This window comes from Quadrisphaera sp. KR29 (assembly GCF_052644995.1).
On the sequence record NZ_JBQXXG010000004.1, the window covers coordinates 56,314 to 113,375 of the forward strand.

Genomic DNA, 57,062 nt, shown 5'->3' on the forward strand with positions numbered 1-57,062 from the left:
GACGGCCGCGTCGACGCCGACGGGCGCCCGCTCCCCCCGGCGGCGGCCCAGGAGCAGGCGGTGCCGGTGGAGGTGGCGGGCGAGGAGGTCGGCGTCCTGGTCGCCCCGGCGGGCGCCTCGCGCACCCTGCTGCGCGAGGCCGCGACGGCTGCCGCCCTCGTGGTGGAGGTGGTGCGGCTGCGCGTCGGGCTCACCGCCGCGCTGCGCGAGGTCGCCGAGAGCCGCGGCCGGCTGCTCGCCGCCTCCCTGGAGGAGCGCCGCCGCCTCGAGCAGGACCTCCACGACGGCGCCCAGCAGCGCCTGGTGGCCCTGGGCATGGCGCTGCGCCTGGCGCAGCGGCGCCTGGCCAGCGGCGCCCTCGACGTCATCGGTCCCGGGGCGTCGCCGGGCGGCCCGCTGGACGGGGTGCTCGACGGGGCCGTGCAGCAGCTGTCGACGGCGGTGGCCGAGCTGCGGCAGATCGCCCACGGGCTGCGCCCCTCCAGCCTCGACGACGGCCTGGGAGCGGCGCTGGGGTCGATGCTCGAGCGGGTGCCGGTGCCGGTGGACCTCCACCTGGACCTGCCCGAGGGCGGCGGCGGGGCGCCGCGCGGCGTGCCGGAGGCCGTCGCCACGACGGCCTACTTCGTGGCCAGCGAGGCCGTGGCCAACGCCGTCAAGCACTCCGGAGCAGACCGCATCGCCCTCGTCGCGGCCCGCGAGGAGGACGCGCTGGTGGTGCGGGTCGTCGACGACGGGCGCGGCGGCGCGTCCGTGGCGGCGGGGACGGGCCTGGCGGGCCTCGCCGACCGGGTGGCCGCCGCCGGCGGCGAGCTGCACCTGGCGAGCCCTCGCGGCGCGGGCACGGTCCTGGAGGTGCGGCTGCCGTGCGGATCGTGATCGGGGAGGACTCCCCGCTGTTCCGGGAGGGCCTGGCGGCGCTGCTCGAGGACGCCGGCCACGAGGTCGCGGCCAGGGCGGCCGACGCCCCTGCGCTGGTGGCGGCGGTCGAGCAGCACGCACCGGACCTCGCGGTCATCGACGTGCGGATGCCGCCCGACCTCACCGACGACGGCGCGCGCGCCGCCCGCGAGCTGCGCCGTCGCCACGCCTCGCTGGGCATCGTGCTGCTCTCGCAGCACGTGGAGGTGCGGCACTCGGTCGAGCTCGTCAGCTCGGGGCGCTTCGGCTACCTGCTCAAGGACCGCGCCCTGGACGTGGACGACTTCCTCGACGCACTGCGCCGCGTGGCCGCGGGCGGGTCCGCGCTCGACCCGGAGGTGGTGGGCCGCCTGCTCGGCGGCCGCGCGGGCGGCCCGGCCGGGGGGCTGGGGTCGCTGACCCCGCGCGAGCGCGACGTGCTGGCGCTCATGGCCGAGGGGCGCACCAACGCCGGCATCGCCCGGCGCCTGTGGCTGACGGAGAGGACGGTGGAGGGGCACGTCGCCTCGATCTTCACCCGGCTCGGGCTGGTCGCCACCGACGACGACCACCGGCGCGTGCTGGCCGTGCTCGCCCACCTCGGCCACGCCGCCCCCTGGCGCTGAACCCCCGTCCCCCTCCTCGCACCCTCCGCGGCGAGTGCGGGGGAGGAGGGGCGGGGTCAGGCGCCGCGCAGGTCGAGGGCCAGCTCGGACGGACCCGTCTCGTCGAGCACCACGGGGATCCCCCAGTCCTGCTGGTAGAGGTGGCAGGCGGCGAACTCCGGCACCTCTCCGGTGACCGGGTCGCCGTCGCAGGCGGCGGCCTGCACGGAGACGTGCAGCACGCCGGTCGTCCCCCGCTCCAGGGCCGAGGGGTCGATGACGAGGTCGCGGGTGAGCCCCTCGGCGTCCCCGGCACCCGCGCTCAGCAGGCCCTCGGGCGAGGAGGAGACCACCAGGCGCGTCGGGTCGCCCCAGCGGTGGTCCAGCTTCTGCCCGGTCGGCGGGGTGAAGGCCACCCGCAGCGCGACCGGGCCGGGCGCCAGCGGCGTCGGGGGGCGCTGCACGCGCTGGGCCTCGCCCGCCAGCCTCGACGCCGCCGCGGGCACCGGCAGCCGGGTCAGGCGGGACGCGGCGCTCTCGACGACGACGACCGTGACCGCGCGCCCGTCGTCGTCGAGCTCCACGGCCACGGCGGTCGGCTCGGCGAGGTCCCGCGCGAGCGTGGTGACCTCGCCGGCCCCGCCGCCGAGGGGGTCGTAGCGGCGCAGCGCGCCGTTGTAGGTGTCGGCGACCACCACGGAGCCGTCGGGCAGCAGCGCCATCCCGAGCGGGTGCTGCAGCAGGGCCTGGTCCGCCTCGCCGTCGCGCAGCCCGAACTCGAACAGGCCGGTGCCCACCACGGACCCGACCTCGTAGCCCGCACCCGCCACCGGCAGGACGTTGGCCATCCGGTCGTCGTCGACGGCGTGCACGGTCCGGTCGACCTCCCCGCCGGCAGCGCCACCGGAGCGCTCCAGCCACCGCAGCGCGGAGGTCTCGGCGTCCAGGACCCACAACCGGGAGCCGTCGGCGGAGACCTCCAGCGCACCGGTCTGGGCGAACCACGCCTGCTCGGCGGCGCCGTCGCGCAGCCCCTCGGCGGTGGTGCCGGCCAGGACGCGCACCACGCCGCCGGCGGCGTCGACGGCGCTCGCCTCCGCCGCGGGGGCGGGGTCGAGCGCCCACAGCTGGTGCACGCCCGCCATGGCGATGACCAGCTGGCCGTCGAACCACGCGGTGTCCAGCGGGGTGGACAGGTCCTGCTCGAGCGCCGGGCCACCACCCTCGCGGCGGCGCAGCTGCGCCCCCGTGCCGGCCACGGTGACCAGCGAGAGGTCCGCGAGGCGCAGTCCGCGCACGGCGTGGTTGGTGGAGTCGGCCACGGCGACGTCCCAGCCGACGCGCGCGGCGACGTCGGGGGGCAGCAGCGCCAGGCCGACCGGCTCGGACAGGCGCGCGACCCCGGGCCCGCCGTCGACCAGGCCCCGCTCGCCGGTGCCGACGCGGGCGCGCTCGGTGGCGAGGTCGTCCTCGAGCACCACGAGCTGGTGGTGGGCGGTGTCGGAGACCAGGTACCCCCCGCCCGCGGAGCCGGGGAGGGCGAGCACCGCGGTGGGCAGCGCGAAGGCGCTGTCCGGCGCGAGCGGGGGCACGTAGGGGGCGTCGCCGCGGCGCAGCGTGCCCTTGGCCTCGTGCTCGGCGACGAGCTCGCGCAGCAGCACCCCGAGCCCGTGGGCGTGGCCCTCGCCGCTCATCGACGCGACGACGTAGCCCTCGGGGTCCACCACCGTCAGCGTCGGCCACGCCCGCGCGGCGTAGGCCTGCCAGGTGACCAGCTGCGGGTCGTCGAGGACGGGGTGGCGCACGTCCCAGCGCAGGACGGCGGCGTCGACGGCCTCGACCGTGCCCTCGTGGGCGAACTTCGGGGAGTGCACCCCGACGACGACGAGGACGTCGGCGAACTCGTGCTCCAGCTCGCGCAGCTCGTCGAGGACGTGCTGGCAGTTGACGCAGCAGCTGGTCCAGAAGTCCAGGAGCACGATCCGGCCGCGCAGCTCCGCCAGCGACAGCTCGGCACCCCCCGTGCCGACCCAGCGGCGGCCGACGAGCTCGGGGGCGCGCACGCGGGAGCGCTTCGGCGGCGCGGCCGAGGTGGCCGATCTGGGGGTACCTCCCGCTTGCGGGGGACCATGATCACGGACGGAGGTCATGCGGTGCTCTGCTCCAGCTGGTCGGGTCAGGCGAAGGCGGTCGGGTCGTCGCGGTGCACGGCGCCGAGGGCGTCCAGCGCGGTGTCGAGCACCTCGGCCACGGCGACCGAGTCGGTCATCGGCATGACGGGGCTCTCCACCAGGCCGGCGGCGAGGCACTCGTGGACGTGCTCGACCATGTGGACGTAGCCGCGGCCCTGCACGGGCAGCTCGACCACCTCGCTGGGCCCGTCGTCGCGCTGCGCGCCGCCGGACCACACCTGCAGGCGGGCGGGCTTGTGCAGCGGCCCGGCCACCTCGATGCGGCCCTGCGTGCCGGTGATGGTCGCGGAGCCGCCGGCGTGGCCCAGCAGCGTGGAGCCCAGCCGCGCGGTGCGCCCGCCGCCCCAGTCGAGCAGCAGCGAGGCCTCGGCGTCGACGCCGCTGTCGGCGAGCACGCCGACGGTGTGCACCGCCCGCGGGGAGCCGCCGAAGACGCCCTGGGCGAAGGAGACCGGGTAGACGCCGGTGTCGAGCAGCGTGCCGCCGCCCTGGGCGGGGTCCCACAGCCGGTGGGACGGGTCGTACGGCAGCGCGAAGCCGAGGTCGCCCGAGACCGAGCGGACCTCGCCGACGGCGCCGGCCGCGAGCAGCTCGCGCAGGCGGACGAGGTTCGGCTGGAAGCGCGCCCACAGCGCCTCCATGACGAACACGCCGCGCTCCCGGGCCAGCTCCGCCAGCCCCCGGGTGGCCTCGGCGGTGCAGCCGACGGGCTTCTCCACGAGCACCGGCAGCCCCGCCTCGACGCACGCGCGCGCCAGGGCCACGTGCTGGGCGTGCGGGGTGGCGACGTAGACGGCGTCCAGGCCCGCCTCGGAGGCGCGGTCGGCGCCGGCCTCGACCAGCTCCCGGTAGGACCCGTAGGAGCGGGTGAACCCGTGCCGCTCGGCGAACGCCGCGGCGCGACCGGCGTCGCGGGAGGCCACCGCTGCCAGCTGCGCGCCGGGCACCAGGGCGATGTCGCCGCTGACGGTGGCGGCGATGCCGCCGGTGGCGAGCACCCCCCAGCGCACGGTGCGCGCCGGGCGCTCGGGCCGCTCGGTGCGGTGGGCGGTCTGCTGGTCGCTCATCCGAGCTCCTCGGGTGCGGTCCACGGGCGGCCCAGCACGTGCTGGTCCAGGAAGGCGAAGACGGTGGCGTACCAGAGCCGGGCGTTGCCGGCCCCGAGCACCCAGTGGCCCTCGTCGGGGAAGAGCAGGAAGCGGTGCGGTGATGACCCCTCAGGGCCGCCGGCCGCTGCCGACCTGCTCAGCAGGTCGTACCACAGGCGCAGCGCCTCCCCGACCGGCACCCGGTCGTCCCGGTCCCCGTGGACGACGAGCACGGGCGTGCTGATCGCGCCGGCGCTGGTGTGCGGGGAGTGCTCGCGCGTCATCTGCTCGGTCATCTCGTGCGCCCACTCGGCGGGGAAGTCGGTGGTGGCCGAGAACTGGTCGAGCGCCCACAGCGAGGCGTGGGTGACCACGGCGCGGAACCTGTCGGTGTGCCCGGCCACCCAGTTGGCCATGTACCCGCCGAACGAGCCGCCCAGGGCGGCGGTGCGCTCGGCGTCGACGTCGTCGCGGGCCACGGCGGCGTCGGTGACGGCCATGAGGTCGGTGAACGGCTCGGCGCCCCAGCGGCCCCAGCCGCGCGCCACGAAGTCGAGGCCGTACCCGGTGGACAGCGCCGGGTCGGGCAGCAGCACGGCGTAGCCGCGGGCCACCGCGAGCCACGGGTTCCACCGCCAGCTCCAGGCGTTCCAGCTGCTCAGCGGCCCACCGTGGATCCACAGCAGCAGGGGTGCGGGGCTGCTCGCGCCGGCGCCCTCCGGCAGCGCCAGCCAGGCGCGCAGCAGCGCGCCGTCCTGCGCGGTGGTGGTGACCTCGGTGAGCGAGCCCGGGAGCTGCGGGCCGCCTCCGGCGGAGCCCGCGGCGGTCCAGGCGCCGAGGGCGTGGGCCGGCGCGGGCAGCACCTGCGGCTCTCCACCGCCGGCCGGGACGCGGACGGGGGTGGGCGGGGCGTCGACGGCGGAGCGCAGCGCGTACAGCCACCGCCCGTCGGGGGAGGCCACCACGTCGGTGTAGGCGCCGTCGTCGGGGGTCAGGCGCTCCACGGCGTCGGGGTCGCCGCCGTCGAGGGCGAGGCGGAACACGGGGCAGCGGCCGCCGTCGTCGGCGGTGAGCAGCAGGGCGGTGCCGTCGTGGGTCCAGGCGAGCGAGGCGGGCCAGCGGTCCCAGCCGCTGGCGAGCACCGTGCGCTCGCCGGTCGCGGTGTCGACGACGACGACGTCCGCGTCGACGGGCCGGGTCGGCGTCGACCGGGTCCACCGCACGACGGCGACGCGGCTGCCGGTCGGTGCCGCCACCGGTGCGGTGTGCTCGTGCTCGGGGTCGTCCAGGAGGGTCCGGCGCTCGCCGGTGGCGACGTCGAGGGCCACCAGGGCGACGCGGTGGTCGGCGCGCGGCTCGGGGACGTGCCACTCGGTGACCACCGTGGAGCCGTCAGCGGTGACCGCCCACGCGGGCTCGTCGGGCAGCGCTGCGCCGACGTGGCCGGTGAGGTCGTGCAGCGGGAGGCGGTCGGCACCGCTGCCCGCCGCCCCGCCCGTCCCGGCCAGCACCGCGGAGACGTCGGTCCCGTCCCCCGAGGCGGCCACGAGCAGGCGGTGGCGGTCGGGACCGAGGTCGTGGTCCCAGATCCGCACGGGGGAGGAGTCGTGCAGGACGCCGGTGGTGCGCGTGTCCTCGCGGAGCTTCCGCAGCCGCGCGTCGTCGGCGGCGTCGGTGGCCGAGGGCAGCGTCGGGCTGCCCAGCAGGACGGTGCCCGCCTCGCGCGCCACGCAGGCGCCGGCCACCCCGCCGGGGCGCACCGCCACCCGGCGCGCCTCACCGCCCGCGGCCGGCAGGCACCACAGCGCGGGCGGCGCGTCGTCGCCGTCGCCGTCGTCCTGCGCCGCGGCCGGGTCGGGGCGCGAGGAGGTGAAGAGCAGGTCGCCCACGGGCGTGAAGACGGGTGAGGACTCTCCCCGCGCACCGCGCGTCAGCCGCCGCGCCGCCCGGCGGCCCGTGGGGTCGACCTCCCACAGCGACGTGGGGGAGCGCCCGCCGCGCTCGTCCAGCTGGGAGACCGCGGTGACCAGGCGGGTGCCGTCCGGGGAGAGCGCGAGCCCTCCCGTGCGGGGCAGGCGCGTGTAGGCGAGCAGGTCCGAGAAGGGCGTGCCGTCGGGCGTCCGGCTCATCCCTCCTGCTTACCAGGGCGCTGGCCGGGCCCGCCCGACCGGGCTGCCAGCATCGCGTTGTACGCGGCGAGCTCGGCGTCACCGTCGCGGTCGGCGGCGCGGTCGCGGCGGCGGGTCTCGCGCTCGTCGCTGCGCGACCACTGCACCGCGAGCACGATGGCGAGCACCAGGGTGGGCAGCTCCCCGATGCCCCAGGCGATGGCCCCGCCGGTGCGCTGGTCGGCCAGGGCGTCCACCCCGAGGCCCAGGCGGGAGAACCAGTCGGCCGCGAGCAGCTCGTTGCCGCCGGTGAGGGCGACCCCGAAGAAGGCGTGGAACGCCATGGTCGCCAGGAGCAGCAGCAGGCGCAGCGGGTAGGGCGGGTTCCACGCGCCGGGGTCCACGCCGATGACGGCGGAGGCGAAGAGGTACCCGGTGAGGAGGAAGTGGACCTCCATGAGCTCGTGCCCCAGGTGGGTGGACAGCGCCAGCCCGAACAGCGGGGAGTAGTAGAAGACGACGATGCTGCCGGCGAAGACCACGGCCGCCACGACGGGGTGGGAGACGGCCCGCGCCCAGCGCGAGTGGACGAGCACGAGCAGCCACTCGCGCGGGCCCCGGCTGCCGTCGCGGCGCTTGGGCAGCGTGCGCACCGCCAGGGTGATGGGCGCCCCCGCCACGAGCAGGATCGGCGCCACCATCATGATCGTCATGTGGGCGACCATGTGGGCGCTGAAGAGCAGGTCGATGTAGGCCTGCGGCCCGAAGGAGGTGGCCCACGCCAGCACCGCGACCCCCGCGAACCAGGCCACCGACCTGCCCACCGGCCAGCGGTCGCCGCGGGAGCGCAGGCGCTGCAGGCCCGCCGCGTAGGCGACGACCATCGCGCCGCACGCCACCAGCCACAGCAGGTCGGGGGCGGGCTGGGTGAGCAGGCGCAGCGGGGTGGCGGGCAGCGGTGGCACGACGTCGTTGGTGAGCTGAGCGGCCAGCGTGCTCGGCCCGCTGTCGGTCCCGGCCGGCGGCCCGGTGCGCACCAGGGCGACGCCCACCCCGACCGCGGCGGCCATGACGAGCAGCTCGACCACCACCAGGCGCCAGAACGGAGGGGCGGGTGACGCCCCCGCCGGTCCGCCTGCGGCCGCGGCGTCCAGCCCGGCGATCGCCGAGCGCCGGTGCCACCAGCCGGCAGCGCCCAGGGCCACCACCGCCGCCGTCTTGACCCCCAGCAGCGCGCCGTAGGGGCTGAGCAGGCCCGACGCGGTGGCGCCCACCTGGACCCAGCCGTTGGCCACGCCGGAGACGACGACGAGCGCGAAGGACCCCAGCGCCAGCGCCGAGTACCGGCGCACCACCACCGGCAGCGCCCGCCCCAGGCGGGGACCCGCCACGGCCAGCGCCACCAGCCCGCCGGCCCAGGCGCCGACGCCGAGGGCGTGCAGCCACCAGCCCGAGACGGCCGTGTGGTGACCGCCCTCGGTGCTGCCGTGGCTGCCCAGGGCGATCGGCACGAGCGCCGCCGCGGTCAGCACCGCGGCGAGGGCCGCCGAGGCGGGTCCGGTGATGCCCAGCGCCACCACGGTGCCGGCGAGCACGGCCAGCACGGCCGTGGCCAGCAGGGTGCGCCCCGGGGGCACCTGGGTGAGGAAGAAGCCGATCTGGCCGCCCAGCTCACCGCTGCTCAGCGGGGTGCCGGCGATGTCGGCGAAGGACAGGACCGGCGCCACCACGGCGGTGAGGACCCACACGACCGCGGCCGCCGAGGCGAGCCGGGCCACCGAGCGCCACGCCGGGGAGCCGGGCACCAGGGCGAGGGCGAGCAGCAGCACCGAGCCGAGCACCACCGAGACGGCGAGGTCGCCGGTGGTGCGCAGCACCGGCAGGCCCCAGCGCACGAGCGGGCCGGCGTCTCCCAGCACCCCGGGCACCGCCGCCCCGGTGGCGACCATCGAGACCACCAGGGCCACCAGGGCCGCGGGGACCCCCAGGACCAGCCCCAGCGCGGCGGGGGAGCGCTCGGGGGCCCGAGCGCCGCGCGGGTCGCCGCTGACCTGCACGTCCTGCTCGAGCACCACACCTCGAGGGTATGCCGCTCGGGGGCGCTCCCGGCGCACGCGAGCGCCGCGGTGTGAGGCGGGCCTCCCCGCCGACCCGCCCGCCCGCGCCTCCTCCCGGGGCGCCGGGTCAGAGGCGGCGGTCCGCCAGGACGGGGAACTGCTCGCGGCAGCGCGCGACCTGGGTGAGGTCCACCTCGACCCGCAGCACCTCCTCGTCGTCGCCGGCCTCGGCCAGGACCTCCCCCCAGGGGCCGACGACCGCGCTGCGGCCGGCCATGCGGGTGCCGGCGTGCGTGCCCGCGGTGCCCACGGCCACGAGGTGCACCTGGTCCTCCACGGCGCGCGCGCGGGTCAGCAGCTGCCAGTGCGCCAGGCGCGCCGCCGGCCAGGCGGCCGGGAGCAGGACGAGCTGCGCGCCGAGCTCGACCTGGCGGCGGAAGAGCTCGGGGAAGCGGAGGTCGTAGCAGGTGGCGAGCCCGGTCCGCACCGGTGAGCCGTGCGGGCCCACGGGCAGGTCGGCCACCACGACCTCCTCGCCGGCCTCCATGAGCAGCGGCTCCCCGGTCCCGAAGCCGAAGCGGTGCACCTTGCGGTAGCTGGCCAGCAGGGCGCCGTCGCGGCCCAGGACGACGGAGGTGTTCCACAGGTGGCGGCCCTGGGGTCCCGGCCGCTGGGTGCGCTCCACCAGCGACCCGCCGTGCACCACGGCGCCGGCGGCGCGGGCGGCGTCGGCCAGGGCGCGCAGCGTGGGGCCCTCCAGCGGCTCGGCCCGCTGCTCCCACTCCCGGTAGGAGAAGCCGCCGGGCGCCCACAGCTCCGGCAGCACCACGAGGTCGGCTCCGCGCTGGTCGGCCACCAGCTGCGCCACGCGCTGCACGCGGGCCGCGACCGGTTCGTCGTCGCCGTAGCCGACCTGGAGCACGCTGACGTGCGCCACGCGCTGAGCGGCCCGCTGCTGGGGCTCCGCTGCCTCACCCACGCCTGGCACCCTAGGCGCCGTGCCCGCACCCGTCTTCCTGCTCAACGGCCCCAACCTCGGGCGGCTCGGCCTGCGCGAGCCGGCCGTCTACGGCTCGACCACGCTGGCCGAGCTGGAGGCGCGGTGCACGGGGGTCGCCCTCGAGCTGGGCCTGGAGCTGACCTGCCGCCAGACCGACGCCGAGGGGCAGATGATCGGCTGGGTGCACGAGGCGGCCGACCTCGGCGCGGGCGTGGTGCTCAACCCCGCGGGCTGGACGCACACCTCGGTGGCGCTGCGCGACGCGTGCGCGCAGCTGACCGCCCCGCTGGTGGAGGTGCACCTGAGCAACGTGCACGCCCGCGAGCCGTTCCGGGCGCACTCCTACATCTCCCCCGTCGCAGCGGCCGTGGTCGCCGGCATGGGCCCGGAGGGCTACCTGGCGGCGCTGCGCTACCTCGCCGGCCGCCTCAGCACCGGCTGACCCCCGCCTTCTCGCACTTTCCGCGGAAAGTGCGAGAAGGACGGGGCGAGAGGCGCTCTTTCCGCGGAAAGTGCGAACAAGAGGTGACCCGGCTGAGGTCCTCGGGGACGACGCGGCGCGTCAGGCCCAGCGCAGGGCGGTGTCGGGCCGCTCGAGCACGCGGGCGACGTCGGCGAGGAACTTCGAGCCGAGGTCGCCGTCGACGAGGCGGTGGTCGAAGGAGACCGACAGCTCCACCACGTCGCGCGGCTTCACCTTGCCCTTGTGCACCCACGGCTTCTTGGCCACCTGGCCCACGCAGAGGATCGCCGCCTCGCCGGGGTTGAGGATCGGGGTGCCGGAGTCGACGCCGAAGACGCCGATGTTGGTGATCGACAGGGTGCTGCCGGACAGGTCGGCGGGCTGGGACCGCCCGGCCCGCGCGGTGGAGACGAGGTCCCCCAGGGCGTGGGCGAGCTGCACCAGGGACATCTCGTGGGCGTCCTTGATGCTCGGCACGAGCAGCCCGCGCGGTGAGGCCACGGCGATGCCGAGGTTGACGTAGTGCTTGATGACGATCTCCTGCGCGAGCTCGTCCCAGCTGGCGTTGATGCCGGGGTGGCGCGCGGCCGCCAGGCACACCGCCCGCGCCACGAGGAGCAGCGGGGAGACGTGCACGTCGCGGAACTCCCGCTCGGCGCGGACCCGCTCGAGCATCTTCATGGAGCGGGTCACGTCGACGGTGACGAAGGCGGTGGCGTGGGGGGCGGTGAAGGCGCTGGCCACCATCTGGCGGGCGGTGGCGCGGCGCACCCCGCGCACGGGGATGCGCGTCTCCCGCTCGTCCTGCGCGCCCACCGCGGCACCGGAGCCCGCGCCGGGCAGCTCCACCACGAGGTCGCTCCCCCCGGCGGGCGCCTCGGCGACCGCGCCGCGGGCGTCGACGAAGGCGCGGACGTCGTCGCGGGTGACGACGCCGCCGTCACCGGTGGCGACGACCCGGGCGAGGTCGACACCGAGGTCGCGGGCCATGGCGCGCACGGGGGGCGAGGCCAGCGGCCGCTCACCGGCCTGCCCGCCGGGCTGGGAGGGCACCGGCTGCGGGGGTCGCTGCGGGGAGCGGACCGTGCGGCGGCGGCGCGCGGGGTGGCCGTGGGTGGCGGGGCGCACCCCGTAGCCGACGAGCACCGCCTCGCGCTCGTGCTCGTGCTCGTGGTCGACGGCGGAGACGGGACCGCCCTCCAGGCCCGACCCGCCCTGGCCGGTCGGCGCGACCGGGGCCGGGCGGTGGGGGTGCTCGGAGGCACCGGGGCCCCCGTCGTCACCGCTGTCGCCGGGCGCGGCGGTCTCCACGGCGATGAGGGCCGTGCCGACGTCGACGGTGGTGCCCTCGGGCACGAGCAGGCCGACGACCGTGCCGGAGAAGGGTGAGGGGAGCTCGACCACGGACTTGGCCGTCTCGACCTCCACGACGGTGTCGCCGTCGCGGACCTCGTCGCCGACGGCGACGCGCCAGGTGACGACCTCGGCCTCGGTCAGCCCCTCCCCGACGTCGGGCAGGAGGAAGTGCTGGGTCGTCGTCGGGGTCGTCGTCGAGCTGCTCGTCGTGCTGGTCACGGACTCCTCCTCGGGAGTGGTCGAGGGCTCGGGGGTGCGGGTCTGGGGGGCGCGCTCAGGCGAGCACGCGGTCGACGGCGTCGAGCAGGCGCTCGGCGTCGGGCAGGTAGTGCTCCTCGATGCGCGCGGCCGGGTAGGGCACGGCGAAGCCGCCCACGCGCAGCACGGGCGCCTCCAGGGAGTGGAAGCAGCTCTCGGTGACGCGCGCGGCCACCTCCGCCCCCATGCCGAGGAAGACCGGGGCCTCGTGGACGACGACGACGCGCCCGGTGCGCCGGGCGCTGGCCTCGACCACGCCGACGTCGAGCGGGGACAGGCTGCGCAGGTCGACGACCTCCAGCTCCACGCCCTCCTCCGCGGCGGCCAGCGCGGCGTCGAGAGCCACCCGCACGGTGGGGCCGTAGGCGACCACGGTGACGGCGCCGCCCTCGCGGACCCGGGCGTCGCTGACGGGCCGGGCGACGCGGGCGGAGTGCAGGCCCGGGGCGGCGGCCAGCGCGGCGGCGGAGGTGTCGACGGCGCCCTTGTCCCAGTAGCGGCGCTTGGGCTCCATGACGACGACGGGGTCGGGCTGGGCCAGCGCCTGCCGCAGCATCCAGTAGGCGTCCTGCGCGGTGGCCGGGGTGATGACCCTCAGCCCGGCGGTGTGGGCGAAGTACGCCTCGGGCGACTCGCTGTGGTGCTCCACCGCCCCGATGCCGCCGCCGTAGGGGATCCGGACGACGACGGGCACCTGCGCGGTGCCGGCCAGGCGGGCGGGCATCTTGGCCAGCTGGGAGACGATCTGGCTGAAGGCGGGGTAGACGAAGCCGTCGAACTGGATCTCGCAGACGGGCCGGTACCCGCGCAGGGCCAGGCCGACGGCGGTGCCGAGGATGCTCGCCTCGGCGAGCGGGGTGTCGACCACGCGGTCCTCGCCGAAGGTCGCCTGCAGCCCGTCGGTGACGCGGAAGACGCCGCCCAGGCGGCCGATGTCCTCGCCCATGAGCAGGACCTTCTCGTCGGCGGCCATGGCGTCGTGCAGGGCGGCGGTGATGGCCTTGGCGAGGGTCAGGGTGGTCGGGCCGGCCGCGGGGGCCTGCGCGGAGCGCGGGGCCGCGCCCGCGGAGCCGGGGGCGGCGGGGCGGGTGGTGGTGGTGCTCATCGGGCCTCCTCCGGCTCGGTGGCCAGCCACGTCTCCAGCCAGGCGCGCTCGGAGGCGACCAGCGGGTGCTCGGCGGCGTAGGCGTGGTCGAACATCGAGGTGGGACCAGGGTCGGTCATCTGCCGCACCCCGCGCCGCACGCGGGTGCCCAGCTCCTCGGACTCCTCCCGGACCGCGGCGAAGAAGGCGTCGTCGGCGCCGCCGGTGGCCCGCAGGTGCGCCTCCACGCGGGCCAGCGGGTCCTTGGCGCGCCAGGACTCCTCCTCCTCGCGCGTGCGGTAGCGGCCGGCGTCGTCGGAGGTGGTGTGGGCGTTGACCCGGTAGGTGACGGCCTCCACCAGCGTGGGGCCGGCGCCGCTGCGGGCGCGGTCGCCGGCGGCGCGGACCACCGCCTCGACGGCCAGGACGTCGTTGCCGTCCACCTGCACCCCGGGCATGCCGAAGCCGGCGGCCCGCGCGTGCAGCGGGGCCGCGCTCTGCCGGGAGGCGGGTGCGGAGATGGCCCAGCCGTTGTTCTGGCAGAAGAAGACCACCGGCGCGCTGAAGACGCCGGCCCAGCTGAGCGCCTCGTTGACCTCGCCCTGGGAGCTGGCGCCGTCCCCGAAGCAGGCCATCACCGCGGTGTCGCGGGCGCGGTCACCGGTGCCCACCAGGCCGTCGCGCTGGACGCCCATGGCGTAGCCGGTGGCGTGCGGCAGCTGCGCGCCGATGACGAGGGTGTAGAGGTGGAAGGCGTGGTCGGCCGGGTCCCAGCCGCCGTGGCTGGCGCCGCGGTAGAGCTGCAGCACCGCCAGCGGGTCGACCCCGCGGACCCAGGCCAGGCCGTGCTCGCGGTAGGTCGGGAAGACGTGGTCCTGCGGGGCCAGGCCGTGCCCGGCGCCCACCTGGGCGGCCTCCTGGCCGGTGCAGCTGGCCCACAGCGCCAGCTCGCCCTGGCGCTGCAGCGCGGTCGCCTCGACGTCGAAGCGGCGCACCAGCGCCATGTCGCGGTACCGGGCGCGCAGCTGCTCGGCGCCGACGCCGGCGACGAGCTCGGCGTACCGGGCGAGCTCGGGCTGCTCGCGCTCGTCGATCTGCTCACCGCTGCGACGCGCCCCGGAGGGGTCGAGCAGCTGCACCGGCGCCTGCGGCGCGGGGGCGACGGGGGGCACACGACCTCCTGTGCTGGGTTACCTACGGAACCGTACCTTACGGTCCCGTAGGTGCCAGCGGAAGCGGCGGCGCGTCCCGGCCGCCGTCAGCCGACGCGGTCCGGGCTCCAGGTCCGCAGGAAGGTGCCGCAGACCTCCAGCAGGACGTCGTCGGCCGCGGCGTCGCCGACCGTGGCCCGCACGCCGTCGCCGCCGTACCCGCGCACCGACAGCCCCGCCTCGGCGCAGGCGGCCACCAGGTCCGGGGTGGAGCTGCCCACCGGCAGGTAGACGAAGTTGGCCTCCGAGCGGGGGATCCGCCAGCCCTGCCGCGCCAGCTCGGCGGCCACCCGCTCCCGCTCGTCGACGATCGCGTCCACGCGCTCCAGGAGGGCGTCCGCCTGCTGCAGCGACGCCACCGCCGCCAGCTGGGCGATGCCCGAGACGCCGAAGGGCACCGCGGTGCGGCGCAGCGCCTCCGCGACCGGCTCGTGCGCCACCGCGTAGCCGACGCGCAGTCCGGCGAGCCCGTGGGCCTTGGAGAAGGTGCGCAGCACCATGACGTTGGGGTGGGCGCGGTGGGCGGCCAGGCCGTCGGCGGCGGTGGGGTCGCGCACGAACTCCAGGTAGGCCTCGTCGACGACCACCAGCACGTCGCGCGGCACGCGGGCGAGGAAGGCCTCCAGCTCCTGGGCGCCGACCACCGGGCCGGTGGGGTTGTTCGGGGTGCACACCAGGACCAGCCGCGTGCGCTCGGTGATGGCGTCGGCCATGGCGCCGAGGTCGTGGCGGCCCGCGGCGTCCAGCGGCACCGGCACGGGCGTCGCCCCGGAGAGCCCGACGACGATCGGGTAGGCCTCGAAGGAGCGCCAGGCGAAGACCACCTCGTCGCCCGCCTCGCACACCGCCTGCAGCACCGAGCCCAGCACCCCCACGCTGCCGGTGCCCGGCACCACGCGGGCCGCGGGCACGTCGAGGTGCTCGGCCAGGGCGGCGACCAGGTCCGCCGAGCCCATGTCGGGGTAGCGGTTGAGCTCGGCCGCGGCGCGCTGCACCACCTCGAGCACGGCGGGCAGCGGCGGGTAGGGGTTCTCGTTGGAGGAGATCTTGTACGAGGCCCCGCCCGGGCCCACCGGGGCCGGCCGGCCGGGCAGGTACCCGGGCAGGGCGCCGACGGCGGCGCGCAGGCGGGGGGACTGCTGCGGGGGCGTGCTGCTCACGGTCGCCACGGTAGGCCGCCCGAGCCGCCGTCCCGGCCCACCACCCGGACGCGCTGGTACCGGCCGTCTCGGAGTGCGGGCGCCCCCGGGCAGGAGGAGGGTGCGCGGGTGAGCAGCACGACGCGGAGCAGCGGCGGGGCCTCCCCGGCCGGCGAGGGCCAGAAGACCACCGGCAAGGTCATCGCCATCGCGGTGGTGGCCGCCGTGGGCGGCTTCCTGTTCGGCTTCGACTCCTCGGTCGTCAACGGCGCCGTCGACGCCCTCGCCGACGAGTTCACCATCGGTGCGCTGCTCAAGGGCTTCACCGTCTCCTGCGCCCTCCTGGGCGCGGCGGTCGGCGCCTGGTTCGCCGGGCCGCTGGCCGACAAGCTCGGCCGCACCCGCGTCATGGTCATCGCCGCCGTCATCTTCGCCGTCAGCGCGGTCGGCTCCGGCCTGGCCTTCGCGGTGTGGGACCTCGTCCTGTGGCGGGCCGTCGGCGGCGTGGGCATCGGGGCGGCCTCGGTGATCGCCCCCGCCTACATCGCCGAGGTCTCCCCCGCGGCGATCCGGGGGCGCCTGGGCTCCCTGCAGCAGTTCGCCATCACCGTCGGCATCCTGTCCGCCCTGGTCTCCAACGCCCTGCTGTCCGGCGCCGCGGACGGCGCGGCCAACGACTTCTGGCTCGGCCTGCCCGCGTGGCGCTGGATGTTCCTCGTCGGCGTCGTCCCCGCGGTGGTGTGGGCCGCGCTGGCGCTCGCGGTGCCGGAGTCGCCGCGCTACCTCGTGGCCAAGGGCCGCCAGGACGAGGCCGGGCGCGTCCTGGCCAGCATCCAGGGCCTCAAGGACCGCGGCCTGGTCCGGCGGCGCATCGCGGAGATCGCCAAGCACCTGGCGGCCGAGCGCGACCCCTCCCTGCGCGACCTGCGGGGCCCGCGGCTGGGCCTGCGTCCCATCGTGTGGGTCGGCATCCTGCTGTCCGTCTTCCAGCAGGCCGTCGGCATCAACGTGATCTTCTACTACTCCACGTCGCTGTGGAGCTCGGTCGGCTTCGACGAGCAGCAGTCGGGGCTCTTCTCGGTCATCACCGCCATCACCAACGTGCTCGTGACGCTGGTGGCCATCGCCCTGGTCGACAAGGTGGGCCGCCGGCCCATGCTGCTGGCCGGGTCGGTGGGCATGACGGTGTCCCTGGGCGTCATGGCGCTGGCCTTCACCCAGGGCACCCTGCAGGGCGACCAGGTCTCCCTGCCGGCCCCGTGGGGCCCCGTGGCGCTGGTGGCGGCCAACCTCTTCATCGTCTCCTTCGGCATCACCTGGGGACCGGTGGTCTGGGTGCTGCTCGGCGAGATGTTCCCCGGCCGCATCCGCGCGGCGGCGCTGTCGGTGGCGGCGGCCGCGCAGTGGATCGCCAACTTCGTCATCAGCACCACCTTCCCGCCGCTGGCGGAGGTGGGGCTTCCGGTCGCCTACGGCCTGTACACGGCGCTCGCGCTGGTCTCCTTCTTCTTCGTGCTCCGGGCGGTGCCGGAGACGAAGGGCCGCGAGCTGGAGGACATGGACGACCTGCGCGTCGAGCGCCGCGAGCGCGCCCGCGCCTGAGCGGCTCACGGCCCGGCCGTGCGCGCCAGGACCTCGGTCACCTCGGTCCGCCCCACCGGCGCACCGGGGACGGCGAAGAAGGCTGACGCAGCGGCCCGGAAGGCGAGCACCGAGGGGTGCCGGGAGGCGTCCACGGCCCCTCCCGTCAGGGCGTACCCCTCCCCGTCGTGGTACCCGTGCCCCTCAGGCGTGGGTGCGGTGACGGTGGTGACGTTCGCGACGTCGCGGGCGTCGAGCCCGTCCAGCTGCGGCACGGGGTCGTCGGCGTGCTCCAGGCCCAGCAGCTGCACCCCGCGCGGCACGTCGGCCCAGCCGACCGGTGAGCCCGCGGTGATGACCGCCTGCACGTCGAAGCGGGCCCGCACGGCGGGGTCGGACGCCACCTGCACCGCGGCGATGCCCCCCAGGCTGTGCCCCACGAGCATCACGGGCTCCCCGGGAGCGACGCCCGCGGTCTCCATCGCCCCGACCACCGCGTCGGTGTAGGCGGACGGCTGGCCGGCCGCTCCGCGCACGGCGGCGTCGTAGGAGGCCGGCACGGGCGCGTCGGAGGCCCAGTCCTGCACGCCGGGCAGGTAGACCACCGCGACAGCGCTCCCGTCGGGGTGGGTGGTCCGCTCCACGCGCAGGCGACCGGCAGGACCGCACCCGTCACCGGTGCGCACGACGCGCGCCAGGGCGTCCTGCACGCCGGAGGGCGGCGCGGTGGGCGGCTCCACCGGGACCTGACGGGTCGTGACGACGGCGCTGGTGCTGGCGCCCGTCCCGCGGGCAGCGCCGCTGCGGACCGCCGCCCCGGCCAGCTGGGGCACCGGCGGTGCGGCCAGGGCACCGGCGCCCATGAGCGCACCGGCGCCCAGGGCCACCAGCGGCTGCACCCCCTGGCGCGCCAGGCGCAGCGCCTCCTGCGCGAAGCCGCCGCCACCCCGGCCGGCTGACGGGTCCAGCGGCGCGGAGGTCCGCGGCAGGGCCGGGACGCCCGCTCCCGGCGCCGCGGTGAGCTGCGGGTCGGCCGTCGGCGGCAGGAGGCGCGCCGCACCGGCACCGGGCGCCAGCAGCACCGGACCCGGCCCTGGACCCGGCCCCGGCCCCGCTGGCCCCGCTGGCCCCACTGGCCCCCCAGCGGCGGCCGGCACCGCGCACGCCGGGTCCTGCGCGGCGGCCGTCCGCCCACCCGGTCCGTCGGGTGGAGCCGCGCCGGGGGCCGCCGGTCCGGCCGGACCCCGCTCGAGGCGGCTCTTGAGCAGGGGCGCGGCACCGGTCAGGACGGTGCCCGCGAGCCGCGCGGACGGCCCGGTGAGCCCGCCCAGCAGCGCCCCGAGGCCGCTCCAGGCGCTCCGCTGGGACTCCTCGACCCCCCGGTAGAGCGCCGCGCACACCACGACGCCGTCTCCCAGGTCGGCGCTGGCCAGCACCGCCTCGTCGAGGCGCTGCAGCACGCCCACCAGGTCCGCCTCCAGCGCGAGGACGGCGAAGGGGTCGCCCAGCAGCCCGTCCAGCCCCTGCAGCACGCTCCAGCCGCGCCGCAGCCGGTCCCCCACCTCCCGCAGCCCCGCGGCGCTGCGGTGCAGCTGGGCAGCGGCCAGGTCCAGCTGCTCCAGCTGCGCCCCGGCGCCCGCGACCCCGCCCGAGACCTCGAGGCCGCCGGCCCCGCTCACCAGGACCACCCCGCCGCCGCGCGCAGGGCGCCCCCGGCCTCCGCCCGCCGCGCGGCGGAGCCGGCCAGCTCCTCGGCGGTGGCGGCGAGGCGCTCCAGCGCGGCCACCCGCAGCACCAGCGCGCCGGTGAAGGCGGCCGCCGCCGGTCCGTGCCAGTCGACGGCGAGCAGCTGGCGGTGCACCGCGGCCTGGGCGGCCACCTCGGCGGCGGCCGCGCCCAGCCGGACGGCCAGCTCGGCCAGCTGCTCACCCGCCGCGGTGGCGGCGCGGACGTCCTCGGCGGGCAGGACGACGGGCGCGGTCTGGGGCACCCGGCGATGCTCCGGTGCCGTCAGCCGGCCTGGCACCGCCGCGCCTCGGCCTGTGGACGGCGCGCCCGCCGGCGGCACCTGTGGGCGGAGCAGGTGCGCGGCGACGTACCGTCGGACCTCGTGGAGAGGCTGCACGACGCCGCGGGCGCCCTCGAGCCGACGTTCGCCTGCTCCCCGCCTCCGGGCACGGCCAGGGTGGATGCGGTGCTGGCGGCCGCGCGGGGCGCGGCGCCGCGCTGGGTGGTCGACCGCCTGCCGCAGGGCTACCGGGGCGTCGTCGCCCCCCTGGACGCCCACGCCCCGGACGGGCTGGGAGCGGCGTGGGCCGCGGGCCTGGCGCGGACGACGGCGCCGGTGGTCGCCCTGCTCGACGGGCGCAGCGGCGTGGACCCGCGCGAGCTGGAGCGGCTGGCCGAGCCCGTCGTGCGCGGCAGCGCCGACCTGGTGCTCGGCGTGCGCCGGGCCGGTTGGGGCCCGGCGGCCCTGTGCGGCTGGCCGCTGCACCGGCGCCTCGCCGACGCCCGCGCGACCCGCCGCCTGCGGCGGGCCCTGTCCGCGGTGGGCGGGCTGCGGGACACCGCCGGCCGGCCCCTGCGACCGGCCGACGCCGCCCGCGCGGTCGCGGGCCGCCGCCAGCTGCTCGCCGCCCTGCCCGGCGCATCCCCCGAGGAGCTGCTGGTGGCAGCGGCCCGCCAGGGCTGGCGCGTGGCGCAGGTCCCGGTGCGCTGCGGCCCGGGTCCGCTGCACCGGTGAGCGAGGGGCCCTCTCCCGGCGCCGCGCTGGAGCCGCTGGTCCACAGCACCCCCGTGGTGGTGCTGCACCTGCTCGTCTCCCCCGTGCACCGCTACTTCGGCCGTCCCAAGGACGGTCCGCTGCCCTTCGGGCCCGCCAGCGGCGGCGCGCCGGCCGGCCCGGCCTCGGAGGACCGCGAGAGCGCGGACGTCGTGGCCGGGCGCGGCATCGTCGGGGACAGGTTCTTCGGCAAGGCCGCGCACCTGGACGCCGCCGTCACCCTGCTGGCGGTCGAGGCGCTGGAGGCGGTGGCCTCCCAGCTCGGCGTCGCGCCGTTCGACCCGCTGCTCGCGCGCCGCAACGCGGTGCTGCGCGGGGCTGAGCTCGAGCCGCTGCGCGGGCGCACCTTCGCCCTCGACTGCGGCGAGGGCCCCGTGCTGCTCGCGGGCCGCCGCCCGGCGGCGCCGTGCGCGTGGATGGACCGCCAGCTGGCCCCGGGCGCCCACGCGGCGCTGCGGGGGCGCGGCGGCCTTCGCTGCGAGCCGCTCGGCTCCGGCCGGCTGCGGCGCGGCAGCGCCCTGCTCCTGTCCGACGTCCCCCTCGACCCCGCGCTCGCCGGGCGCGCCGTGCTGCCGCGCGGGGGGCGCCCGCTGCCCTGAGCGGAGCCGGCGCCACCTGGGCCCGCGCGCTCCGGCGTGGCGCCGTGGATCCCGGGTCCCCCCTGCCTAGCGTGCCGGGGTGACCGCGCTGCCGGACGTCCCGCGCCCCTCCCGCTCGCTGCTGGACGACCTGGTGCTCCTGGAGAGCGGCGGTGCGCCGGCCGCCGAGCCCGTCACGACCACAGCGCCCGTCACGACCACGGCGCCGGTCCCGCGACCGCGCGGGACCCGGCCCGCCGGCCCGGTGCAGCTGGTCTGCGCGCCGGCGCGCACCCCGCTCGCCGTGCGCGCCTGCGCCCGGGCGCGCGGCACCGCCTCGCTGGCGGGGGCGGCGCTGGTGGGCTGCGGCGTCGTGCTGCACCTGCTGCCCCTGCCGTGGCCGCAGCTGGCCGGTGACGCCGCGACCGGCGCGGGGCTGCTCGGGGTGCTCCTGGTGGCGGCGGCGGCGGTGCTGTCGGTGCTGGGTCCGCGCGGTCGGTGGGCGTCGGTGCAGGTGCTGTCCGCGCCGCTCGCGGGCGCCTGCGTGGAGGCCGACGACTCCGGCGCCACCGGGCCCGGCTCCTACGGCCGGGCCCACGCCGTGGGGCTGGTCCTCGACGTCGCCGTGCCGGACCCCGCGGCGCTGCCGGTGCCCGGGCGGCGCGCGGCCGCGGCCCGCCGCCTCGGCCTGCTGCCCGTCGGCGACGCTGCGACGTTCGGGGAGCCGGTGCTGTCCCCCGCCGACGCGACGGTGCTGCGCGTGGTGGACGGCGCGCGCGACCACGCCTGCCGGCAGAGCGGCGCGGCCCGCCTGGCGGGCGGCCTGCTCGACGCCGCGCGCGAGCTGCTCGGCGCGCGGGCCGTGCTGGGCAACCACGTCGTGCTCGACTGCGGCGGTGGCCGGTACGCGGTGCTCGCGCACCTGCAGCGCCGCTCGGCGCGGGTCGCGGTCGGGGACCGCGTGCTACCGGGCCAGGTGCTCGCCTCGGTCGGCTGCTCCGGGGCCGTCCCGGAGCCGCAGGCGCAGCTGCTGCTCGTCGACACCCCGCGCCTTCGGGTGGCCGCGGGCGTCCCCGTGCGGCTGGTCCCCGTCCGCTGACCCCGCCCCACCCGGCCCCCGCGCCACCCGGCCCCCGCGCCACCCGGCCCCCGCGCCACCCGGCGCGGGGGTCGCTGCGCACCTGGGAGGATGCAGGGCCGTGAGCACCCCCACGCCCTCCGCTGCGCCGCCCACGCCGCTGGCCGACGCCGGCTACGCCCTCGGCGCCCTCGACGGCCGCTACCGCGCCGCCGTCTCGCCCCTGGTGGAGCACCTCTCGGAGGCGGCCCTCAACCGCGAGCGGCTCCGCGTGGAGGTGGAGTGGCTGGTGCACCTGACCGCCGCTGGGGCGGTGCCCGGGGCCCGGCGCCTCACCGACGCCGAGGTCGCCGAGCTGCGGGGGCTCGTCGAGGGCTTCGGCCCGGGAGCGGTCGAGGAGATGGCCGCCATCGAGCGCGAGACGGTGCACGACGTCAAGGCCGTGGAGGTGTGGCTGCGCCGCCAGCTGGCCGCCGGCAGCGCCGCCGACCTGGTCGAGCTGGTGCACTTCTGCCTGACCAGCGAGGACGTCAACAACCTGTCCTACGCCCTCATGGTGCGCGGCGCGGTGCAGCGGGTGTGGCTCCCCGCCGCCCGCGCGCTGCAGGCGCAGCTCGTCGAGATGGCGCACGACGCCGCCGGCGCCGCGGCGCTGGCGCGCACCCACGGCCAGCCCGCCACGCCCACGACGCTGGGCAAGGAGCTCGCGGTGACCGCCGCGCGCCTGGACCGGCAGCTGCGCCGCGTGGAGCGCGCCGACTACCTCGGCAAGCTCAACGGCGCCACCGGCACCTACGCCGCGCACGTCGTCGCCGTCCCCACCACCGACTGGCAGGACGTCTCGCGCACCTTCGTCGAGGGCCTGGGACTGCAGTGGAACCCGCTGACCACGCAGATCGAGAGCCACGACTGGCAGGCGGAGCTGTACAGCGACGTCGCCCGGTTCAACCGCGTCCTGCACGACCTGTGCACCGACGTGTGGAGCTACATCTCCCTGGGCTACTTCGCGCAGGTGCGCGGCCAGGGCACGGTGGGGTCGAGCACGATGCCCCACAAGGTCAACCCGATCCGCTTCGAGAACGCCGAGGCCAACCTCGAGGTCTCCTGCGCGCTGCTCGACGTGCTCGCCTCCACGCTGGTGACCTCCCGCCTGCAGCGCGACCTCACCGACTCCTCGATGCAGCGCAACACCGGCACGGCCTTCGGCCACTCCCTGCTGGCGGTGGAGAACGTCCGCAAGGGCCTGGCGGGGCTCGACGTCGACCACGCCGCCCTCGCGCGCGACCTCGACGCCAACTGGGAGGTGCTCGGCGAGGCGGTGCAGTCGGTCATGCGCGCGGCGTCGGTGGCGGGGGTGCCCGGCATGGACGACCCCTACTCCCGGCTCAAGGAGCTCACCCGCGGCCGGCGCGTGGACGCCGAGGGCATGCGCGCCTTCGTGGCGGGGCTGGGCCTGCCGCAGGAGGCGGCCGAGCGCCTGCTGGCCCTGACCCCGGCCACCTACACCGGCCTGGCCGAGGAGCTGGCCCGCAGCGTCTGAGCACCCCGGCGCCGCGCGGCCGCCGCCCTCACAGTCCCGCGGTCGTGATGGCCTCCAGCTCGTCGGCGGACAGCTCCACGGCCGTGACCGCCAGCAGGGCGGTGAGCTGCTCGGGGGTGCGGGCCGAGGCGATCGGCACCGCGCCCTGCGCCCGCAGCCAGGCGAGGGCCACCGTGCTCATTGCGGCACCGCGGCCCTCGGCCACGGCGCGGACCGCGTCGAGCACCGCCCAGCTGCGCTCGTCGCTGTAGCGCTTCCCGACGCCCTCGGCCCGCACGGACTCCGGCACCTGCCCACCGCGGGTGTACTTGCCGGTCAGGAAGCCGGAGGCCAGCGCCCCGTAGGGCACGGCGAGCAGCCCGTGGCGGCGGCAGGCGTCGACGACGGCGGGGTCGGTGCGGGTCACGGCGCTCCCGGCGTTCTGCACGGCGACGGGGCCGGGCACCCCCGCCTCGCGGGCCGCGGCGACGGCGCCGTCGATGCGCTCGGCGCTCCAGTTGCTCACCGCCCAGGCCCGCGCGCGCCCGTCTGTGACGGTGGCCGCGAAGGCCTGCACGACCTCCTCCACGGGACGCTGCTCCTGGTCGCGGTGCGCGTAGTACAGCGCCACGGAGTCGAGGCCCAGCCGGCCCAGGGACGCGTCCAGGGCGGCGTCGACGCCCGACCGCGTCAGCTCGGCGCCCTCGGCCGCGCCGGTCTTGGTGGCCACGTGCACGGCACCGGCGCCGGGATGGCGGTCGGCCAGCCAGCGGCCGATGACGGACTCGCTCTCCCCGCCGCTGTGGCCCTCCACCCAGGCCGAGTACACGTCGGCGGTGTCGACCAGGTTGCCGCCCGCCTCGGCGTAGGCGTCGAGCACGGCGCGGGAGGCCTCCTCGTCAGCGCTCCAGCCGAAGACGTTGCCGCCCAGGCACAGGGGGTGCAGGCCGATGCCGGTGTCCCCGAGGGGCACCGTCCCGGTGCCCGTGGAGGTGGTCGTGGTGCTGGGCAGGCTGGTCATGACCTGGACCTACCCCGCGCCGCGCGCGGGACACCTCAGCGGCGGGGACGCTCCTGGCCCGGCGGGGTGACCTGGTCCCAGCCCTTGAGGACCGGCTGGCGGATGTGCTGGCGGGGTCCCTCGCGGCGCTCCTCGGAGGCCGCGCGGGCGACGAGGACGACGAAGAACCCGATGACGATGATCGTGCCCCACAGGACGACGCCGACGATGCCGGTGCTCATCCCTCCACGGTAGGACCGGTGCATGAGTGCTCCCGACCACCGCCGCGCCTCCCGCCCCCCGCGGGAGGGCGAGGTCTTCACCAAGACCCGCGCCGGTGCGCCGGAGGGGTTCTTCGCCGTCGAGGCCGCAGGGCTGGCGTGGCTCGCCGAGGCCCGCGGGGACGGCGGCGTCGACGTGCCCCGGGCGCTGGAGGTGGGCCGCGATCACCTCGTGCTGCCCCGGCTGGTCCCCGTGGACCCGACGCCCGCGGCCGCCGAGGCCTTCGGGCGCCAGCTGGCCGTCACCCACGCGGCGGGCGCGCCCCACCACGGCGCCCCGCCCGCGGGCTGGCACCGCGACGGCTGGGTCGGCACCGCCCCCCTGTCCCACGTGCAGCAGGCGCCGGCCGCCGACCGCTCCGGCTGGGGCGCCTTCTGCGCGGCCCACCGGCTGGCTCCGCACCTGGCGGCCGCCCGGGACGCGGGCGCCCTGGAGCCCGACGACGCCGAGGCCGTGGCGCGCGTGGCCGACCTGCTCGCCGACGGCGCCTGGGACGACGGCCGCCCTCCTGCGCGGCTGCACGGCGACCTGTGGAGCGGCAACGCGGTGTGGACGGCGACCGGCGTCGTCCTGGTCGACCCCGCCGCCCACGGCGGCCACGCCGAGACCGACCTGGCGATGCTCGCCCTGTTCGGCCTGCCGCACCTGGAGCGGGTGCTGGCCGCCTACGACGAGGCCGCGCCGCTGGCCGCGGGGTGGCGCGAGCGGGTGCCGCTGCACCAGGTGCACCCGCTGCTCGTGCACGCGCAGCTGTTCGGCGGCCCCTACGGCGCAGCAGCGGGTCGCGCGGCGCGGGCGGCCCTCGCGGCGCGGTGATCGTCGCTGGGGCGCCGCCGACGCGACCACCCGCCGGCGCTCCCAGCGGCCTCCCAGCCCGCTCACCGACACTGCCGCCGTGACGCAGGTGGAGCCCTCCGCTGCCGACGGCCGGCCCGACGGCGCCCCGGCGGGCACCACCGACGGCACCTCCGACGGCACCACCGACGGCACCGAGCTCGCGCGCGGGCGCGTCCTGGGCGAGGTGCTGCTCGTGGCAGCGCTGTCCCTGGGCCGCTCCGGGGTCTACGCCGTCGTCCAGCTCATCGCCCTGGTGACGGCCGCCGGCGGGGTCGCGGCGGGCACGGCCACGCTGAACCCGTCGCGCAGCCCGCGGCCCTACCTCGACCTCACCTACCAGCTGCTCGGGATCGGCTTCGCCCTCGTGCCGGTGGCACTGTGCCTGTTCCTCCTGGCCGGCGGCACGTCGGGACGCGGCCCGCTGCTGCCCGCGGTCGGTCGCACCTGCCGACGCATCGGCCTCGACCTGCGCCGCCCCGGGCGCGACCTGCTCCAGGGGGTGGGCCTGGCAGCGGTCATCGGGATCCCCGGCCTCGGCCTCTACCTGGCGGGCCGGGCCCTGGGCGTCACGGCCGAGGTGCAGGCGTCGGCCCTGACCGGCCTGTGGTGGACCGTGCCGGTGCTCGTCGCCTCGGCGCTGCAGAACGCGCTGCTGGAGGAGGTCGTCGTCGTCGCCTACCTCCTGGACCGGCTGCCGCGCCTGCGCTGGGCGCGCCCGGCCCTGCTGGGCCGGCTGCTGCCCCGTCTGTCCCCGCAGGCGTGGACGGTGGCCTGGGTGGTCGCGGCGAGCTCGCTGCTGCGCGCCAGCTACCACCTCTACCAGGGCTTCGGGCCCGGCCTGGGCAACCTGGTCATGGGCGTGGTGTTCGCCCTGGTCTACTGGCGCACGCGGCGCGTGATGCCGCTGGTGGTGGCCCACGCGCTGCTCGACGTCGTCGCCTTCGTCGGGTACCAGTACCTGGCGGGGCCGCTCGGGCTCAGCTGACCGCTCAGCGCAGCAGGTCGGCGAGGGCGTCCAGGCCCGGCACCACGAGGTCGGGCTCGGCCATGGTGCGCGGGTAGGGGGAACCGCCGGGCCTGTCGACCCACGCCGTGGTGAGGCCGGCGCGCGCCGCGCCGTCGAGGTCCCAGGGGTGGGCGGCCACGAGCAGCGCCTGGGCCGGTGACGCGCCGACCTGGTCCAGCGCCCAGGCGTAGGTGCTGGCGGCCGGCTTCCACAGGCCGCCGGGGGCGTCGGCGGCCGACAGCGCCGGCTCGACCAGGGCGGCGGCGCCGCCGCCGGCCAGGAGGCGCTCGGTCGCGCCGACGGGGCCCTGGGACAGGGGCACCAGGCGCAGGCCGCGCTGGCGCAGCTCCTGCAGGCCGGGGACGACGTCGGGGTGCAGCGGCAGCGACCCCAGCGCCTCGACCACCGAGGAGGCGGCGGCGTCCAGGCGGTCAGCTGCCACGCCCGCGCCGGCGAGGGCCGTGCGCGCGCCGGCGAGGGCCACGTCGGTGAAGCGGGCCGCTGCTCCGTGCAGGGTGAGGGCGAACCCGTCGCGCAGCACCGAGGGCAGCCAGGAGGCGGCCAGGTGGCCGGGCGCGCCGACGGCCTCGAAGGCGCCGGCCAGGGCCGAGGTGTCGCTCAGCGTGCCGTTGACGTCGAGCAGCACCACGCGCAGCGGCGGCTGCCCGGACCCGGCGTCGAGCGGGTCCACGGGACCGGCCTCCACGTCGGCGGGCGAGGGCTGGGCGAAGCGGTCGTCACCGGGGAGCGTGCTCACCCGCCGAGCCTGCCTCCCCGGCCGCCACGCCGCCCGCCAGCCCACCAGCCCGTCAGCCCGTCAGCCCGTCAGCCCGTCAGCCCGTCAGCCCGTCAGCCCGGCACGAGGAGCTGGGTGGCGGCCAGCTCGCGGTACAGCGGGGTCGTCTCCAGCAGCTCCGCGTGGCGGCCGGCGCCGACCACGCGTCCGGCGTCGAGGACGACGATCTGGTCCGCGTCGACCACCGTCGACAGCCGGTGCGCGACCACCACCAGCGCGGTGGAGCGGCGCTGCACGGCGTCCAGGGCGCGGGCGAGCGCGGCCTCGTTGCGGGCGTCGAGGCTCGCCGTGGGCTCGTCGAGCAGCAGCAGCTCCGGGCGCGCGAGCAGCGAGCGGCAGATGGCCAGGCGCTGGCGCTCCCCACCGGACAGCAGCACCCCGCCCTCGCCCACCGGGGCCTCCAGGCCCAGCGGGGAGCGCGTGGCCAGCCCCGTCAGGCCCACGGCGGCCAGCACCTCGGCCACCTCGGCCTCGCTGGCGCGAGGGGCCGCCAGCAGCAGGTTCTCGCGCAGCGTGCCCGCCAGCACGGGGGCCTCCTGCTCCACGTAGCCCAGGCGGGCGCGCAGCGCCGCCCGGGGCAGGTCGCGCAGGTCCGTGCCGTCCAGGCGGACCGCACCGGCCACCGGGTCGTCGAAGCGCTCGAGCAGCCCGAGCAGGGTGGACTTGCCGGCGCCCGAGGGGCCGACCACCGCGGTCCGGGTGCCGCGCCCCACGCTGAAGGAGACGCCGTCGAGCACGAGCGAGCTGCTGCCGCGGTGGGCGTAGGAGACGCCGTCCAGCTCCAGCAGGTGCGCCCCGGTCCGCGCGGGCGCGGGGGCGGCCCGGGGGGCGGGGTCCTCCTCGGGGAGGGCGAGCACGTCCTCCACCCGCGAGAGGGCGCCGAGGCCGAGCTGGAGCTGGGAGTAGGCGCCCAGGAGCTGGCCCAGCGGCATGACCAGGAGGAACAGGTAGAGGATGAACGCCACGAGGTCGGCGACGGAGATGGCCCCGCTGGCCACCCGGTAGCCGCCCGCCCCGAGCACCGCCACGAAGGCTCCCTGCACGGCCACGCCCACCAGCGGGGAGATGGCCGCCTGCACCCGGGCCGCGCGCACCCCCGCCTGGTAGGCCTGCTCGGCAGCGCGCCCCACGGCGTCGACCTCGCGGTCGGTGGCCCCCGCGGCCCGCAGGGTGCGCACCGCGCCCAGGGCGCGCTCGACGGCGGCGGTCATCGCCCCCACGCGCTCCTGGGAGGCGCGCGCCAGGTCGCGCAGGCGGCGCCCCACCGCGACGCCCGCCACCACCCCGACGCCCACCGAGACCAGCACCACCCCCAGGAGCAGCGGGTCGACCAGGGCCATGGCGACCACCGCCCCGACGGCGAGCAGCGCCGAGGAGGCCACCTCCACCAGCCCGGAGGTGACCACGGCGCGCAGGAGCGTGGTGTCGGAGCCGACGCGGGAGATGAGGTCGCCGGTGCGGCGGGAGTCCAGCTCGGCGACCGGCAGGCGCAGCATCCTGCCGACCAGCCGGCGCCGCGTGCTGAGCACCACGCCCTCGGCGGTCCGCTGGAGCAGGTACTGCTGGACGGCGCCGACGAGGGAGCCGGCGACCAGGACGACGACGACCGCCACCACCGCCGGCGCCGCGCGGCCGCCGTCCTGGACGGCCTCCACCACGCGCCGGACCAGGAGGGGCTGCGCCAGACCGGTGGCCGCGGTGACCAGGGAGAGGGCGGCTGCCGCCGCGAGCGCGCGGCGGTGCTGGGACAGGTGGGGCAGCAGGCTGGCCAGCCCCTCGCGGCGCCCGGCGGTGGCTCCCGCCGGGCGGGGCCCGTCCGGGCCGGTCCCGCCGCCGGGGCTGGTCAGCGGTCGCCCCAGCGGGAGAGCCGGAAGCGCTGGTGGGCCGCCTGCCGGCTCACGCCCATCGCCGCGGCCACGGCCGCCCAGGACGCCGAGCGCAGCCGGGCCCGGCGCACCGCGACCTCCTCCAGGGCCTCCAGCTCCCGCCGCGCCGCCGCCAGGGCCGCGAGGGCCTCCAGCGGGTCGTCGTCCGCTGCCCGAGCCACCAGTGCCGCCAACGCCGCCACCTCCCCGTCCCGGTCCACCACGGCGTCAAGCATCCTTGACGGCATGTGATCCGTCAAGCGAGGTTGACGCATCCGGAGGGCCCGGTGGCGACAGCCAGGGCCTGGTGGCCGCCGCCAGCGCCAGGGCGAGCGCAGCGCCGGTGCACCAGCCGCCCAGGACGTCGGTCAGCCAGTGCGCCCCGAGGTAGATGCGCGTCAGCCCGACCACCAGCGCGAAGCCGGCGGCGGCGGCCACCGCGGCCACCCGGGCCCACGAGCCGCGCAGGGCCGTCACGGCCAGCACGGCCAGCGCCACGGCCAGCGCCGCGGACGCCGTGGCGTGGCCGCTGGGGAAGGACGGGTCCAGCGGGTGCTCCAGCGCCTCGGAGGCCGGGGGCCGGGGCCGCTCGAGCAGGCGCTTGGTGGTGGCGCTGACGGCCGGTGCGGCGGCCACCACCAGGGCGGCGTACCCCAGCGGGCGCCAGGTGGAGCGGTGCAGGGCCAGCGGCACCGCCACGGCCGCCGCCAGGAGCGCCCGGTAGGGCGTGGTGCCGAGGTCGGACAGCAGGCGCACCGCGGGCGTGAGCGCCGGTGAGCGCAGCTGCTCCCCGAGGGCCTTCGCCGGCTCGTCCAGCCGGCTGACCAGGCCCCCGGAGAGGGCGTCGGCGCCCAGCGCCGCGGCCAGGCCCACCAGCCCGGCCGCGGCCAGCAGCAGGCGCCGGCGCACGGGGGCGCCGGTCACCGCAGCGCACCCCTCGCGGTGCGCAGCCGCCAGGCGGCGTCGCGCGCCGCGGCGCGCAGCATCGGCCCGCGCGGCGAGGTCGCCATGAGCGCGAGCTCCTCCCCGGGGCGGGTCAGCCCGTCCAGGAAGCGCAGCACCCGCTCGGCGGGGTTGAGCGCGAAGAGCCTGACGAAGAAGTCCGGGCCGTCCAGGCCCCCGCGCTCGGGCCCGTCCAGCAGGGCCCTCAGCACGAGCGCGTCCATCCACGCGTGCCGCCGCGGGTAGGGGCGGGGCAGGTCGAGGTGGTCACCGGGCACACCCGCGGCCAGCTGGCCGCCCAGCGCGCGCGCCGCCCGCTGCATGGCCGTGAAGGCGTAGCCGGTCGAGGGGCGCACCGCCCCGCCCGCCGTCCCCAGGCGGAGCACCCTGCTGCGCCGCAGCCCCCGCGGTGCTGGGCCCCGCCGGGGGAAGGGGGCGTCGGTCATGGGGATGACGCCGCTCTCCTCGTGCTCGACCACCGCGGGCGCCGTCGGCGGCGCGCCCACCAGGGCACGGGGCAGGTAGGCCTCCAGGGCCTCGGCGTGCCGGCCCTCCCCCAGCGGTCGGGGCACGAAGGCGGTGTGCTCCACGAGCACGGTGGCGGCGTCGCTCGGCAGGCAGTACCCGAAGGCGAGCCCGACCTCGGGCTGGGGCACGGAGAAGTCCATGAGGACGGCGCGGTCGGGGTCCAGGCCGGCGCCGTCCACGCGGACCCGCCGGCCCAGGAACTCCTGCACGAGGGCGGACGCGCCGGGTCCGGCGGGTGGCGCAGGGCGGGAGTCGAGCACGGCGGGGGCCCGCAGCACCCCGCCGGGCAGCACCACACGGGCGCTCCCGGCGTCCTCCTCCACGGCGGCGGCGGTGACCGGGAGGTGCTCCAGGTGCAGCAGGCCGCGCGCCCGCGCCTGCTCCACGAGACCTGCGACGTGGGCGTAGTAGTCCTCCCCGCGCACCATGGCGTACACCAGCGGGCCGAGGTCGAGGGCGCTGGGAGCGCCGTCGGGCCCGACGACCAGCACGCTGCTCCAGGAGCGGTGCACCGCTGGCGCCAGCACCTCCAGGGCCCGGCCCCGGCTCGGCAGCCAGGAGCACCAGGTCCGGTCCGCGGGCCGTGCGGTGAGCCTGTCCAGGGGGTCGACCACCACCGCGCGCAGGGGCCGGCGGCGCGGCTCGCGCTCCAGCGCGAGCACGAGGTGGTGGAGCACGGCGACCCCCGCGCCACCGCCACCGAGCAGGGCGACGTCGGCGTCGGGAGCGGCGGACGGCACGACCCATGGTCACCCACCTGGAGTTGATCTTCCTCGGGTGTCACCCGGTCCGGTGGGCGCTACGGTGTCGGCGTGACCCACCTGGTGACCACCGAGCGCCTCGTCGTGCGCGACTGGGAGCGCTCCGACGCCGCCGCCGCCCTCGCCGTCTTCGGTGACGAGAGGGTCTCCCGCTGGCTCGCTCCTGCCGCCGACGCCGTGCCCGACGAGCAGGCCATGGCCGACAGGCTGGAGCAGTGGCGGGCCGAGCAGGTCACCGGTGACGGCGACGTCGAGCAGTTCGTCGGCCGGTGGGCGCTGGCGCGCAAGGAGGACGGCGTCGTGGTCGGCGCCCTGGTGCTGCGGACCATGCCCCCGCACGGCGAGGACCTCGAGATCGCCTGGCAGCTCGCGCCGGAGCACTGGGGCCAGAGCTACGCCAGCGAGGGCGCGCGGGCCCTGGCCGCCTGGGCCTTCGACCACGGCGCCTCGGAGGTCTTCGCCGTGGTCCGCCCGGGCAACGAGCGCGGTGAGTGGATCGCGCGGCGCCTGGGCATGGAGTGGGTCGGCGAGACCGACAAGTACTACGACCTGCACCTGCGGGTCTACCGGCTGCGCCCCAGCGACCTGGCCCCGCCGGACCCGGTGACCACCGGGTCCCTGCCGGTCGTCAGCCCCGGTCCTCCTCCGGCCTGACCGGGGCGCCGGAGCGCGCCCGCCGCGTGAAGCGCCGGGCCAGGGCGACGCGGATCGGGGGGACCACCACGCCCTCGGCTGCCAGCTGCGCCCGCACCCGGCGCCGCGTGACCAGCACCCCCGTCACGCCCACCGCCCACACGACGTACTGCACGCTGAAGGCGGCGCGGAAGTCGCCCAGGGAGTAGTCGCCGCCGGTGAGGTCGAGCACCACGCCCACGGCGAGCACGGTGAGCAGGCTCGCCACGAAGCCGCCGACGTTGACGATGCCGGTCGCGGTGCCCTGCCGGTCGGCGGGGTTGAAGGTGCGGGCGTAGTCGAAGCCCACCATGGACCCCGGTCCGCCGCTGGCCAGGGCCAGCACGAGCAGCCACAGCAGCCACAGCGGCGCCGGACCGGGCCAGGCGAGCACGGCGGTCCAGGCGGCGGCGTTGCCGGCCACGATGGTCAGCACGAGCCACGACCGCCGCAGGGGGTGGCGGGCGACCAGCACCCCCAGCAGGGGCCCGGCCACCAGCCCGGCGACCACGTAGGACGTGAACAGCGCGCTCGCGGTGGCGCGGGGCAGGCCCTCCCCGCGCTCGAGGAACGGGAAGCCCCACATGAGGACGAAGACCGTGCCGGGGAACTGCGTGGCGAAGTGGCTCCACAGCCCCAGGCGGGTGCCGGGGTGGCGCCAGGCGCGCACCAGGTCGCGCCCGGCCTTGGACCAGCTCAGCGCCGGCCCGGAGGCGGTGCGCACCCCCGGGGCGTCGCGGACCACCAGGGCCACCAGGACGACGGCGAGCACGCCCAGCGCCGCCGTGGAGGCGAACGCCGGCGCCCAGCCCGGTCCGGACAGCAGCGCCACCAGCGGCACCGCGGACAGCACCTGGCCCAGCTGGCCCAGCAGCCCCGTCAGCTGCGTGATGACGGGCGCCTGGCGCGCCGGGAACCAGGCGGCCACGAGCCGCAGGACGCTGATGAAGGTCAGCGCGTCGCCGGCGCCGACGAGGACGCGGCCCAGCACCGCCAGGGGCAGCGAACCCCCGAGCGCCAGCACCAGCTGGCCGGCCGCCATGAGGAGACCACCGGTGACCACCAGGCGCCGGGTGCCGAACCTGTCCAGCAGGACTCCGGCGGGCACCTGCAGCAGGGCGTAGACGAGCAGCTGCAGGACCGTGAACGCCGAGACGGCGGCGGCGGTGGTGCCGAAGCGCTCGACAGCGGCCAGGCCGGCCACCCCGAAGGAGGTCCGCTGCAGCACCGCGACCACGTACGCCGCGACGCCGACGCCCCACACCAGCCACGCCCGCACACGGCCAGTCTCACGGGTCGCCGCCGACCGGTGGCCGGGTGCCCTGCGACGACGACCGCCGGCCGTCGCAGCGCGACGACCGGCGGTCCGTGCTCGGGCGGCGCGGCCCGGAGGCCGGCCGGTGCCTCAGGAGGCCTGGTAGGTGAGGCAGGCGGCGGTGTCCGAGCCGCTCGCCCCGGCTCCCACGCGGATGGAGCTCGCGGTGCACTCCAGGTCCCTGTTGAAGGTGCAGTCGCTGCGCGAGCACGCACCCACCTGCGCCACCACCTTGTCCAGCCCGCCCTTGGTGCTCAGCGGGATGAAGGTGCCGCAGTCCGCGGAGCCGTCAGCCGAGCCGACGGTGATCGCGAAGGCGTGGCACCCGTCGTGGTTGTAGGAGCAGCCGGCGACGGTGCACTCGGTGACGGCGGGCATCTCGAGCGTGGCCACGGTGACCTCCAAGGCGTGGGACGGGGATATCCGGGTGCTCACACCATAAAGGTGGAAGGCCCGTTCCGCGAGCACGTCGTCGCAGGTCAGCGCCCGTTCGCGATAGTCAACGAGGCCGTTCCGATATTCGGTGAGGCTTGCCTCACCGATATGAGGAGAGCCTTTCCTGACCGCCTCGGCGACCTCCGCCGCTGCCGCGCGCACCGGCGGGCGAGCCCGCGCGGGAGCGGCCGGAGCTGCGCCGGGAGGACGAGCCGCGGGCGGCTCCGCCCGCGCGCGCCGGCGGGGCGGCGGGCGCCGGGGGCGCCGGCTCGACGTGGGGGGCCACCTCGCCGGTGAGCTCCACGACCACCGGCGAGGCCGGCGTCGTCCGCTGGTGCTGCGCCGCGCTCACGCGCGCCTGGCGCATCATCGTGGCGACCTCCCGGGCCTGCTCGGGCAGCACGACCGTCACGACGTCCCCGCCGGAGCCGGCGCGCGCGGTGCGCCCGGAGCGGTGCAGGTAGGCCTTGTGCTCGGTCGGCGGGTCGACGTGGACGACCAGCTCGACGTCGTCGACGTGGATGCCGCGGGCCGCGATGTCGGTGGCGACCATGACCTTGACCTCGCCGGAGGTGAAGGCGTCCAGGTTCCTCACCCGGGCGTTCTGGGAGAGGTTGCCGTGCAGGTCCACGGCGGGGATGCCCGACGCGGTCAGCTGCTTGGCCAGCTTCTTGGCCTGGTGCTTGGTGCGCAGGAAGAGCACGCGGCGGCCGGTGCCGGAGGCCAGGTGGCGGACGACGTCGGTCTTGGCGGCGGCGTCGGCCACGTGCAGCGCGTGGTGCGTCATGGCCGGCGGCGGGGCCGCGGCGCTGTCGACGGAGTGCGTGAGCGGGTCGACCAGGTACCGCTTGACCAGGACGTCCACGCCGTTGTCCAGCGTGGCCGAGAACAGCAGCCGCTGCCCGCCGCGCGGCGTGGCGTCCAGCAGGCGCTTCACCCCGGGCAGGAAGCCGAGGTCGGCCATGTGGTCGGCCTCGTCGAGCACCGTCACCTCCACGCCGTCCAGCGTGAGCTCGCGCTGGCGCAGGAGGTCCTCCAGGCGGCCGGGGCAGGCGATGAGCAGGTCGACGCCCGCGGCCAGGGCGGTCACCTGCCGGCCCTGCGGCACGCCGCCGAAGACGACGGTGGTGCGCAGCCCGGCGGCCTGGGCCAGCGGCTCGACCGTGGCGGCGATCTGGGTGGCCAGCTCGCGGGTGGGGGCGAGCACGAGGCCGCGGGGGCGCCGGGGGGTGCGCGGAGCGGACCCGGCGGCGACGCGGGCGACCAGCGGCAGCGCGAAGGCGATGGTCTTCCCCGACCCGGTGCGGCCGCGCCCCAGCACGTCGCGGCCGGCCAGGGTGTCCGGCAGCGTGGCGGCCTGGATGGGGAAGGGGTCGGTGACGCCGCGGGCCTCCAGTGCCGCGACGAGCGGCGCGGGGACGCCGAGGGCGGCGAACGAGGCGCCGGCCGCGGTCGCGGCCGCAGGGGCCGGTGCCGGCGGTGCAGCGGGCGCGGGGGTGGCCGGCGCCTCGGCGGGCCGAGCGGCGCGCGGTGCCGGCGGCGCGGTGCGAGGTGCCTGCGGCGCGGCTGGCGGCAGGGAGCCTCCGGCCAGCGAGCCGGGCGCCAGGGAGCGGGAGCCGGGGACCGCGGCCCGCGCGGCGGGGCCCTGGCCGCCGCCGCCGCGTCCTCGGCCGCCGCGGCGCCGTCGGCGCTGGTCGCCGCCGCCGTCGCCGGAGGAGGCGCCGGCCGGACGGCCGGGGGTGGTGTGACCGGGAGTGCTGTGGCCGGGGGTGCTGTTCCCGGGCGTGTTCGTGGGGGGCACGGTTCGCGTGTTCCTCTCGGGCCGCGGCGCGCTCGTGCGCGGCGCAGGCCTGTCCCGCGCTGGAGCCTCGGCTCGGCGCTGGTGGCTGGCCACCTCCCGCCGGGGCGTCACGCCGGCGCGGCGCGGGAGGTGATCGGGTGGGCGGTCCGCTGCGAGCCTCGGGCTCGGCGCGTCGGACGCTGCCGCGCACCCCCAGTGTGCCCCATCGGCGCGGCGCCCCTGACGCGACACGCCACATGCGTCACACGTGGAACACCAGTAACACGCAGCACCCGGCCGGACGGGTCCCTGGTGTCGCGGTCACCACACTGGCGGGTCAGCGGCGGAGAGGGAGGCGTCGTCGACGGCGAAGGTGCGCACGCGCCCCACGCCGGTGTGCGGCCCCTCGAAGCGGACGGTGACCCGCCCCACGCCGGACCCCTGCACCCACCCGGCCCCGTGCTCGTCGTGGAGCACGTCCTGACCGGGCCGCCAGGACACCGCCGCGGGGCTGGAGCTGCCGGCCCCCGGCGGCTCCGCTGCCTCCGCAGCAGCGCCAGCGTCGTCGTCGGCGGCGTCGGCGGCGTGGTCGGCGTCCTGGTCGGCGTCCTGGTCGGCGCGGCGCTGGTCTCCGTGGTCCTCCTCGGGGTCGGCGGGCGCCAGGAGGTCGGCGAGCAGGTCGCCCTGCACCGGGTCGTCGAGACCCTCCAGAGCGCCCACCAGGCCCGACACGCCCACGCCGAGCAGGCGCAGGCCACCGGTGGTGTCGATGGCCGCGAGCAGCGGCAGCGCCGCAGCGGTGATCTCCTCCGCGCTCGCCACCCCGGCGCTGCCGGCCGCCGTGGTCGCCGAGCGCGCGAGCGTGGAGAAGTCGTAGCGCCGCGCCTTGACGGTCACCGTGCGGCCCCGGAGGCCGTTGGCCAGCAGCCGCTCGGCCACCCTGGCGGCCATCCGCGCGAGCTCGGCGGAGAGCGCGGCCCTGTCGACGACGTCGGTGGCGAAGGTCTCCTCGGCGCTCACGGACTTGGCCTCGCGCTGGGGCACGACCGGCCGCGGGTCCACTCCGTGCGCGGCGGCGTGCAGCGCGGTGCCCGCGGCGCGACCGAGCACGGACACGAGCTCGCGCTCGTCGGTCGCGGCCAGCTGGCCGACCGTGGTCACGCCCAGCGCCGCCAGGCGGGCCTCCGTGGCGGGCCCGACGCCGGGGAGCGCCCTCACGCCCAGGGGGGCCAGCACCGAGCGCTCCGCACCCGCCGGCACGACGAGCAGCGCGTCGGGCTTGCGCAGGTCCGAGGCCACCTTGGCCACCAGCTTGCTGGTGCCGATCCCGACCGAGGCCGTCAGGCCCACCTCCTCGCGGACCCGCTCGCGGAAGGCCACGGCCGCGGCGAGCACGCCGTCGTCCTCGGGGCCGGTGGAGGAGGCCGTCAGGTCGACGTAGGCCTCGTCCAGGGACAGCGGCTCGAGGAGCCCAGGAGGTCCGGCGAGGTCGGCCAGCAGCGCCATCACCCGCGCCGAGGCCGTCCGGTAGGCGGGGAAGCGCGGGGAGAGGTAGGCGGCCCAGGGGCACGCGCGGCGGGCCACCGCGGTCGGCATCGCCGACCCCACCCCGAAGGCGCGAGCCTCGTAGGACGCCGTGGCCACGACCCCCCGCCAGGCGGTGCCGCCGACGACGACGGGCTTCCCGCGCAGGGAGGGCTTGTCGCGCTGCTCGACGGCGGCGTAGAAGGCGTCGAGGTCGACGTGCAGCACCGTCCGGTGCCCACCGTGGTCGGAACTGTGCGCTGCGTCGCGCACTGGTCCGTCCGGGTGCACCTCACGACGGTACCCGCAGCGGCTCCTCCAAACGTTCTCCCAAAAGCGCCCACGGACGCACACCGCCTCCGTAGGTTGTGGGCGAACGCCCGGTCGACCCGCTGCAGGGTCCGGGCCCAGGAGCACCGTCGACACGGAGGTCACCCGTGAGCCGCACCGCCCGCCACCGCGCCCAGCCCGAGCCCAGCCGCATCACGCGTCGCGCGCTCGGCGTCGCCGCCACCGCGGCGGTGGCCGTCGCCCCCGTCGTCGCCGTCGCCGCCCCCGCCTCGGCCGCCAGCGGTGACACGTGGAACCGCCTCGCCCAGTGCGAGAGCACCGGCAACTGGAAGATCAACACCGGCAACGGGTACTACGGCGGACTGCAGTTCTCCGCCAGCACCTGGAAGGGCTTCGGCGGCGGCCAGTACGCCTCCCGCGCCGACCTGGCCAGCCGCGAGCAGCAGATCGCCACCGCGGAGAAGGTCCTCGCCGCGCAGGGCTGGGGCGCCTGGCCCGCCTGCTCGCGCAAGCTGGGCCTGTCCGCCGCGGACAAGGCCGGGTCCGCCGGCGCCGCGCCCGCTGCCGCTCCGGCACCGGACGTGACCGCCGACCGCGCGCCGCAGGCGTCGCGCTCAGCGGCTCGCGCGGGCGGCTCCTACACCGTGGCGCCCGGAGACACGCTCGCCAAGATCGCTGCCGCACAGGGCACCTCGTGGCAGGCCATCTACTCGGCCAACGCCTCCGTGATCGGCAGCAACCCCCACCGCATCTTCGTGGGACAGGTCCTCTCCGTCTGACCTGCGGCGAGGACCTCCGCTACGGGGAGTCACAGTCATGTCATGCACGGGGTCTTTTCGACACTCTCGGTGATGTGTGTCAGTCTCGTGGCCGATGACCTCCTCCACCAGCGCCCCGGTCCGAAGCTCCCGCCGCCGCCTGCTCGCCCTCGCGGCAGCAGCCTCCCTGGCAGCAGCCCCTCTGGTGGCCCTGTCCGGGACCAGCGCCCAGGCCGCCTCGGCGAGCACCTGGGACCGGCTCGCCGCCTGCGAGAGCACCAGCAACTGGTCGATCAACACCGGCAACGGGTACTACGGCGGACTGCAGTTCTCCGCCAGCACCTGGAAGGGCTTCGGCGGCGGCCAGTACGCCTCCCGCGCCGACCTGGCCAGCCGCGAGCAGCAGATCGCCGTGGCCGAGGAGGTCCTCGCGGTGCAGGGCTGGGGCGCCTGGCCCTCCTGCTCGGCGAAGCTCGGCCTGACCGCCGCGGACGAGGCTGGCTCAGCCGCCGCTGAGGTCGCCGGCTCGCGCGAGGCCCCGGCGGCCTCCCGCTCCTCTGAGCGCACCACGAGCTCGGGCAGCTACACGGTCCAGGCCGGCGACACCCTGTCGAGCATCGCCACCTCTGCCGGCACCAGCTGGCAGGCGCTGCACGCCGCCAACGCCGCCGTCATCGGGGCGGACCCCGACCGCCTGCGCGTCGGCGCCGTCCTGGCCGTCTGACCCGTCCCGACCGCGACCACAGGGGCGCGTCCGCCGCGGCGGACGCGCCCTTGTCGCATCCCCGGTGCCCCGTCCGCGGGACGGCGGGGTCCGCACGTCAGGGCCGGGAGCCCCAGCACCGCCCGAGCACGCGGACCGAGCGTCGCCCCGGGCGGAGGACCGTGCCGTCCTCGCTCCTGACCCTTGTCCGGCTGTGACCCGCGTCACTACCCTGGGCGCTCTGTCCACTCCTCAGGAGGTGGCGGTGGCGCAGCAGGGAGACCTGTCACTCCTCGGCGACCCGGCGGTCGACGTCCTGCTCAGGTCCAGGGTGCCAGCGCGCCTGGCGTACACGTGGCACGACGGCACCCCGCGGGTCGTCCCGATCTGGTTCCACTGGACCGGGGAGGAGCTGGTCTTCGGCTCGCCCGCGCGCGCCCCGAAGGTCCGGGTCCTGCGGGAGCGGCCAGACGTCGCGGTGACCATCGACACCGACGTCTGGCCCTACCAGGCCCTGTCACTGCGCGGCAGGGTGCACGTCGAGGTGCTCGACCACGTGGTGCCTGAGTACGAGCTCGCCGCGGTGCGCTACTCCGATCCCGAGCAGGGCCGCGCCTGGGCCGACAGCCTGCGGGACCGGCCGATGGCCCGCATCGCCCTCACCCCCAGCTGGGTGGGGCTCATCGACTTCGCGGCGGGGCGGGTGCCGAGCGCCCTCGGCGGCTGACCGCACACCCTGCTGGCGCGGACGGGTCTGCGGGGTCAGCCGGTGGCCATGTCCACGAAGCGCGAGTAGTGGCCCTGGAAGGCCACGACGATCGTGTCGGTGGGTCCGTTGCGGTGCTTGGCGACGATGAGGTCGGCCTCCCCCGCCCGCGGGCTCTCCTTCTCGTAGGCGTCCTCGCGGTGCAGCAGGATGATCATGTCGGCGTCCTGCTCGATGGCGCCGGACTCGCGCAGGTCGGCCATCGCCGGGCGCTTGTCGGTGCGCTGCTCCGGACCGCGGTTGAGCTGGGAGATGGCGATGACCGGCACCTCGAGCTCCTTGGCGAGCAGCTTGAGCGCCCGCGAGAACTCCGAGACCTCCTGCTGGCGGCTCTCGACCTTCTTGCCGGAGGTCATCAGCTGCAGGTAGTCGATGACGACGAGCTTGAGCCCGTGCTGCTGCTTGAGCCGGCGACACTTGGCCCGGATCTCCATGAGCGTCATGTTGGGGCTGTCGTCGATGAAGAGCGGGGCCTCGCTCACCGCGCCCATGGTGCGCGCCAGGCGGGTCCAGTCCTCCTCCCGCATGGTGCCCTTGCGCATGTTCTGCAGCGGCACCTTCGCCTCGGCGGACAGCAGGCGCATGGTGATCTCGGTCTTGCCCATCTCCAGGGAGAAGACGACGGCGGGCATGTTGTTCTTGATCGCCGCCGACCGCAGGATGTCGAGGCCGATGGTCGAGTTGTGCGTGGGCACCATCGACCTGGTCGCGAGGTAGAGGTGCGACGGGTGGTCGACCTCGATGCAGCGCACCGGCACGCTCGGCACGGGACGCACCTCGACGACGAGCCGGTGCTGCCGCGCCTGCGCTGCACCTCGAGCGCGCTTGCGCTCCAGTGAGAGGTCACTGCGACGGAAGTCCGCGACTCCGCCGTCGAGGACGACGTGGCGGTGCGCCTCGTCCAGGGTCGCCCGAGCACCCAGGGAGCTGGCGAGCTCGGCGGCGACGGGCGAGAAGGGCCGTCCTGAGGGCAGGAGGAGCTCCCCGGACGGTCCGGGCGCCCCCCAGACGTCGGCGATGCCGGCGAGGAGGTCCCGGCGCTGGGCGACCGATCCGCGCAGGAGGACGTCCACGGCGTCGTCGAGCTCCCCGCTGATGCCGTCAGGGTCGACGCCGTCACCCTCGACGAGCGCCAGCACCTGCAGGGGCAGCGCGCAGCCGCGCGCGGCCCACAGAGCACCGACCGCGTACGGGTGCGCCACCGGGACGTCGGGCAGGGCCACCGGCCGTGTGACGCTGACGCTCACCGAGGAGCCGGCTGTCCACCGGGCCGCGAGCTGCTCGGTGGTGAGGGGCGTCTGCGGCGACTCGCGGACGACCCACTGGTGCTGGGCGTCGGCGACGACGGTGGTCCCGTCGTCGAAGACCACCTCGTAGCAGGGGCGGTCGACCATGACCTCGGTCGCGGCGACGACGCGGGTGGGGCTGCCGTCGGCGGCGATGACGTCATCACCGACGCGGACCTCGCCCATGGTCGTCCAGCCGGTGGGCGTCGGGAGGGGCGTGTCGAGCGCCAGGGCCTTCCCGATGGCCGGGCGCGCGGCGATGACGATCATCTGCCCGCCGTGCAGGCCGTTGGTCAGCGCGTCCAGGTCGGCGAAGCCGGTGGGGACGCCGATCATCCCGTCACCGCGGTGGCTGGACGCCTCGATCTCGTCGATGGTCGCCTCGATCGTGGCGCCCAGCGGCACGTAGTCCTCGGTCTGGCGCTGGTCGGTGACCGCGTAGACCTCCGCCTGCGCGGTGTTCACCAGGGCGTCGACGTCACCGCCCTCGGCGGCGTACCCGAGCTGGACGATGCGCGTGCCGGCCTCGACCAGGCGCCGCAGGACGGCGCGCTCGCGCACGATCCGGGCGTAGTAGCCGGCGTTGGCGGCCGTGGGCACCGAGGAGATGAGCGTGTGGAGGTAGCCGGGGCCGCCGACCCGCCCGATGTCGCCCTTGCGGGTCAGCGTCGCGGCGACCGTGACCGCGTCGGCCGGCTCCCCGCGGCCGTAGAGGTCCATGATCGCGTCGTAGACGAGCTCGTGCGCGGGCCGGTAGAAGTCCGTGCCGCGGATCTGCTCGACGACGTCGGCGATGGCGTCCTTGCTGAGCATCATGCCGCCCAGCACGCTCATCTCGGCGGCGACGTCCTGCGGGGGCGTGCGCCCCAGCTCCTGCGCCGGTCCGGCGGAGGACTCGTACTGCTCGAGGTCGGCCAGCGACATCCGTGTCAGCCCCCCTGCCTCTCCTGAGCGGTGCTCCGCCCACCCGTCCTGCCGGCCCGCACCCGGACCGCTCACCACATCTAGCCACCCACCACCGACAGTCCGCGGGAAGCGCGGCGGGAGGGGGTGGACGGGGGCCGGAGGGCCTCCGCCGCCTCGTGCCGCGGACGCGGTGGCGCCAGACGACGGTAGGTGCCCGCGGCGGGCTCTGCGGGCGATCGGCGCCCCCCGGCGCGGCGGGCCTGTGGACAGCCGGATGCCGCACCGCTCCCACCTGCGACGCAGGGAGGGGGAGTTGTCCACAACCTGGGGACAGACCTGTGGACAACTGTGGATAACTCGGTGTCGATCATTTCTGCACGGCCTGTGACCTGCGGCGACGTCCACCCCCGGGATGTGGACGACGAGCCGTCCACAGGATGAACCGGAGGTTGCGGCGTGTCGGCGCACCGGCGTGTCGCGGTCGACGCGCCGGTGGTGACGCAGCGCTCACGCCTCACGGCAGACCGTTGCTGTGGGTCATGAACGGGCCCCGTGCCGCAGGGCGCTCACCAGCTCGGGAGCCGACCGCACCGAGCCTCGAGGACGGTCGGAACGGTCCCGGGAGCGGGTGGGACGGCATCGGCGCCTCGGAGGCGTCGTGGGGAACCAGCCGGCGCCTCCGGTGCGCGGAGGGACGACCGGGGGCGCCGTGGCGCCGTCCGCGCCCGGCACGACGACGCCCGCCCCGCGGCTGCGGGACGGGCGTCGAGGTGGTGCAGCGGCGCTGCCGGCGGCTCAGGCCTCCGGGACGACCTGCACGTCGATCGAGGCGGACACCTCGGGGTGCAGGCGGACCTGCACGGTGTACTCGCCGGTGGAGCGGATCGGGTTGCCGATCTCGACCTTGCGGTGGTCGATCGACGTGCCGGTGGAGTCCTTCACCGCGCTGGCGACCAGCGACGGAGTCACGGACCCGAACAGGCGCCCGCCCGTGCCGGTGCGCACCTGCAGCTGCACCGGAGCGGACTCCAGGCGCTGCTTGACGGACTTGGCCTCGTCGATCGAGGCCAGCTCGCGGCTGGCGCGGGCCGCGCGGATCTGCGCGACCTGCTTCTCGCCGCCCTTGGTCCAGCCGGTGGCCAGGCCGCGGGGCACGAGGTAGTTGCGGGCGTAGCCGTCCTTGACGTCGACGACGTCGCCGGGGGCACCGAGGCCGGTGACCTCCTGCGTGAGGATGAGCTTCATGTCTCGGTCTCCTCTGTCAGCCGGTCAGCGCGGCGAGCTGGTGTAGGGCAGCAGGGCCATCTCGCGCGCGTTCTTCACGGCGGTGGCGATCTGGCGCTGCTCCTGGACGGACACACCGGTCACGCGGCGGGCGCGGATCTTGCCGCGGTCGGAGATGAACTTCCGCAGCAGCGCGGTGTCCTTGTAGTCGACCGTGGTGATCTTCGCCGCCTTGAGCGGGTTGACCTTCTTCTTGGGCTTGCGCACAGCGGGCTTGGCCATCGTGGAGCTCCCTCTCTCGGAGCCCGGCCCCGCTGGCAGGGGCCGGGATGGTGGACGTGGTCTGTGGGTCTGGAAGTGCGGGAAGAGCCGTCTGTCAGAACGGCGGGTCGTCGTTGAACGAGCCGCCGCCCCAGCTGCCGCCGCCGGAGCCCTGGCCGCCGCCGCCGCCCGAGGGGCCGGTGGCCCACGGGTCGTTGGACTGGCCGCCGGAGGAGCCGCCGAAGCCGCCGCCCCCGCCGGAGCCGGAGCCACCGCCGAAGCCGCCACCGCCACCGGAGCCGCCGCCGAAGCCACCGCCCCCACCACCGCCGGAGCGCTGGGTCTTGTTGACCTTGGCGTTGGCGTAGCGGAGCGACGGGCCGATCTCGTCGACCTGCATCTCCATGGTGGTGCGCTTCTCGCCCTCCTTGGTCTCGTACGAGCGCGAGACCAGGCGGCCGGTGACGATGACCCGCGTGCCGCGGGTCAGGGACTCGGCGACGTTCTCCGCCGCGTCGCGCCAGACCGAGCAGCGCATGAACAGGGTCTCCCCGTCCTTCCACTCGTTGCTCTGGCGGTCGAAGGTGCGGGGCGTGGAGGCCACCGTGAAGCCGGCCACGGCCGCCCCGGACGGGGTGAACCGCAGCTCCGGGTCGCTCGTCAGGTTGCCGATGACGGTGATCGTCGTCTCGCCGGCCATGGGGTGCTCCTCAGCAGCTGGGTGGTCTGTCGCGTGCGGTCCGCGTGCGTCGCCGGTCTAGCAGCCGGCGCCGACAGCGGGTCTCAGGCGGTCTCGAGGCGCAGGAGCTTGGTGCGCAGCACGGCCTCGTTGAGGTTGAGCTGGCGGTCGAGCTCCTTGGCGGTGGCCGGCTCGGTCTTCATGGTCACGACGGCGTAGATGCCCTCGGACTTCTTGTCGATGTCGTAGGCCAGGCGACGGCGGCCCCAGATGTCGACGGCGTCGACGGTGCCACCGTCGGCGCGGACGACGTTGAGGAACCTGTCGAGCGACGGGGCGACGGTGCGCTCCTCGAGCTCGGCGTCGAGGATGACCATCAGTTCGTAGGCGCGCATCAGCGGCCCACCTCCTCTGGACTCGGCGGTCACGGTCTCTCCGTGACAGGAGGTGCCGCGCACCGGGGCTGCGCGGACCCGCCGGAGCGGGTCAGCGCCGTCCTCGAGCGGGCGGCAGCGGCCCGGGGGACCGGGCCAGCAGGTCAGTCTACCGGCTGCGCGACCGGCGACCGGACGTCGTCGTCGGCCGAGCGCGCGGCCCGCCGCTCGCCGGGCTGCCGGGCCGAGCGGGCGGTCAGGCGCACGCCCTGCACGGCCAGGAGGCCCAGCGCCGCCAGCCGGAGCACCAGCAGCGCGGCGTACGCCCCGGGCGAGGCGCCCCTGCCGTCCTCGGAGCTGGTGGCGTGCAGGTACAGCCAGGTGCCGGTGGCGTAGGCGCACTCGGCCAGCGCCCAGGGCAGGTGGTCGCGCCACCGCGGGGCCGCCACCGCGGCCAGCGGCAGGACGACGAGGGTCGCCTGCACCGGCACGCTGGGGGAGACGGCCAGGCCGCCCGCGACGAGCACCAGCGCCGTGGCGGCCAGGCGCCGCACCGGCTCGGCACCGGCCGTGCGGGCAGCCGCCGCGGCACCCAGGAGGAGGACCAGGACCAGCCCGGCTGCGGCCAGCGCGGTCACCGCTCCCGCCGGCAGCGCCGACCAGGGCAGCCCCGCACCGCCGGGCAGGCTGCCCTGCAGCGCCGGCAGCAGCCACGGGGAGCCGAAGCCGGCTCCGCCGGAGCCGTCCCACCAGCGCGACCCGCCCGGCTGGGTCCCCGTGCCGAGGCTGGAGGCCAGCGTGACCAGCCCGCCGGCGAGCACGGCCGCGGCGGTGGCGGCCAGGGCCTCCAGCGGCCCCAGGGGGTGCTCCGCGCGCTCCGGCGCCTCCTCCTCGCGCTCCGGCGCCTGCTGCCCGCGGGCCCGACGGCCGACGACGACGACCAGCCACAGCGCCACGAGCACCAGGCCCACCGCCGGCCGCACCCCGGCGGCGAGCCCGACCAGGGCACCGGCGACCGCGGGCCGGCGGTGCGAGAGCGCGAGCAGCGCCGCGCTGAGCAGCAGGACGCCGACCAGGTCGACCGACACCAGCCCCGCGGTGACCACGACCGGGCTGAGCGCGACCAGGGCCGCCTCCCAGCCGGAGGCGCCTCCCCGCCCCCGGCGTGCGCGGACGAGGAGCACCGCCGACAAGGACAGGCACAGGGCGGCCAGGAGCACCGAGACGTCGAAGGCGCCGCGGGGCGTGGTCGCCACCAGGTCGAGCAGGCGCAGCACCACGGCCGTGGTGGGCGGCTGGCCAGCGGCCCCGCCCTGTGCGAACAGCGCCGGCACGTCGGAGTAGCAGGCGTGCACGAACTGGTCGGGGGAGGCCCAGCCGCTGGTGCGGCAGTGCTGCCGCGTCAACGCCGCCAGCGCGACGGGGACCACGGCCGCCAGCGCCAGCAGCGGTCCGGCGCCCCACAGGCGGCTGCCCGCGGGGCCCGGCGCCGCGCGGTCGCCCAGGGGGCCGCCCACCACCTCGCTGGCGGCCCTGACGACGCCGTCGGTGCGGCTGGGTGCTCCCACGCCCGTGATCGTCCCCCACCGCCTCCGCCGCTCGACCTCCGGTAGGGCCAGCTCAGCCCTGCGCGCGGGGTCCCGACGCCGTCGGGCCGCCCGTCGCCTGCTGGCCCGGCCTGCCCTGGCCCAGCCGGGCGGCGATCCGGTCGGCCAGCCCCGGGGGACCCGCCGCCTGCGCGCCGTCGCCCTGGTCCTGCCCCGAGCCGCCCTCGCCGCTGGGCTGGTCCGTGGCCCCGTCCGTGGCGCCGTCGGTGGGGCTCTCGCTCGGCGCCTCGGTCGGGCTCTCCGTGGGGGAGGCCGTCGCGGTCTCGGTCGGCGTCGGCGTCGCCGTCGGCGACGGCGCGGAGCTGACCTGCTTCGAGGGCGGGGGGAACTGCACGACGTCGGTGCCCTTGAGCGCCTTGGTCATGTAGGAGGTCCAGATCTTGGCGGGGATGGTGCCGCCGGTGATGTCGCTCCTCACCCCGCCCCAGGACCCGAGGGGGAGCTGCGCGTAGTCGGGGGCGGGGCCGGTGTTGTAGAGCACCACGGCGGTCTCGAGCTGCGGGGTGAAGCCGTTGAACCACGCCGCCTTGCTCTCGTTCGTGGTGCCCGTCTTCCCGGCGATCGGGCGCTTGCCGAAGGCGCTGCCGACGCTCGCCGCCGTGCCGCCGCTCTTGGTCACCGACTGCATGGCGTAGACGGTGTCGGCGACGGCGTCCCGGTCGAAGCTCGCGCTCGGCGTGGTGACCTCGGTGTAGCGGGTGTCCTCGCCCTGCTTCACCTGCGCCACGAAGTGCGCGGGGCGCACGTCACCCCCGTTGGCCAGCGCCGCGTACGCCTGGGCCATCTGGATCGGCTTGACCGTCGAGGTCCCCAGCACGTTGGACAGCAGGTCCGTCTCCGACTCCGCGACCGGCGCGCCGAGGCGTGCGGCGACGTCGGCGGTCTTCTCCGGGCCGACCTCCTCGTTGAGGCGCACGTAGACGGTGTTGACCGAGTCGGCGGTGGCCTTGACGAGGTTGATGTCCCCGAACTGCTCGCCGCTGCCGCGGCCGTAGTTCTTCACGGTGTACCCGTCGATGGTCTGCGGGCTCGCGCCGTCGAAGGTGTCCGAGAGCGTGAACTCCCCGCTCTCCAGCGCAGCCAGCAGCGTGAAGGGCTTGAAGGTGGAGCCGGCCTGGGCCGCGCCGTAGGTGACGGCGTCGAACTGCTGCTGGGGGTCCTCACCGCTGTACATCGCCCGGACGCCGCCGGTGGCCGGGTCGATCGAGACCAGGCCCGCGCGCACGGTCTCGGGGCGGCCGCGCGTGGGGTAGGCGTCGGGGTCGCGCATCGTGTCGATGGCGTCCTGCTGGAGCTTCGGGTCGACCGTCGAGGTGATCTGCAGGCCGGCGGTCGCCACGGCGTCGCCGGTGTCGATGATCTGCGAGCCGCCGTCGAGCGTCGCGACGCTCAGCCCCTTGGAGGCGACCTCCTTGACGACCGCCTGCAGCACGTAGCCGTTGGGACCGCTGAACCACTGGGGCTTCTGCTGCTCGACGGTGCCGGGCATGTCCGGGTTGGCGGCGACCTCCTCGGCGGGCACGTAGCCCATCTGCTGCATGGCCCCCATGACGTAGGAGTAGCGCTTCTGGGCGTTGTCGGGGCTGGTGGCCGGGTCCCACGCCGAGGGCGCCGGGAGGATGCCGATGAGCAGGGCCGCCTGCTCGTGGGTGAGCTGGCTGGGGTCGACGTCCGGGCCGAAGTAGGCCTCGGTGGCAGCGCCGATGCCGTAGGCGCCGCGGCCGAAGTACACGGTGTTGAGGTAGCTGGTGAGGATCTGGTCCTTGGAGTACTGCTGGTCGACCTTGAGCGCCTGGATCGCCTCGGTGGCCTTGCGGGTGTAGGCCCGCTGGTCGTTGCCGGTGATGTTCTTCACGTACTGCTGCGTGATGGTCGATCCGCCGCCGAGGTCCGGGTTGCCCGTCAGGACGCCCCACACGGCGCGGCCGATGCCGGTGACCGAGACGCCCTTGTTCTCGTAGAAGGTGCGGTCCTCCGAGGCCACGGCCGCGTCCTTGGCGGACTTGGGCATCTCCTCGGGGGTCAGCGGCTTCCTGTCGATGCCGCCGTTGAGCTCGCCCATGACCGTGGTGCCGTCGCTGTAGTAGACGGTGGTGGTCGCCTTGAGGGCGTCGCCGTTCATGGACGGCGTCGAGGTGGTCGCGTAGGCGAAGGCCCCAGCGCCGACCACCATGATCACCAGCAGGAGCAGACCGCTGACGACCAGCTGCCACGACGGCAGCCAGCGGCGGCGCCGCTTCGGCGCCGGCCGTCGCGCAGCGCTGCCGCCCCCGTGGCGGTGGTCGCCCGGGCGGGCGGCGGGGGCGGATCGTCGGCTGGTGGCCTGGGGGTGAGAAGGCACCGGGTGCGTCCCTGGAGTCGTGCGGGCCCGCCGGTCCCCGTCCTGGGCCCGGCCGGCACCGCGGCGGAGCGGTCTCGGGTCGCAGCCAGTATGCGGCGCCGACCTGGGCCCCCACCGGGCTTCGCCCTGACGGGCACACCGCGAGTCGCGTGGCGCCACCGAGGTCGCTACAGTCCGCTGATGTATCGGTTCGATACATCAGTGGGCCGTCCGCGGCGGACGCGCTGCCGGACGACGCACGAGGGAGACGCCACGTGGCACGAGGCTCCGACGCCCTCACCATCGCCGTCCTCGGGCTCCTCGACGACGCCCCGCTGCACGGCTACGAGCTGCGCAAGCGCATCGACCTCGTGATCGGCCCCCTGCGGCGCCGCATCTCCTTCGGCAGCCTCTACCCCGCCCTGCGCTCCCTGGAGGAGCGCGGCTGGATCACCCAGAGCTCGCCGACCACGGCCACCCCTCCGCTGGCCGGCAGGCGCAGCCGCGTGGTCTACCAGCTCACCGACGCCGGCCGCACCCAGCTGCGCTCGCTGCTGGCCAGCTCCGGGCCGGCGACGTGGGAGGACGAGCAGTTCGACGTCCACTTCGCCTTCTTCGGCAGCACCGACCCCGCCACCCGGCTGCGCATCCTCGAGGGCCGGCGCACCCGCGTGGTGGAGCGGCTCGAGCGCGTCGGCGCCGCGCGGGCCAGCGCCCGGCCCGACAGCTGGAGCGCAGAGCTGCACCGCCACACCACCGACTCCCTGGAGCGCGAGCTGCGCTGGCTCGACGAGCTCGTCGAGCGCGAGCGCAGCGCCGGCTCCGGGGCCGGGGGGCCGACCAGGTCCCCGCAGGCACCGCCGTCCTCCTCGCCGGCGCCGCAGGGCGCCGCAGAGGGGGGAGCGGCCAGCACCACCAGCGAGCCGACCGGCCAGCTGTCGTCCAACCAGTGAGGAGAGAACGGATGGGCTCCATCCGCGTCGCCGTCGTGGGCGTCGGCAACTGCGCCGCGTCCCTGATCCAGGGCGTCGAGTACTACAGGGACGCCGCGGACGACGCGACCGTCCCCGGTCTGATGCACGTCCGCTTCGGCGAGTACCACATCCGGGACATCGAGTTCGTGGCAGCGTTCGACGTGGACGCCAAGAAGGTCGGCTTCGACCTGTCCGAGGCGATCTTCAACTCGGAGAACAACACCGTCAAGATCTCCGACGTCCCGCCGCTGGGCGTGCCGGTCCAGCGCGGCCACACGCACGACGGCCTCGGCAAGTACTACCGCGAGACCATCGAGGAGTCCGACGCCGAGCCGGTCGACGTGGTCCAGGCGCTCAAGGACGCCCGCGCCGACGTCCTGGTCTGCTACCTGCCGGTCGGCTCCGAGGACGCCGCGGAGTTCTACGCCCAGTGCGCCATCGACGCGAAGGTCGCCTTCGTCAACGCGCTGCCCGTGTTCATCGCCTCCGACCCGGAGTGGGCCCAGAAGTTCACCGACGCCGGTGTGCCGATCGTCGGCGACGACATCAAGAGCCAGATCGGCGCGACCATCACGCACCGCGCGCTCATGCGCCTCTTCGAGGACCGCGGCGTCATCGTCGACCGGACGTACCAGCTCAACGTCGGCGGCAACATGGACTTCAAGAACATGCTCGAGCGCGACCGCCTCGAGTCCAAGAAGATCTCCAAGACGCAGGCCGTGACGAGCAACGTCGACCACGACCTCGGCAAGCGCAACGTGCACATCGGCCCGAGCGACTACGTCGAGTGGCTCGACGACCGCAAGTGGGCGTACGTGCGCATGGAGGCCCGCAACTTCGGCGACGTGCCCCTGAACATGGAGTACAAGCTCGAGGTCTGGGACTCCCCCAACTCCGCGGGCGTCATCATCGACGCGCTGCGCGCCGCGAAGATCGGCCTGGACCGCGGCATCGGCGGCCCGCTGACCTCGCCGTCGTCGTACTTCATGAAGAGCCCGCCCGTGCAGAAGCGCGACGACAAGGCCAAGGACGACGTCGAGGCGTTCATCGCCGGCACGAACGAGCGCTGACGCCCGTCCCTCCCGGCGTCTCACCGGAGGCCCGGACCCCTCGGGGTCCGGGCCTCCGGTGCGTCCGGGGCGCCGGCTCCCCGGCGACCGGGCCCGGGCGTTCGACGTGGAACCACTGGTGCACGGGGAGTCACCGCGTGCAACGGACGGGCGATCGGCGAGGCTTGCGCCCATGAGTGACCGGGCGGCTCCCGCCGGAGCCGAGGGCCGCCGCCCGTCCGGTGCCGCGACGTCGGGCCTGCTGGCCGGCGCGGCCGCCGTCGCGAGAGCTCCGGGAGCCCGGCTCCTCGTGGCGGTGCGCCTCCTGGGGCAGGCCGGTGACGGGGTCCTGCAGGCGGCGCTGGCCTCCTTCGTGCTGCTCTCCCCCGAGCGCGCCGCCTCGCCGGGCGCCATCGCCGGTGCCATGGCCGTGCTCCTGCTCCCCTTCACCCTCGTCGGCCCGTGGGCCGCTGCCGTCCTGGACCGGTTCCGGCGGCGCCAGGTCCTCGTGGTGGCCTCGGGGGTGCGCTGCGCCCTGGCGCTGGCCGCCGCCGTCGCCGTGGTGGCGGGTCCGCCGGTCGCGGTGCTCGTGGTGGCGCTCGCCTACCTGTCCGTCAACCGGCTGCTGCTCGCCGCCCTGTCCGCCTCCCTGCCGCGCGTGCTGCCCGCGCGGGACCTCGTGGCCGCCAACGCCGTCGTGCCCACCGCCGGCAGCGCGACCGCGCTGGCCGCGGGCGCGCTCGCGCTGGCCGCCCGTCCGCTCGTCGGGCTCGGCGACGGCGGCGACGCACGGCTGCTCGTGGTCACCGCGCTCCTGTGCGCCGCCGCGGGAGGCGTGGCGCTGCGGCTCCACCGCGACGCGCTCGGCCCGGGCGACGCCGACGTCGCCCAGCACCCCCACCCCGAGCGCGACCTCGTCGGGGCGCTGCGCCACCTGCGCGAGCGCCGGACGGCGGCGCGGGCGCTGCTGCTCATCGGGGCGCACCGCCTCGGGTACGGCGTGGCCCTCGTGCTCTCCCTCCTCTACGCGCGCACGGCGGTCGGGCGCGGTGGCGACGACGACCTCCCCGGCGGCGCCGTGGACGCCACCTCCGAGCTCTTCGCCGCCACGGCGCTGGTGGGGGCCGTCACCCTCGCCTCCGGTCTGGGCTTCGCCCTCGCCGCGGCGCTGACGCCGGTGGCCGCACGACGGCTGGGGGCCCAGCGGTGGGCGCACCTCGCGGCCGCTGGCTCGGCCGCCGCTCCCCTGGCCCTCGTGGTGTCACCGGGCCCGGTGACGCTCGTCGTGGCCGCCGGGCTCCTCGGGGCGACGGCGCAGAGCGTGAAGATCTCCGTCGACACCCTCGTGCAGACCGGCGTGGACGACGGCTTCCGCGGGCGGGTCTTCGTCCTCTACGACGTGCTCACCAACGCGGCCACCGTGGCCGCGGCCGGGCTCGCCGCGCTGGTGCTGCCAGCGGGTGGCTACTCCGCCCCGGTGCTCGCCGCGCTCGCCGTGTGGTGGGTGCTCGTGGCGGCGTCCGGCGCGGCGTCGCACCGGGCGGCCGCGCGCGCCTCCTGAAGGCCGGCGGGCGTTCCCCGTGGAACGGGGTGGGGGTGTCGGCGCGTGGCCACGGTGGCGTGCAGAAGCCAGTCCTGAGGTGCCCAGGCAGCACGCGCGATGAGCTTCCGCACGCCGCTGCGACCACGTCCACGACCTGTGGACGAGATCCACGTCCTCCTCCGGTCAACTCCCGGGCTGTGCGGGTGGAGGTCGCGGAGGTACGGCGCCAGGTCTGGCAGCTGGGCGGGACCGCCCGTCGCGACCAGCTCGACGTGCAGCACCGGGCCTAGGCGCGAGCCGTCGAGAGCGGGGCCGTGCTGCGCGTCGCACGTGGCACGAACGCGCTGTCGAGCCAGACCGCTCCACTGCTGGCGGCGGCACAGGCAGGGGGCGTCGCCTCGCACGCGAGCGCGGCCCAGCTGTGGCTCCTCGACCTGGTGACCACCCCGAAGCGCCCCCACGTCACGGTGCGGCGGAACCGCCGGCTCACCACCGCCGCCGCCAGCGGGGTGGTGCCGCACTGGTCGCACCTCCCGGACTCCGATGTGGACGGCTCGGTGACCACTCCGCTGCGCACCATCGTCGACTGCGCGCGGAGCATGCCGTTCCCGGAAGCCCTGGCCGTCGCCGGCTCCGCTCTGAGGCACCACCTCGTCGACCGCGGCGAGCTCGTCGCCCGGGCCGAGCAGACGCGCGGGGCCGGCCGGCAGGCGGTGCTGCGGGTGGCGCAGCACGCGTCGGCGGAGCCGGCCAACCCCTTCGAGTCAGCGCTGCGAGGGATCGCCGTCCAGGCGGGGGTGGTGGGACTCCTTCCGCAGCTCCCGTCGGAAGTGGGGCGGCTTCATCAGACCGGACCTCGTGGACCCCGTCCTCCGGCTCGTCGTCGAGGCTGACAGCTCCGGTGGCACGGCGGGCGGAGGGCCCTGGCGAACGACTGCCATCGGTACGACGAGCTGGTGGCCAGCGGCTGGACCGTGCTCCGCTTCGCGTGGGAGCACGTGGTGTTCGACCAGGACTGGGTCGCTGACGTCCTCACCAGCACGGCTGCGCTCCTCGCCACGTCGGCGCACGGTCGCAGCGGCGTGCAGGAGTCCCCGTGAAGACCTCCACCGGACTCACCGCAACACACCTGTGCACGCCGCGGCGACCACACGCACCCCACAGCCGGCCACAGCCGAGCGACAGCTCCGGCGTTCCACGGGGAACGTGGAGCGCCCGCGGCGGCGGACGCTGACGCGCGCGGGAGGGCCGGCGCTCCGCGAGGGACGCCGGCCCGTGACCGGTGCTGGCGCGAGCCGCGCCGACGCCGACCTGACGGCTCAGGCGTCGGGCGCCTGGGACTCCGGCTGCTCGGCCCACCACCGCAGCAGCTCGGCCCGGGCCGCCTCCTCGCCGAGCAGCCCGTCGTCGAGGCGGACCTGGAGCATGTGCTTGTAGGCGCGCCCCACCACCGGGCCGGGGCTGGTGCCGAGCACCCGCATGATGGCTGCGCCGTCCAGCTCGGGCCGCACGGCGTCGAGCTGCTCCTGCTCCCGGATGGCGGCGATGCGGACCTCGAGCTCGTCGTAGGTGCGCTGCAGCTGCTCGGCGCGCCGCCTGTTGCGCGTGGTGGAGTCAGCGCGGGTCAGCGCGTGGAGGCGGGGGAGCAGCGGGCCGGCGTCGGTGACGTAGCGGCGCACCGCGGAGTCGGTCCACTGCCCGCCGCCGTAGCCGTGGAAGCGCAGGTGCAGCTCCACCAGGCGGGCCACCTTCCGGGTGGTCTCCTTGTCGAACTTCAGCTCCTTCAGCCGCCGGGCCGCCATCTTGGCGCCGACCACCTCGTGGTGGTGGAAGCTCACGCCGCCGCCCGGCTCGAAGCGGCGCGTGGGCGGCTTGCCGACGTCGTGCAGCAGGGCGGCCAGGCGCAGCACCACGTCGGGCCCCTCGGCGTCGAGCCCGTAGCGCGGCTCCAGCTCGATCGCCTGGCGCAGCACGGTGAGGGAGTGCTCGTAGACGTCCTTGTGGCGGTGGTGCTCGTCCACCTCCAGCTGCAGCGCGGGCAGCTCGGGCAGAACGACGGCGGCCAGCCCGGCGTCGACGAGCACCCGCAGCCCCGGCACCGGGTCGGCAGCGCGCAGGAGCTTCACCAGCTCCGCCTGCACGCGCTCGGCGGACACGATCGAGAGCCGCCCGGCCATCGCCGCGGCCGCCGCGAGCGCCTCGGGGGCGAGGTCGAAGCCGAGCTGGGCGGCGAACCGGGCGCCGCGCACCATGCGCAGCGGGTCGTCGTCGAACGACCTCTCCGCAGCCACCGGGGTGCGCAGGTACCCGGCGGCCAGGTCGTCGACGCCGTCGAAGGGGTCGACGAAGACGCCCTCGGGCAGGCGCAGCGCCATGGCGTTCACGGTGAAGTCCCGCCGGGACAGGTCGCCCTCCAGGGAGTCCCCGAAGGCGACGACCGGCTTGCGGCTCTCGGGGTCGTAGACGTCGGAGCGGTAGGTGGTCACCTCGACGACGACGGCGCCGCGCCGGGCGCCGATGGTGCCGAAGGCGCGACCCGCGTCCCACGTGGCGCTGCCCCAGGCGGCGAGCAGGCGCTCGGTCTGGTCGGGGCGGGCGGAGGTGGCGAAGTCGAGGTCGAACTCGCCCTCGCCACCCAGGCGCGACAGCAGCGCGTCGCGCACGGAGCCGCCGACCAGCGCCAGCTCGTGCCCCGCGGCGGCGAACCGGCGACCCAGCTCCGCAGCCGCGGGGGCGACCCGGGCGAGCTCGTCACGCACCCGTCGCTGCGCGGCGAGCTGGGCGTCGGAGCGCTCCGGTCCGGCGGCGTCGCCGGACCCCGGCTCCTGGCCGGGGTCGGGGCCCGCAGGGCCGTTCACGAACCGGATCCACGGGCGAGGCGCGACACGAGCGTCAAGGCTGCCAGAGGTCTCGAAGTTACAGTGGCGGGCATGTCCCCAGGCGATCGTCGGCCGACGCCGGGGCGGCGCCGCCACGGCGACGGACGCGCGCCGGAGCGCCCGCCGGAGCGCCCCGCGCGCACGCCGTGGCGGGGCGGGGGGCGGACCGTGGAGGAGGTGTCCGCGGGCGGCATCGTGGTGGAGACCTCCACCGGCGAGGCCCGCGCGGCGCTCATCGCGCGCCTCAACCGGGCGGGCCGGCTGGAGTGGTGCCTGCCCAAGGGCCACCTGGAGGGCAGCGAGACCCCCCAGGAGGCCGCCGTGCGCGAGGTCGCCGAGGAGACGGGCATCACCGGGGTGGTGGTCGGCGAGCTGGGCACCATCGACTACTGGTTCTCCGCGGAGGGCCGCCGCATCCACAAGACCGTCCACCACTACCTGCTCGAGGCGACGGGAGGAGCGATCAGCGTGGAGGGCGACCCGGACGCCGAGGCCGTCGAGGCCGCCTGGGTGCCGGTGGCGCAGCTCGGCCAGCGCCTGGCGTTCTCCAACGAGCGCCGGATCGCCCGCGCGGCGAGCGAGCTGCTCGCCAGCGGCGGCTGACCGCGTGGAGCGCACCGGCCCCGGCACCACCCCGGCGCAGCACCTCGCGGTCCTGGTCTTCGGGGCGGCGCTGGCGCTGGGCCCCGTGGCCCTCGCCGGGACCGCAGCGGCCGCGCCCGCTGGCCCCGCGACCTCCGTCCCACCACCGCTGACCGCCGTCGTCGGCCCGTCCGGGACGTCGCTCGCCCTGGAGCAGCTGGGCCCGGCGGCCCTGGTGCCCGGCTCCCAGCTGGTGGTGCGCGTGCGCATCACCAACACGAGCGGGACGCCGCTGCCCGGGGCCCGGGCGCGGCTCTTCGTCGACTCCCCCGCCCTCACCACCCGCGCGTCCCTGGACGCCTGGGCCGCCGGCCAGGGGGTGCAGGGCGGCGACAGGTTCTCCGGCGTCGACGGCGCCGAGCAGCCGCTGGGCCGGTCGCTGTCGCCGGGGGAGAGCACCGAGGTGGGCTTCGTGGTGGACGCCGACCAGCTCGCGCTCGGCCCCGACTTCGGCCCCCGGGGTGTCACCGTGGACGTCATCGACTCCTCGCTGCAGCGCCTCACCGCGCTGCGCACCTTCCTGGTGTGGGCGCCCACGACCGCCGGCCAGCCCTCCACCTCGCTGACCGTGGTCGCTCCCGTGACCGCCGGCGCGCCCGACGTCACGACCGGCCAGCTGCCCGCGGCCCGCGTGGAGGAGCAGCTGGGACGCCTGCGCGACCTGCTCCCCGCCCTGTCGCTGCCCTCGACGAGCCTGGTGGTCGACCCCGCCCTGCTGGGCCCCTTCGCCCAGGCCGCGCAGCAGGGCGCCAGCCCGAGCGCCACCGGGAGCACCGGGACAGCGGGCTCGACCCCCGCTGCGACGGGCGGAGCTGACGCGGGCGCCACCGGTGCCGCCCCGTCGGCGACCGGCACCGCCGCGCCGCCGGGAGGACCCACCGCGGCACCCACGTCCGCGGGCGGCACCGGCGACGCGCCGGCGCTGGTGACCGGGACGGCCGAGCAGACCGACGCGGACGTCCAGGACTGGCTGACCTCGCTGCGCGGGCGCACGGCCGGCAGCACCGTCGTGCTGCCGCAGGGCGACACGGACGTCGTCGCCACCGCGGCAGCCGGCACGAGCGACCTGCTGGCGCTGGCGGTCACCCAGGCCCGGGCCGCGGTGGAGGGCGACGACGACAGCGCCCTGCTGTGGCCCGCGGACCCCAGCGCCGCCGACCCGGCGCCGCTCGTGGTGGAGGCGGCGGCCGCCGCCCGGGCCTCCGGTGGCACGGACCCGGCACCCGCTGTGCTGGTCGACGCACGCTCGGTGGACGGCGCCGTCTCCGAGGCGGGCACCAGCTCCTCGACCACCACCCTGGTCGCGACGGCTCCCGACGGCAGCTCCGCCAGCACCACGGGCGTGCTCGTGGACGCCGCGGACTCGGCGCTGCTCGCCGCCGCCACCGCGGACGGCTCCCAGGTCGACCCGGCCGAGGCCTCAGCGCGCCTGCTCGCCGACTCCGCGGTCTCGGCCGCCAGCAGCGGCGGTCTGGTCCTCGCGCTCCCCCGCGACTGGGACCCCGACCCGGCCGCGGCGTTCTCCGTGCTCGGCCAGGTGACCAGCGCGCCCTGGGTGCGCGCCACCGCGCTGCCGGACCTCCTGGCCGCCGCCCCGCCGCAGGCCGTGCGCCTCAGCGGTGCGGTGGCGCCGCCCGCCGCGGCCGGTGGCAGCGCTCCGCTCGACGCCGGCGGGCTGCGGGCCGCCGCCGCCGCGGTCTCGACGGCGGGCACCGTCGCGTCCCTGGTGCCGGACCCGCCGGCGCTGCTCGACCCGGTGCAGCGCAGCGCCGCCGCGGCGGCCTCGCTCGGCTGGCGCGACAGCCCGGAGGCGTGGCGCCTCGGCCTGGACCAGCTGGGGCGGGCCGCGTCGGCGCTGGGCTCCGGCGTGCAGATCGTCGAGGGCAGCCCGATCACCGTCATCGACTCCCAGATCTACCTGCCCGTCACCATCCGCAGCACCCTGCCCCAGGCCGCCGCGGTGCGGGTCCAGCTGCGCTCCACCAGCCTGCGGCTGCTGCCCGAGCAGGGGCAGCCCTCGGTGGAGGTCACCATCCCCCCCGGCGGGCAGGCGAGGGC

General features: G+C 76.7%; 50 protein-coding genes (2 of these 50 only partly in view). 20 read left to right on the forward strand and 30 right to left on the reverse strand.

Annotation, left to right across the window (positions count from 1 at the left end; translation table 11 throughout):
• Positions 1-879, forward strand: partial view of a histidine kinase gene (locus tag ACUN9U_RS04840; RefSeq protein ID WP_445483795.1) — the 3' end only. The gene continues 1,215 nt to the left of window position 1, outside the view; the window shows 879 of its 2,094 coding nt (coding positions 1,216-2,094); its start codon lies beyond the left edge, outside the window; it ends in the stop codon at positions 877-879.
• Complete coding sequence (locus ACUN9U_RS04845; protein ID WP_445483796.1) at positions 867-1,526, forward strand: response regulator transcription factor; 660 nt, start codon at positions 867-869, stop codon at positions 1,524-1,526. Before ACUN9U_RS04840 ends, ACUN9U_RS04845 begins: the two co-directional genes overlap by 13 nt.
• A gap of 56 nt (positions 1,527-1,582) precedes the next feature.
• Here the strand turns inward: ACUN9U_RS04845 and ACUN9U_RS04850 are convergent, their stop codons facing one another.
• The 5 genes from ACUN9U_RS04850 to ACUN9U_RS04870 all read right to left on the reverse strand — a co-directional run bounded on the left by ACUN9U_RS04850 (position 1,583) and on the right by ACUN9U_RS04870 (position 9,929).
• Positions 1,583-3,655 carry an NHL domain-containing thioredoxin family protein gene (locus ACUN9U_RS04850; RefSeq protein ID WP_445483797.1) on the reverse strand — a complete coding sequence of 691 codons (2,073 nt, stop codon included), beginning with the start codon at positions 3,653-3,655 and terminating at the stop codon, positions 1,583-1,585.
• 26 nt (positions 3,656-3,681) lie between these two features.
• Entirely contained in the window at positions 3,682-4,764 is a 1,083-nt protein-coding gene (locus ACUN9U_RS04855) for a Gfo/Idh/MocA family protein (RefSeq protein WP_445483798.1), read from the reverse strand.
• The gene (locus ACUN9U_RS04860; protein WP_445483799.1) at positions 4,761-6,914 is read right to left on the reverse strand and encodes a S9 family peptidase; all 2,154 of its coding nucleotides are present in this window, start codon (positions 6,912-6,914) and stop codon (positions 4,761-4,763) included. The genes ACUN9U_RS04855 and ACUN9U_RS04860 overlap by 4 nt, the downstream gene beginning before the upstream one ends.
• Positions 6,911-8,968: a cytochrome c oxidase assembly protein gene (locus ACUN9U_RS04865; RefSeq protein WP_445483800.1), complete on the reverse strand. Its 2,058-nt coding sequence runs from the start codon at positions 8,966-8,968 to the stop codon at positions 6,911-6,913. Before ACUN9U_RS04865 ends, ACUN9U_RS04860 begins: the two co-directional genes overlap by 4 nt.
• A gap of 109 nt (positions 8,969-9,077) precedes the next feature.
• Entirely contained in the window at positions 9,078-9,929 is an 852-nt protein-coding gene (locus ACUN9U_RS04870; protein WP_445483801.1) for a carbon-nitrogen family hydrolase, read from the reverse strand.
• A gap of 19 nt (positions 9,930-9,948) precedes the next feature.
• Here ACUN9U_RS04870 and aroQ point away from each other — a divergent pair, with 19 nt between their 5' ends.
• On the forward strand, positions 9,949-10,392 hold the full coding sequence (gene aroQ / locus ACUN9U_RS04875; protein WP_445483802.1) for a type II 3-dehydroquinate dehydratase: 444 nt from the start codon (positions 9,949-9,951) through the stop codon (positions 10,390-10,392).
• Between the two features lie 120 nt (positions 10,393-10,512).
• On the opposite strand, the gene ACUN9U_RS04880 is transcribed toward aroQ, so the two are convergent.
• The 4 genes from ACUN9U_RS04880 to ACUN9U_RS04895 form a co-directional block, all read right to left on the reverse strand.
• Positions 10,513-11,988: a dihydrolipoamide acetyltransferase family protein gene (locus ACUN9U_RS04880; RefSeq protein WP_445483803.1), complete on the reverse strand. Its 1,476-nt coding sequence runs from the start codon at positions 11,986-11,988 to the stop codon at positions 10,513-10,515.
• A gap of 55 nt (positions 11,989-12,043) precedes the next feature.
• Entirely contained in the window at positions 12,044-13,132 is a 1,089-nt protein-coding gene (locus tag ACUN9U_RS04885; RefSeq protein ID WP_445483804.1) for an alpha-ketoacid dehydrogenase subunit beta, read from the reverse strand.
• Positions 13,129-14,283: a thiamine pyrophosphate-dependent dehydrogenase E1 component subunit alpha gene (locus ACUN9U_RS04890; protein ID WP_445483805.1), complete on the reverse strand. Its 1,155-nt coding sequence runs from the start codon at positions 14,281-14,283 to the stop codon at positions 13,129-13,131. Before ACUN9U_RS04890 ends, ACUN9U_RS04885 begins: the two co-directional genes overlap by 4 nt.
• An 86-nt stretch (positions 14,284-14,369) precedes the next feature.
• Positions 14,370-15,482, reverse strand: a complete 1,113-nt coding sequence (locus ACUN9U_RS04895) for a histidinol-phosphate transaminase (protein ID WP_445483806.1) — start codon at positions 15,480-15,482, stop codon at positions 14,370-14,372.
• Positions 15,483-15,590: 108 nt separating this feature from the next.
• Between ACUN9U_RS04895 and ACUN9U_RS04900 the strand changes: the two genes are divergently transcribed.
• Complete coding sequence (locus tag ACUN9U_RS04900) at positions 15,591-17,063, forward strand: sugar porter family MFS transporter (RefSeq protein ID WP_445483807.1); 1,473 nt, start codon at positions 15,591-15,593, stop codon at positions 17,061-17,063.
• 5 nt (positions 17,064-17,068) lie between these two features.
• Here the strand turns inward: ACUN9U_RS04900 and ACUN9U_RS04905 are convergent, their stop codons facing one another.
• Positions 17,069-18,721, reverse strand: a complete 1,653-nt coding sequence (locus ACUN9U_RS04905; protein WP_445483808.1) for a hypothetical protein — start codon at positions 18,719-18,721, stop codon at positions 17,069-17,071.
• Complete coding sequence (locus ACUN9U_RS04910; RefSeq protein WP_445483809.1) at positions 18,718-19,032, reverse strand: hypothetical protein; 315 nt, start codon at positions 19,030-19,032, stop codon at positions 18,718-18,720. The genes ACUN9U_RS04905 and ACUN9U_RS04910 overlap by 4 nt, the downstream gene beginning before the upstream one ends.
• Before the next feature lie 120 nt (positions 19,033-19,152).
• Between ACUN9U_RS04910 and ACUN9U_RS04915 the strand changes: the two genes are divergently transcribed.
• The 4 genes from ACUN9U_RS04915 to purB all read left to right on the forward strand — a co-directional run bounded on the left by ACUN9U_RS04915 (position 19,153) and on the right by purB (position 23,020).
• Positions 19,153-19,785 (forward strand): glycosyltransferase, encoded by a 633-nt coding sequence (locus ACUN9U_RS04915; RefSeq protein WP_445483810.1) that lies wholly within the window; start codon positions 19,153-19,155, stop codon positions 19,783-19,785.
• Positions 19,782-20,423 carry a molybdenum cofactor biosysynthesis protein gene (locus tag ACUN9U_RS04920; RefSeq protein ID WP_445483811.1) on the forward strand — a complete coding sequence of 214 codons (642 nt, stop codon included), beginning with the start codon at positions 19,782-19,784 and terminating at the stop codon, positions 20,421-20,423. The genes ACUN9U_RS04915 and ACUN9U_RS04920 overlap by 4 nt, the downstream gene beginning before the upstream one ends.
• A 79-nt stretch (positions 20,424-20,502) precedes the next feature.
• A complete protein-coding gene (locus ACUN9U_RS04925) occupies positions 20,503-21,501 on the forward strand; it encodes a M23 family metallopeptidase (RefSeq protein WP_445483812.1) in 999 nt (332 codons plus the stop codon).
• A 100-nt stretch (positions 21,502-21,601) separates the two neighbouring features.
• Complete coding sequence (gene purB / locus ACUN9U_RS04930) at positions 21,602-23,020, forward strand: adenylosuccinate lyase (RefSeq protein ID WP_445483813.1); 1,419 nt, start codon at positions 21,602-21,604, stop codon at positions 23,018-23,020.
• 28 nt (positions 23,021-23,048) lie between these two features.
• Here the strand turns inward: purB and ACUN9U_RS04935 are convergent, their stop codons facing one another.
• Together ACUN9U_RS04935 and ACUN9U_RS04940 are read right to left on the reverse strand one after the other, a co-directional pair.
• Positions 23,049-24,020, reverse strand: coding sequence for an aldo/keto reductase (locus tag ACUN9U_RS04935; protein ID WP_445483814.1), 972 nt, complete (start codon positions 24,018-24,020; stop codon positions 23,049-23,051).
• Positions 24,021-24,055: 35 nt separating this feature from the next.
• Positions 24,056-24,241 carry a hypothetical protein gene (locus ACUN9U_RS04940; protein WP_445483815.1) on the reverse strand — a complete coding sequence of 62 codons (186 nt, stop codon included), beginning with the start codon at positions 24,239-24,241 and terminating at the stop codon, positions 24,056-24,058.
• Positions 24,242-24,263: 22 nt separating this feature from the next.
• On the opposite strand from ACUN9U_RS04940, the gene ACUN9U_RS04945 reads away from it, so the two are divergent.
• Both ACUN9U_RS04945 and ACUN9U_RS04950 read left to right on the forward strand, forming a co-directional pair.
• Positions 24,264-25,097: a fructosamine kinase family protein gene (locus ACUN9U_RS04945; RefSeq protein WP_445483816.1), complete on the forward strand. Its 834-nt coding sequence runs from the start codon at positions 24,264-24,266 to the stop codon at positions 25,095-25,097.
• Positions 25,098-25,293: 196 nt separating this feature from the next.
• The gene (locus ACUN9U_RS04950; protein WP_445483957.1) at positions 25,294-26,103 is read left to right on the forward strand and encodes a CPBP family intramembrane glutamic endopeptidase; all 810 of its coding nucleotides are present in this window, start codon (positions 25,294-25,296) and stop codon (positions 26,101-26,103) included.
• A 4-nt stretch (positions 26,104-26,107) separates the two neighbouring features.
• On the opposite strand, the gene ACUN9U_RS04955 is transcribed toward ACUN9U_RS04950, so the two are convergent.
• The 5 genes from ACUN9U_RS04955 to ACUN9U_RS04975 form a co-directional block, all read right to left on the reverse strand.
• On the reverse strand, positions 26,108-26,881 hold the full coding sequence (locus ACUN9U_RS04955) for an HAD family hydrolase (protein ID WP_445483817.1): 774 nt from the start codon (positions 26,879-26,881) through the stop codon (positions 26,108-26,110).
• Positions 26,882-26,973: 92 nt separating this feature from the next.
• Positions 26,974-28,767 carry an ABC transporter ATP-binding protein gene (locus ACUN9U_RS04960; RefSeq protein WP_445483958.1) on the reverse strand — a complete coding sequence of 598 codons (1,794 nt, stop codon included), beginning with the start codon at positions 28,765-28,767 and terminating at the stop codon, positions 26,974-26,976.
• The gene (locus ACUN9U_RS04965) at positions 28,764-28,967 is read right to left on the reverse strand and encodes a hypothetical protein (RefSeq protein ID WP_445483818.1); all 204 of its coding nucleotides are present in this window, start codon (positions 28,965-28,967) and stop codon (positions 28,764-28,766) included. Before ACUN9U_RS04965 ends, ACUN9U_RS04960 begins: the two co-directional genes overlap by 4 nt.
• A 46-nt stretch (positions 28,968-29,013) precedes the next feature.
• Positions 29,014-29,709 carry a phosphatase PAP2 family protein gene (locus ACUN9U_RS04970; protein ID WP_445483819.1) on the reverse strand — a complete coding sequence of 232 codons (696 nt, stop codon included), beginning with the start codon at positions 29,707-29,709 and terminating at the stop codon, positions 29,014-29,016.
• Positions 29,706-30,995, reverse strand: coding sequence for a lycopene cyclase family protein (locus ACUN9U_RS04975; RefSeq protein WP_445483820.1), 1,290 nt, complete (start codon positions 30,993-30,995; stop codon positions 29,706-29,708). Before ACUN9U_RS04975 ends, ACUN9U_RS04970 begins: the two co-directional genes overlap by 4 nt.
• A 72-nt stretch (positions 30,996-31,067) precedes the next feature.
• Here ACUN9U_RS04975 and ACUN9U_RS04980 point away from each other — a divergent pair, with 72 nt between their 5' ends.
• Positions 31,068-31,670 (forward strand): GNAT family N-acetyltransferase, encoded by a 603-nt coding sequence (locus ACUN9U_RS04980; protein ID WP_445483821.1) that lies wholly within the window; start codon positions 31,068-31,070, stop codon positions 31,668-31,670.
• Here ACUN9U_RS04980 and ACUN9U_RS04985 read toward each other — a convergent pair.
• The 4 genes from ACUN9U_RS04985 to ACUN9U_RS05000 all read right to left on the reverse strand — a co-directional run bounded on the left by ACUN9U_RS04985 (position 31,645) and on the right by ACUN9U_RS05000 (position 36,970).
• Positions 31,645-32,967, reverse strand: coding sequence for an MFS transporter (locus ACUN9U_RS04985; protein ID WP_445483822.1), 1,323 nt, complete (start codon positions 32,965-32,967; stop codon positions 31,645-31,647). The genes ACUN9U_RS04980 and ACUN9U_RS04985 overlap by 26 nt on opposite strands.
• Before the next feature lie 126 nt (positions 32,968-33,093).
• Positions 33,094-33,396 (reverse strand): DUF1540 domain-containing protein, encoded by a 303-nt coding sequence (locus ACUN9U_RS04990; RefSeq protein ID WP_445483959.1) that lies wholly within the window; start codon positions 33,394-33,396, stop codon positions 33,094-33,096.
• A 142-nt stretch (positions 33,397-33,538) separates the two neighbouring features.
• On the reverse strand, positions 33,539-35,239 hold the full coding sequence (locus ACUN9U_RS04995) for a DEAD/DEAH box helicase (RefSeq protein ID WP_445483823.1): 1,701 nt from the start codon (positions 35,237-35,239) through the stop codon (positions 33,539-33,541).
• 300 nt (positions 35,240-35,539) lie between these two features.
• On the reverse strand, positions 35,540-36,970 hold the full coding sequence (locus tag ACUN9U_RS05000) for a DNA polymerase IV (RefSeq protein ID WP_445483824.1): 1,431 nt from the start codon (positions 36,968-36,970) through the stop codon (positions 35,540-35,542).
• 209 nt (positions 36,971-37,179) lie between these two features.
• Between ACUN9U_RS05000 and ACUN9U_RS05005 the strand changes: the two genes are divergently transcribed.
• From ACUN9U_RS05005 to ACUN9U_RS05015, 3 genes are all read left to right on the forward strand, one after another.
• On the forward strand, positions 37,180-37,812 hold the full coding sequence (locus ACUN9U_RS05005) for a LysM peptidoglycan-binding domain-containing protein (protein ID WP_445483825.1): 633 nt from the start codon (positions 37,180-37,182) through the stop codon (positions 37,810-37,812).
• A gap of 94 nt (positions 37,813-37,906) precedes the next feature.
• Positions 37,907-38,515, forward strand: a complete 609-nt coding sequence (locus ACUN9U_RS05010) for a LysM peptidoglycan-binding domain-containing protein (RefSeq protein ID WP_445483826.1) — start codon at positions 37,907-37,909, stop codon at positions 38,513-38,515.
• Positions 38,516-38,759: 244 nt separating this feature from the next.
• Positions 38,760-39,221 (forward strand): pyridoxamine 5'-phosphate oxidase family protein, encoded by a 462-nt coding sequence (locus ACUN9U_RS05015; RefSeq protein ID WP_445483827.1) that lies wholly within the window; start codon positions 38,760-38,762, stop codon positions 39,219-39,221.
• A gap of 35 nt (positions 39,222-39,256) precedes the next feature.
• Here the strand turns inward: ACUN9U_RS05015 and dnaB are convergent, their stop codons facing one another.
• The 7 genes from dnaB to ACUN9U_RS05050 all read right to left on the reverse strand — a co-directional run bounded on the left by dnaB (position 39,257) and on the right by ACUN9U_RS05050 (position 47,938).
• Complete coding sequence (gene dnaB / locus ACUN9U_RS05020; protein ID WP_445483828.1) at positions 39,257-41,470, reverse strand: replicative DNA helicase; 2,214 nt, start codon at positions 41,468-41,470, stop codon at positions 39,257-39,259.
• A gap of 777 nt (positions 41,471-42,247) precedes the next feature.
• Positions 42,248-42,697 (reverse strand): 50S ribosomal protein L9, encoded by a 450-nt coding sequence (gene rplI, locus ACUN9U_RS05025; RefSeq protein WP_445483829.1) that lies wholly within the window; start codon positions 42,695-42,697, stop codon positions 42,248-42,250.
• 24 nt (positions 42,698-42,721) lie between these two features.
• Complete coding sequence (rpsR, locus tag ACUN9U_RS05030; RefSeq protein ID WP_109772846.1) at positions 42,722-42,958, reverse strand: 30S ribosomal protein S18; 237 nt, start codon at positions 42,956-42,958, stop codon at positions 42,722-42,724.
• A 94-nt stretch (positions 42,959-43,052) separates the two neighbouring features.
• Positions 43,053-43,637 (reverse strand): single-stranded DNA-binding protein, encoded by a 585-nt coding sequence (locus tag ACUN9U_RS05035; RefSeq protein WP_445483830.1) that lies wholly within the window; start codon positions 43,635-43,637, stop codon positions 43,053-43,055.
• Between the two features lie 83 nt (positions 43,638-43,720).
• Entirely contained in the window at positions 43,721-44,011 is a 291-nt protein-coding gene (gene rpsF / locus ACUN9U_RS05040) for a 30S ribosomal protein S6 (protein WP_445483831.1), read from the reverse strand.
• Between the two features lie 143 nt (positions 44,012-44,154).
• Entirely contained in the window at positions 44,155-45,558 is a 1,404-nt protein-coding gene (locus ACUN9U_RS05045) for a hypothetical protein (protein ID WP_445483832.1), read from the reverse strand.
• A gap of 52 nt (positions 45,559-45,610) precedes the next feature.
• A complete protein-coding gene (locus ACUN9U_RS05050) occupies positions 45,611-47,938 on the reverse strand; it encodes a transglycosylase domain-containing protein (protein ID WP_445483833.1) in 2,328 nt (775 codons plus the stop codon).
• Positions 47,939-48,192: 254 nt separating this feature from the next.
• Between ACUN9U_RS05050 and ACUN9U_RS05055 the strand changes: the two genes are divergently transcribed.
• The 4 genes from ACUN9U_RS05055 (at position 48,193) to ACUN9U_RS05070 (ending at position 52,583) form a co-directional block, all read left to right on the forward strand.
• Entirely contained in the window at positions 48,193-48,870 is a 678-nt protein-coding gene (locus ACUN9U_RS05055; protein WP_445483834.1) for a PadR family transcriptional regulator, read from the forward strand.
• Positions 48,871-48,881: 11 nt separating this feature from the next.
• Complete coding sequence (locus ACUN9U_RS05060) at positions 48,882-49,961, forward strand: inositol-3-phosphate synthase (RefSeq protein ID WP_445483835.1); 1,080 nt, start codon at positions 48,882-48,884, stop codon at positions 49,959-49,961.
• A 172-nt stretch (positions 49,962-50,133) separates the two neighbouring features.
• A complete protein-coding gene (locus ACUN9U_RS05065; protein WP_445483836.1) occupies positions 50,134-51,501 on the forward strand; it encodes an MFS transporter in 1,368 nt (455 codons plus the stop codon).
• Positions 51,502-52,439: 938 nt separating this feature from the next.
• Positions 52,440-52,583, forward strand: a complete 144-nt coding sequence (locus ACUN9U_RS05070) for a hypothetical protein (RefSeq protein WP_445483837.1) — start codon at positions 52,440-52,442, stop codon at positions 52,581-52,583.
• A 219-nt stretch (positions 52,584-52,802) separates the two neighbouring features.
• Here ACUN9U_RS05070 and ACUN9U_RS05075 read toward each other — a convergent pair whose 3' ends face one another.
• Entirely contained in the window at positions 52,803-54,341 is a 1,539-nt protein-coding gene (locus tag ACUN9U_RS05075; RefSeq protein WP_445483838.1) for a CCA tRNA nucleotidyltransferase, read from the reverse strand.
• A 72-nt stretch (positions 54,342-54,413) separates the two neighbouring features.
• Between ACUN9U_RS05075 and ACUN9U_RS05080 the strand changes: the two genes are divergently transcribed.
• Both ACUN9U_RS05080 and ACUN9U_RS05085 read left to right on the forward strand, forming a co-directional pair.
• Positions 54,414-54,965 carry an NUDIX hydrolase gene (locus ACUN9U_RS05080; protein ID WP_445483839.1) on the forward strand — a complete coding sequence of 184 codons (552 nt, stop codon included), beginning with the start codon at positions 54,414-54,416 and terminating at the stop codon, positions 54,963-54,965.
• 4 nt (positions 54,966-54,969) lie between these two features.
• A protein-coding gene (locus ACUN9U_RS05085) for a DUF6049 family protein (protein WP_445483840.1) crosses the window boundary here: on the forward strand, positions 54,970-57,062 show its 5' portion. 298 nt of this gene lie beyond the right edge of the window; the window shows 2,093 of its 2,391 coding nt (coding positions 1-2,093); its start codon is at positions 54,970-54,972; its stop codon lies beyond the right edge, outside the window.

Coding starts and splice junctions, on each gene's coding strand:
- ACUN9U_RS04885 (WP_445483804.1), bottom strand. CDS start 13,132: ATGAGCACCACCACCACCCGCCCCGCCGCCCCCGGCTCCGCGGGCGCG.
- dnaB (WP_445483828.1), bottom strand. CDS start 41,470: ATGTCGCTGGCCGACCTCGAGCAGTACGAGTCCTCCGCCGGACCGGCG.
- ACUN9U_RS04945 (WP_445483816.1), top strand. CDS start 24,264: ATGAGTGCTCCCGACCACCGCCGCGCCTCCCGCCCCCCGCGGGAGGGC.
- rpsR (WP_109772846.1), bottom strand. CDS start 42,958: ATGGCCAAGCCCGCTGTGCGCAAGCCCAAGAAGAAGGTCAACCCGCTC.
- ACUN9U_RS05080 (WP_445483839.1), top strand. CDS start 54,414: ATGTCCCCAGGCGATCGTCGGCCGACGCCGGGGCGGCGCCGCCACGGC.
- ACUN9U_RS05060 (WP_445483835.1), top strand. CDS start 48,882: ATGGGCTCCATCCGCGTCGCCGTCGTGGGCGTCGGCAACTGCGCCGCG.
- ACUN9U_RS05010 (WP_445483826.1), top strand. CDS start 37,907: ATGACCTCCTCCACCAGCGCCCCGGTCCGAAGCTCCCGCCGCCGCCTG.
- ACUN9U_RS04940 (WP_445483815.1), bottom strand. CDS start 24,241: ATGAGCACCGGCATCGTCGGCGTCGTCCTGTGGGGCACGATCATCGTC.
- ACUN9U_RS05065 (WP_445483836.1), top strand. CDS start 50,134: ATGAGTGACCGGGCGGCTCCCGCCGGAGCCGAGGGCCGCCGCCCGTCC.
- ACUN9U_RS04935 (WP_445483814.1), bottom strand. CDS start 24,020: ATGACCAGCCTGCCCAGCACCACGACCACCTCCACGGGCACCGGGACG.
- rplI (WP_445483829.1), bottom strand. CDS start 42,697: ATGAAGCTCATCCTCACGCAGGAGGTCACCGGCCTCGGTGCCCCCGGC.
- ACUN9U_RS04855 (WP_445483798.1), bottom strand. CDS start 4,764: ATGAGCGACCAGCAGACCGCCCACCGCACCGAGCGGCCCGAGCGCCCG.
- rpsF (WP_445483831.1), bottom strand. CDS start 44,011: ATGCGCGCCTACGAACTGATGGTCATCCTCGACGCCGAGCTCGAGGAG.
- ACUN9U_RS05035 (WP_445483830.1), bottom strand. CDS start 43,637: ATGGCCGGCGAGACGACGATCACCGTCATCGGCAACCTGACGAGCGAC.
- ACUN9U_RS04850 (WP_445483797.1), bottom strand. CDS start 3,655: ATGACCTCCGTCCGTGATCATGGTCCCCCGCAAGCGGGAGGTACCCCC.
- ACUN9U_RS04860 (WP_445483799.1), bottom strand. CDS start 6,914: ATGAGCCGGACGCCCGACGGCACGCCCTTCTCGGACCTGCTCGCCTAC.